Origin of the sequence: Mesorhizobium zhangyense (assembly GCF_011045115.1) — a bacterium.
Lineage (GTDB): Bacteria > Pseudomonadota > Alphaproteobacteria > Rhizobiales > Rhizobiaceae > Mesorhizobium_M > Mesorhizobium_M zhangyense.
On record NZ_JAAKZG010000023.1, the window covers coordinates 1 to 52,280 of the forward strand.

Annotated in this window: 51 protein-coding genes and 2 pseudogenes; 34 read left to right on the plus strand and 19 right to left on the minus strand. The window is 57.3% G+C overall.

Annotation, left to right across the window (positions count from 1 at the left end):
• Positions 1 to 1,434 precede the first annotated feature (1,434 nt).
• The 21 genes from G6N74_RS28365 to G6N74_RS28470 all read left to right on the plus strand — a co-directional run bounded on the left by G6N74_RS28365 (position 1,435) and on the right by G6N74_RS28470 (position 20,358).
• Entirely contained in the window at positions 1,435 to 1,818 is a 384-nt protein-coding gene (locus tag G6N74_RS28365; protein WP_165121351.1) for a hypothetical protein, read from the plus strand.
• Complete coding sequence (locus G6N74_RS28370; protein ID WP_165121352.1) at positions 1,815 to 3,512, plus strand: terminase large subunit; 1,698 nt, start codon at positions 1,815 to 1,817, stop codon at positions 3,510 to 3,512. The genes G6N74_RS28365 and G6N74_RS28370 overlap by 4 nt, the downstream gene beginning before the upstream one ends.
• Before the next feature lie 17 nt (positions 3,513 to 3,529).
• Positions 3,530 to 4,795 carry a phage portal protein gene (locus G6N74_RS28375; protein ID WP_165121353.1) on the plus strand — a complete coding sequence of 422 codons (1,266 nt, stop codon included), beginning with the start codon at positions 3,530 to 3,532 and terminating at the stop codon, positions 4,793 to 4,795.
• Positions 4,792 to 5,658, plus strand: a complete 867-nt coding sequence (locus G6N74_RS28380; protein WP_165121354.1) for a head maturation protease, ClpP-related — start codon at positions 4,792 to 4,794, stop codon at positions 5,656 to 5,658. The genes G6N74_RS28375 and G6N74_RS28380 overlap by 4 nt, the downstream gene beginning before the upstream one ends.
• Before the next feature lie 5 nt (positions 5,659 to 5,663).
• Entirely contained in the window at positions 5,664 to 6,869 is a 1,206-nt protein-coding gene (locus G6N74_RS28385; RefSeq protein WP_165121355.1) for a phage major capsid protein, read from the plus strand.
• A 48-nt stretch (positions 6,870 to 6,917) separates the two neighbouring features.
• Positions 6,918 to 7,193, plus strand: a complete 276-nt coding sequence (locus G6N74_RS28390) for a head-tail connector protein (RefSeq protein WP_165121356.1) — start codon at positions 6,918 to 6,920, stop codon at positions 7,191 to 7,193.
• A 26-nt stretch (positions 7,194 to 7,219) separates the two neighbouring features.
• Entirely contained in the window at positions 7,220 to 7,657 is a 438-nt protein-coding gene (locus tag G6N74_RS28395; protein WP_246246026.1) for a hypothetical protein, read from the plus strand.
• 4 nt (positions 7,658 to 7,661) lie between these two features.
• Positions 7,662 to 7,847: a hypothetical protein gene (locus tag G6N74_RS28400; protein ID WP_165121357.1), complete on the plus strand. Its 186-nt coding sequence runs from the start codon at positions 7,662 to 7,664 to the stop codon at positions 7,845 to 7,847.
• Positions 7,834 to 8,187, plus strand: a complete 354-nt coding sequence (locus G6N74_RS28405) for a head-tail adaptor protein (RefSeq protein WP_246246027.1) — start codon at positions 7,834 to 7,836, stop codon at positions 8,185 to 8,187. Before G6N74_RS28400 ends, G6N74_RS28405 begins: the two co-directional genes overlap by 14 nt.
• Positions 8,187 to 8,642, plus strand: coding sequence for an HK97 gp10 family phage protein (locus G6N74_RS28410; protein WP_165121358.1), 456 nt, complete (start codon positions 8,187 to 8,189; stop codon positions 8,640 to 8,642). The genes G6N74_RS28405 and G6N74_RS28410 overlap by 1 nt, the downstream gene beginning before the upstream one ends.
• Positions 8,643 to 9,071 (plus strand): DUF3168 domain-containing protein, encoded by a 429-nt coding sequence (locus tag G6N74_RS28415; protein WP_165121359.1) that lies wholly within the window; start codon positions 8,643 to 8,645, stop codon positions 9,069 to 9,071.
• Positions 9,072 to 9,144: 73 nt separating this feature from the next.
• Positions 9,145 to 9,576, plus strand: coding sequence for a phage tail tube protein (locus tag G6N74_RS28420; protein ID WP_165121398.1), 432 nt, complete (start codon positions 9,145 to 9,147; stop codon positions 9,574 to 9,576).
• A 2-nt stretch (positions 9,577 to 9,578) separates the two neighbouring features.
• Positions 9,579 to 9,893: a hypothetical protein gene (locus tag G6N74_RS28425; RefSeq protein WP_165121360.1), complete on the plus strand. Its 315-nt coding sequence runs from the start codon at positions 9,579 to 9,581 to the stop codon at positions 9,891 to 9,893.
• A 585-nt stretch (positions 9,894 to 10,478) separates the two neighbouring features.
• Complete coding sequence (locus G6N74_RS28435; protein ID WP_165121362.1) at positions 10,479 to 12,830, plus strand: phage tail length tape measure family protein; 2,352 nt, start codon at positions 10,479 to 10,481, stop codon at positions 12,828 to 12,830.
• A gap of 3 nt (positions 12,831 to 12,833) precedes the next feature.
• Positions 12,834 to 13,442, plus strand: a complete 609-nt coding sequence (locus tag G6N74_RS28440; protein WP_165121363.1) for a hypothetical protein — start codon at positions 12,834 to 12,836, stop codon at positions 13,440 to 13,442.
• 295 nt (positions 13,443 to 13,737) lie between these two features.
• Positions 13,738 to 14,454, plus strand: a complete 717-nt coding sequence (locus tag G6N74_RS28445) for a hypothetical protein (RefSeq protein WP_165121364.1) — start codon at positions 13,738 to 13,740, stop codon at positions 14,452 to 14,454.
• Entirely contained in the window at positions 14,451 to 14,912 is a 462-nt protein-coding gene (locus G6N74_RS28450; RefSeq protein WP_165121365.1) for a GNAT family N-acetyltransferase, read from the plus strand. The genes G6N74_RS28445 and G6N74_RS28450 overlap by 4 nt, the downstream gene beginning before the upstream one ends.
• A 4-nt stretch (positions 14,913 to 14,916) precedes the next feature.
• The gene (locus G6N74_RS28455) at positions 14,917 to 19,131 is read left to right on the plus strand and encodes a phage tail protein (protein WP_165121366.1); all 4,215 of its coding nucleotides are present in this window, start codon (positions 14,917 to 14,919) and stop codon (positions 19,129 to 19,131) included.
• Complete coding sequence (locus G6N74_RS28460; protein WP_165121367.1) at positions 19,131 to 19,769, plus strand: DUF4376 domain-containing protein; 639 nt, start codon at positions 19,131 to 19,133, stop codon at positions 19,767 to 19,769. Before G6N74_RS28455 ends, G6N74_RS28460 begins: the two co-directional genes overlap by 1 nt.
• Before the next feature lie 70 nt (positions 19,770 to 19,839).
• On the plus strand, positions 19,840 to 20,142 hold the full coding sequence (locus G6N74_RS28465) for a hypothetical protein (protein WP_165121368.1): 303 nt from the start codon (positions 19,840 to 19,842) through the stop codon (positions 20,140 to 20,142).
• A 33-nt stretch (positions 20,143 to 20,175) separates the two neighbouring features.
• Entirely contained in the window at positions 20,176 to 20,358 is a 183-nt protein-coding gene (locus G6N74_RS28470) for a hypothetical protein (RefSeq protein WP_165121369.1), read from the plus strand.
• A gap of 34 nt (positions 20,359 to 20,392) precedes the next feature.
• Here the strand turns inward: G6N74_RS28470 and G6N74_RS28475 are convergent, their stop codons facing one another.
• The 3 genes and pseudogenes from G6N74_RS28475 to G6N74_RS31660 form a co-directional block, all read right to left on the minus strand.
• Positions 20,393 to 20,719, minus strand: a complete 327-nt coding sequence (locus G6N74_RS28475; RefSeq protein ID WP_165121370.1) for a helix-turn-helix domain-containing protein — start codon at positions 20,717 to 20,719, stop codon at positions 20,393 to 20,395.
• A gap of 217 nt (positions 20,720 to 20,936) precedes the next feature.
• Positions 20,937 to 22,262, minus strand: coding sequence for a calcium-binding protein (locus tag G6N74_RS28480; RefSeq protein WP_165121371.1), 1,326 nt, complete (start codon positions 22,260 to 22,262; stop codon positions 20,937 to 20,939).
• A gap of 77 nt (positions 22,263 to 22,339) precedes the next feature.
• A pseudogene (locus G6N74_RS31660) lies at positions 22,340 to 22,450 on the minus strand (IS21-like element helper ATPase IstB); the annotation flags it as partial.
• A gap of 241 nt (positions 22,451 to 22,691) precedes the next feature.
• On the opposite strand from G6N74_RS31660, the gene G6N74_RS28490 reads away from it, so the two are divergent.
• From G6N74_RS28490 to G6N74_RS28515, 6 genes are all read left to right on the plus strand, one after another.
• Entirely contained in the window at positions 22,692 to 22,925 is a 234-nt protein-coding gene (locus tag G6N74_RS28490) for a DUF7940 domain-containing protein (RefSeq protein ID WP_165121372.1), read from the plus strand.
• Positions 22,903 to 23,370, plus strand: a complete 468-nt coding sequence (locus G6N74_RS28495) for a lysozyme (protein ID WP_246246028.1) — start codon at positions 22,903 to 22,905, stop codon at positions 23,368 to 23,370. Before G6N74_RS28490 ends, G6N74_RS28495 begins: the two co-directional genes overlap by 23 nt.
• Positions 23,370 to 23,747, plus strand: a complete 378-nt coding sequence (locus G6N74_RS28500; RefSeq protein ID WP_165121373.1) for a hypothetical protein — start codon at positions 23,370 to 23,372, stop codon at positions 23,745 to 23,747. Before G6N74_RS28495 ends, G6N74_RS28500 begins: the two co-directional genes overlap by 1 nt.
• Positions 23,731 to 23,961: a hypothetical protein gene (locus G6N74_RS28505; protein ID WP_165121374.1), complete on the plus strand. Its 231-nt coding sequence runs from the start codon at positions 23,731 to 23,733 to the stop codon at positions 23,959 to 23,961. Before G6N74_RS28500 ends, G6N74_RS28505 begins: the two co-directional genes overlap by 17 nt.
• A 14-nt stretch (positions 23,962 to 23,975) precedes the next feature.
• On the plus strand, positions 23,976 to 24,299 hold the full coding sequence (locus G6N74_RS28510; RefSeq protein WP_165121375.1) for a hypothetical protein: 324 nt from the start codon (positions 23,976 to 23,978) through the stop codon (positions 24,297 to 24,299).
• Between the two features lie 574 nt (positions 24,300 to 24,873).
• Positions 24,874 to 25,329, plus strand: coding sequence for a hypothetical protein (locus G6N74_RS28515; RefSeq protein ID WP_165121350.1), 456 nt, complete (start codon positions 24,874 to 24,876; stop codon positions 25,327 to 25,329).
• A gap of 47 nt (positions 25,330 to 25,376) precedes the next feature.
• Here G6N74_RS28515 and G6N74_RS31315 read toward each other — a convergent pair whose 3' ends face one another.
• Genes G6N74_RS31315 through G6N74_RS28530 form a run of 3 tightly spaced genes read right to left on the minus strand, consistent with a single transcriptional unit; the run spans position 25,377 to position 32,022 of the window.
• Complete coding sequence (locus tag G6N74_RS31315) at positions 25,377 to 31,133, minus strand: beta strand repeat-containing protein (RefSeq protein WP_165121376.1); 5,757 nt, start codon at positions 31,131 to 31,133, stop codon at positions 25,377 to 25,379.
• Entirely contained in the window at positions 31,130 to 31,558 is a 429-nt protein-coding gene (locus G6N74_RS28525; RefSeq protein ID WP_165121377.1) for a hypothetical protein, read from the minus strand. Before G6N74_RS28525 ends, G6N74_RS31315 begins: the two co-directional genes overlap by 4 nt.
• Positions 31,558 to 32,022, minus strand: coding sequence for a toxin-activating lysine-acyltransferase (locus G6N74_RS28530; protein ID WP_165121378.1), 465 nt, complete (start codon positions 32,020 to 32,022; stop codon positions 31,558 to 31,560). Before G6N74_RS28530 ends, G6N74_RS28525 begins: the two co-directional genes overlap by 1 nt.
• A 198-nt stretch (positions 32,023 to 32,220) precedes the next feature.
• Here G6N74_RS28530 and G6N74_RS31680 point away from each other — a divergent pair, with 198 nt between their 5' ends.
• Positions 32,221 to 32,571 carry a YdcA family protein gene (locus tag G6N74_RS31680; RefSeq protein ID WP_512698586.1) on the plus strand — a complete coding sequence of 117 codons (351 nt, stop codon included), beginning with the start codon at positions 32,221 to 32,223 and terminating at the stop codon, positions 32,569 to 32,571.
• Between the two features lie 431 nt (positions 32,572 to 33,002).
• Here G6N74_RS31680 and G6N74_RS28535 read toward each other — a convergent pair whose 3' ends face one another.
• The 3 genes from G6N74_RS28535 to G6N74_RS28545 form a co-directional block, all read right to left on the minus strand.
• Positions 33,003 to 34,628 carry a calcium-binding protein gene (locus G6N74_RS28535; protein ID WP_165121379.1) on the minus strand — a complete coding sequence of 542 codons (1,626 nt, stop codon included), beginning with the start codon at positions 34,626 to 34,628 and terminating at the stop codon, positions 33,003 to 33,005.
• A 324-nt stretch (positions 34,629 to 34,952) separates the two neighbouring features.
• A complete protein-coding gene (locus G6N74_RS28540; RefSeq protein ID WP_165121380.1) occupies positions 34,953 to 35,252 on the minus strand; it encodes a hypothetical protein in 300 nt (99 codons plus the stop codon).
• A 206-nt stretch (positions 35,253 to 35,458) separates the two neighbouring features.
• Positions 35,459 to 35,638 (minus strand): hypothetical protein, encoded by a 180-nt coding sequence (locus G6N74_RS28545; RefSeq protein ID WP_165121381.1) that lies wholly within the window; start codon positions 35,636 to 35,638, stop codon positions 35,459 to 35,461.
• 247 nt (positions 35,639 to 35,885) lie between these two features.
• Here G6N74_RS28545 and G6N74_RS28550 point away from each other — a divergent pair, with 247 nt between their 5' ends.
• A complete protein-coding gene (locus tag G6N74_RS28550) occupies positions 35,886 to 36,260 on the plus strand; it encodes a hypothetical protein (protein WP_165121382.1) in 375 nt (124 codons plus the stop codon).
• A gap of 59 nt (positions 36,261 to 36,319) precedes the next feature.
• Here the strand turns inward: G6N74_RS28550 and G6N74_RS28555 are convergent, their stop codons facing one another.
• Genes G6N74_RS28555 through G6N74_RS31055 form a run of 3 tightly spaced genes read right to left on the minus strand, consistent with a single transcriptional unit; the run spans position 36,320 to position 41,785 of the window.
• The gene (locus tag G6N74_RS28555) at positions 36,320 to 39,598 is read right to left on the minus strand and encodes an error-prone DNA polymerase (RefSeq protein WP_165121383.1); all 3,279 of its coding nucleotides are present in this window, start codon (positions 39,596 to 39,598) and stop codon (positions 36,320 to 36,322) included.
• Positions 39,595 to 41,118 (minus strand): Y-family DNA polymerase, encoded by a 1,524-nt coding sequence (locus G6N74_RS28560; protein ID WP_165121384.1) that lies wholly within the window; start codon positions 41,116 to 41,118, stop codon positions 39,595 to 39,597. Before G6N74_RS28560 ends, G6N74_RS28555 begins: the two co-directional genes overlap by 4 nt.
• The gene (locus tag G6N74_RS31055; protein ID WP_312857940.1) at positions 41,033 to 41,785 is read right to left on the minus strand and encodes an ImuA family protein; all 753 of its coding nucleotides are present in this window, start codon (positions 41,783 to 41,785) and stop codon (positions 41,033 to 41,035) included. Before G6N74_RS31055 ends, G6N74_RS28560 begins: the two co-directional genes overlap by 86 nt.
• A 312-nt stretch (positions 41,786 to 42,097) precedes the next feature.
• Between G6N74_RS31055 and G6N74_RS28570 the strand changes: the two genes are divergently transcribed.
• From G6N74_RS28570 to G6N74_RS28585, 4 genes are read left to right on the plus strand one after another with little or no spacing between them, the layout of a single operon-like run.
• On the plus strand, positions 42,098 to 43,396 hold the full coding sequence (locus G6N74_RS28570; RefSeq protein ID WP_165121386.1) for a DNA adenine methylase: 1,299 nt from the start codon (positions 42,098 to 42,100) through the stop codon (positions 43,394 to 43,396).
• Complete coding sequence (locus G6N74_RS28575; protein WP_165121387.1) at positions 43,393 to 44,598, plus strand: metallophosphoesterase family protein; 1,206 nt, start codon at positions 43,393 to 43,395, stop codon at positions 44,596 to 44,598. The genes G6N74_RS28570 and G6N74_RS28575 overlap by 4 nt, the downstream gene beginning before the upstream one ends.
• The gene (locus tag G6N74_RS28580; protein ID WP_165121388.1) at positions 44,595 to 46,481 is read left to right on the plus strand and encodes an ORC-CDC6 family AAA ATPase; all 1,887 of its coding nucleotides are present in this window, start codon (positions 44,595 to 44,597) and stop codon (positions 46,479 to 46,481) included. The genes G6N74_RS28575 and G6N74_RS28580 overlap by 4 nt, the downstream gene beginning before the upstream one ends.
• On the plus strand, positions 46,481 to 47,431 hold the full coding sequence (locus G6N74_RS28585; RefSeq protein ID WP_165121389.1) for a hypothetical protein: 951 nt from the start codon (positions 46,481 to 46,483) through the stop codon (positions 47,429 to 47,431). The genes G6N74_RS28580 and G6N74_RS28585 overlap by 1 nt, the downstream gene beginning before the upstream one ends.
• A 200-nt stretch (positions 47,432 to 47,631) precedes the next feature.
• Here G6N74_RS28585 and G6N74_RS28590 read toward each other — a convergent pair whose 3' ends face one another.
• Genes G6N74_RS28590 through G6N74_RS28600 form a run of 3 tightly spaced genes read right to left on the minus strand, consistent with a single transcriptional unit; the run spans position 47,632 to position 49,728 of the window.
• Positions 47,632 to 48,630 carry an oxidoreductase gene (locus G6N74_RS28590; RefSeq protein WP_165121390.1) on the minus strand — a complete coding sequence of 333 codons (999 nt, stop codon included), beginning with the start codon at positions 48,628 to 48,630 and terminating at the stop codon, positions 47,632 to 47,634.
• Positions 48,599 to 48,952 (minus strand): hypothetical protein, encoded by a 354-nt coding sequence (locus G6N74_RS28595; protein WP_165121391.1) that lies wholly within the window; start codon positions 48,950 to 48,952, stop codon positions 48,599 to 48,601. The genes G6N74_RS28590 and G6N74_RS28595 overlap by 32 nt, the downstream gene beginning before the upstream one ends.
• Positions 48,952 to 49,728 carry a dCTP deaminase domain-containing protein gene (locus G6N74_RS28600; protein WP_165121392.1) on the minus strand — a complete coding sequence of 259 codons (777 nt, stop codon included), beginning with the start codon at positions 49,726 to 49,728 and terminating at the stop codon, positions 48,952 to 48,954. Before G6N74_RS28600 ends, G6N74_RS28595 begins: the two co-directional genes overlap by 1 nt.
• 127 nt (positions 49,729 to 49,855) lie before the next feature.
• Here G6N74_RS28600 and G6N74_RS28605 point away from each other — a divergent pair.
• Positions 49,856 to 50,100, plus strand: a pseudogene (locus tag G6N74_RS28605) (NADP-dependent oxidoreductase); the annotation flags it as partial.
• A 300-nt stretch (positions 50,101 to 50,400) separates the two neighbouring features.
• On the opposite strand, the gene G6N74_RS28610 reads toward G6N74_RS28605, so the two are convergent.
• From G6N74_RS28610 to G6N74_RS28625, 4 genes are all read right to left on the minus strand, one after another.
• Entirely contained in the window at positions 50,401 to 51,114 is a 714-nt protein-coding gene (locus tag G6N74_RS28610; RefSeq protein ID WP_165121400.1) for an SOS response-associated peptidase, read from the minus strand.
• A gap of 77 nt (positions 51,115 to 51,191) precedes the next feature.
• Positions 51,192 to 51,440, minus strand: coding sequence for a helix-turn-helix transcriptional regulator (locus tag G6N74_RS28615; protein ID WP_165121393.1), 249 nt, complete (start codon positions 51,438 to 51,440; stop codon positions 51,192 to 51,194).
• Between the two features lie 61 nt (positions 51,441 to 51,501).
• On the minus strand, positions 51,502 to 51,795 hold the full coding sequence (locus G6N74_RS31060; RefSeq protein ID WP_165121394.1) for a hypothetical protein: 294 nt from the start codon (positions 51,793 to 51,795) through the stop codon (positions 51,502 to 51,504).
• A complete protein-coding gene (locus G6N74_RS28625; protein ID WP_312857941.1) occupies positions 51,792 to 52,277 on the minus strand; it encodes a tyrosine-type recombinase/integrase in 486 nt (161 codons plus the stop codon). Before G6N74_RS28625 ends, G6N74_RS31060 begins: the two co-directional genes overlap by 4 nt.
• Between the last annotated feature and the right edge of the window lie 3 nt (positions 52,278 to 52,280).

A 52,280-nucleotide genomic window follows, 5' to 3' on the forward strand; every position in this document is an offset into this window, starting at 1 on the left:
CTAAAGCCCATTTGCAGGTAATCAGATATGGCGCTGACCGACAAGCGCCCACACCCTCTTTCATCGCCCACTGCGCTGTCTCCTCCGGCTGCATTGGGCTTTCTGCGGCGGCCTCCCTGCGAAAGTGGGTTGAGGCTGCCGCTATAGGGTTGCCCATATGGGCATACGTTGTCATGGCCGGCGTCACTGCTTTGCACACGTTCGTAGCGTCACGATGCGGCTTATGTCGCCCGGTCTTCGTTATTCTGCGCCGGTAGAGAAGTCAGGTAGCAAGGAATTTATGGCCTACGCAAATCCACTTGACCAGAAGGCTGCCGCAAGACGACATTACGAGGCTAACAAGCACATCTACAAGGCTAGAGCCAAGAAGCACTCTGCAAGAGAGCGTGACCGGGTACGGTCATACGTCGCAGAGCATCTTGGCCGTCATCCGTGCGTTGATTGTGGCGAACCAGATCCTGTCGTCTTGGAGTTTGACCATAGGGACGTTAGCGAAAAGGATTTCTCTATTGGTGAAGCCAATACGCTTGGAATGTCCCTTCAACGAGTTATCGCGGAAATAGGTAAATGTGATGTTCGTTGCGCCAACTGCCATCGACGCAGAACGCATCGGCAATGGAGTGAGGGCACATTTGCCGCGCCAATCGTAAAGACGATTGAGCCGCTCCCTTTATTCATGTTTTGCAATTGATGTCCGGGGTTCGATTCCTCGCTAGGGCACCAATTCCCTGTCAGCGGCTCTGCTCTGCCAAGCGCAGACATCCGCGTCTCGCCCAGCCTCTGCCCTCTCAATAGTCGGCACGCTGGGCATTTTTATCCGAGGAGTACCGCGATGGAAGATCGACCGCGACCCTGCCTCTAGCAGGGTGAAACTCGTGAGAAGAGTCCCGGCCTTGGAAGCCGGATGCCGGAGGGCGGAACTCCGCACCCTGACCAATCCCCGCTTACGGTTTACCGTAAGCCCTCCGCCAGCGCCGCGATGATAAGGCGGTATGCTGGCGGGCTTTCTGTGAGGCCATGCCGAAACGTCCCCCTTCATTCAGCCCATCACATCAGCGCACCACGCTACAGCGCAAGGCCGATGCCGACAGGGTCAGGGCGAATGTGCCTTGGCGTGCCTGGTACAAGACTGCCAAGTGGAATGCGATACGGCATGCCCAGCTATCGGACGAGCCCCTGTGCGAGATATGCAGGCATGGCGAGGTGATCACGATAGCGAACGTATGTGACCACGTAACGCCGCACCGAGGCGACCCAGAGTTGTTCTGGTCTGGCCCATTCCAAAGCCTTTGTTACCACCACCACAACAGCACCAAGCAGCGCGAGGAAAGGCAGACCCCCACCCCCGGGCAATAAGTCTGGGGCGAACGGACACAGGACCGGCGGGGTAAGCAAATTTTCGCATCCGCAAAATTCGAAATCAGGAAGTGACCTATGGCCCGTCCGAGGAAGCCTACGGCGACCCTCGAACTTAAGGGCGCCTTTAAGAAAGATCCGGCGCGTGGCAAGGCCCGCGCAAACGAGCCGAAGGTGGATGCTCCGGTGGGTGCGCCGCCAAATTGCATGCCTCAAGAGGCGTCGACTCTTTGGAACGAATTGGCCACGCATGGCACATGGCTGACTGGAGCGGATCGTCTTTTGCTTGAGATTGCATGTCGGCTTTTTGCTGATTTTCGCAGTGGCATTCTCGATGGTGGAGGCATCTCCAAGCTCATCACGGCGCTTTCCAAGCTTGGGTTCAGCCCGACCGACCGAAGCAAGGTCGGTGCACCGGGCGGAAAAGAGCCTGAAGACGACCCGTTTGCGGAATTCAAATGATTTTCGACAAAGATCGATACCCGCATGTGGCGGATGGCCTTCAGTACGCTAAGGATATCGTCTGTGGGAAGTTGGCGGCATGCGAATTTGTTATCCAGGCTTGCCAGAGGCAGCTTAATGACCTCGATCGCGCGCAGGCTGGCTGGATTTATTACTTCGACCCGGATGCCGCCGAGCGCGTTTGCAAGTTCACATGCTTCTTGCCGCACATCAAAGGGCCAAGTGCTGGTGAGGCAATACGCCTCGAGTCTTGGCAGTCCTTCATTCTGACGGTCACATTTGGGTGGCTACGGAAGGATAATGGCAAACGTCGTTTCCGGCGCGCATATACCGAGGTTCCTCGCGGCAACGGCAAGACGACGCTTTCGGATGGCCCGGCGCTATACTGCGGATTTGCCGAACGCGAAGGCGGCGCGGAGGTGTACAGCGCGGCCCGAACGCGAGATCAGGCCAAGGTTGCCTTTGCGGCCGCGCAGGCCATGCTACGCCGCGCCAAGAAATTGCGAGAGTCTCTCGGCATTGAGGTCGAGGCTCACCGCATAATCCAGCAAAACACCAACAGCTATTTCGAGGCGCTTTCCGCCGACGCGGACTCGCTGGACGGCAAGAACGTGCACTTTGCGCTGATTGACGAGTTGCATGCGCACCGCGATCGCAGCGTCTACGACGCCATCGAGACGGGTGCGGGCAAGCGCAACCAGTCGATGGTCTGGGCCATTACCACGGCAGGATCCGATAAGACAGGAATCTGCTACGAACATCGTTCGTATGTCGTCAATATTCTAAAGGGAACTGCGGAAGACGAGACCTATTTCGGCATCATCTACACTATCGATCGTGATGATGATTGGACAATCGAAGCGACGTGGCGGAAGGCAAATCCCAATTACGGTGTATCAGTCGAGGCCGAACAGATTGAGGCTCTTTGCCGTAAGGCGATGGGTTCTCCGGCTTCACAGGCCAACTTCCTAACCAAGCACCTGAATGTTTGGGTGCAGAGTGATCAAGCTCTGTACGATATGCGGGCTTGGGATAGGTGCCTGGACGAAAGCCTTGATATTGACGATTTCGAGGGAATGCCCTGTCGGATCGCAATCGACCTTGCGTCTAAGACCGACATTGCAGCCTTGGTCGCTATTTTTGAGCGCGATGGCGAGCTTATTCCGTTCGCGAAGTTTTATGTTCCTGAGCAGGCAATCGCAGAGACTCGGAATGATTCGTACTCTGGATGGGAAAGCCAGAAGCTCTTAACTACCACGCCTGGCGACGTTATCGACATCGACCAAATTGAGGCGGACATCATGGAGATGTCTAGTCGGTTTCAGGTCATAGAGATCGCATACGACCCTTGGCAGGCGCAGCAGATGGCAAACCATCTTGTTGAGCAAGGCGCGAACGCCGTTGAATATCGCCAGACGGTGCAGAACTTCTCGGAGCCGACCAAAGAGCTAGATGCACTCATGCGATCTGGAAAGATTGCACATAGGTACGGTCCACGTGATCCGCTGTCTTGGATGATCGGCAACGTTGTCGGTCACTACGACGTGAAGGAAAACGTCTATCCGCGAAAAGAGCGTCCTGAGAACAAGATAGACGGTGCCATTGCCCTGATTATGTGCATCGGGCTTTGGCTGCGCGCACTGCCGGACGAAACCTCCGTCTACAAGACGCGTGGTATCCGCATGGCGGGCTAACCGGAACAAGGAAAAATATGGGTATTCTAGACCTGTTCCGGTCCAAGCCGGAGGGAGCGCCTGCGCGCTCGCCGCGTGCCGACTGGCAGACATTTACGGGGTTGGATGACCCAAACCTGGCGCCGTTCCTCTACGGCGGCGCGGAGACGGAAAGCGGAACGTTCATCACACCATCAAAGGCGCTGTTTAATACCGCCGTCTTTCGGTGTGTTGATCTGATTTCAGGCAGTATTGGCATGTTGCCAATGTACCTGATGCGCAAGGGCGCGAACGGTGCGCTCGAGGCAGACGAAGAGCATAGTCTTTTCGACGTCCTGCATTCGATACCTAATGGCTGGCAGACTGCTTACGAGTTTCGACGCCTGATGCAGGCTAATGCCCTCAATGAGGGCAATGCTTACGCTCAAATCGTTCGATCTGGTCGAAGGGTGGTTGCGCTCCACCCGCTCCATCCGTCGCGGGTGTGCGTCGAGCAGAAAGACGACCTTTCGGTCGTCTACCAAGTCACTCGAAAAGACGGGCGACAGATCGAATTGCCTCAGTCTGAGGTCTTCCATCTCCGTGATTTCTCAACCGATGGGATTGTTGGCCTTTCGCGCACCCGACTGGCGAAAGAGGCCATCGGACTCGCCATGCAGACAGAGAAATCTGCAGCACGCCTGTTCAAGAACGGCACGATGGTGGGAGGGGCGCTTACTCACCCCGGAAAGCTAGGCGATGAGGAGTTCGAAAACCTTGACACCAGCCTGAAAGACAAGTTCTCGGGCGCCGAGAATGCTCACAAATGGCTGATCCTCGAAGAGGGGATGAAAGCCGAGCCATTTTCCCCGTCTGCCCGCGATTCGCAGCAGATCGAGACGAGAAACCATCAGATCGAGGAGATTGCGCGAGCTTTTGGTGTGCCGCGTCCGCTTTTAATGATGGACGACACCTCTTGGGGTTCGGGCATCGAGACGCTCGGTTTGTTCTTCGTGCGATACGCCTTGGCACCATGGTTCGTGGCTTGGGAACAGGCAGTGGCACGGTCGCTTCTGACGCGTGAAGAGCGGAAAACCCATAAAGCCGACTTCGACGAACGCGAATTGCTGCGTGGGTCCATCAAGGACCAGGCGGAATATCTCGCAAAGGCACTTGGTGCGGGTGGCTCAAGGCCGTGGATTTCGCAAAACGAGGCTCGCGACTATGTCGGCCTTAGCCAGCGCAGCGATGACGACGCTAACAGCCTAAAAAACCCTATGACGCAGCCCGCAAACGGCGCGAAGGCACAGGAAAAGAACTTATGAGCCTAACCAGATCGCCTGTTGGCGATATTGAGCGGCCCAGCGCCTACAAATGGGACGTGCCTAGTGCCGTTCTCGCGGCATACGCACCGCTAGCGGCTGAGTCAGATGATGAGAACACGATTTCCGTCTACGGCTCAATCGGCCGCGATTGGGATGGCAACGGCTTTACCGCCCAGAGAATGGCCGCTGCGTTGAGGTCAATCGGCGCGAACCCCGTAACCGTCAACATCAACTCGTTTGGTGGCGACATGTTTGAGGGGGTGGCGATTTATAACCTCCTCGCTGAACACCCGGCCAAAGTTACGGTTCGCGTAATGGGTATTGCAGCTAGCGCGGCAAGCGCTATCGCGATGGCCGGTGACGAAGTGCTTATGGGCACCGGCACGATGATCATGATTCATCGCGCGTGGGGGTTGGCCATTGGCAACCATCACGAGTTCACTGAAGCAGCATCTCTGTTTCAGAAGTTCGACCAGTTGCAGGCTGATATCTATGCCACCCGTACCGGACTAGGCGAAGACGAGATTTTCGCGCTTCTGGACGGCACAAACAAAAACTCCGACGGCACGTTCATGACTGCCGCGGAGGCGATCGACAAAGGCTTCGCGGACGGCAAGTTCGATAAAGCCACAGACAGTAAAGCCAAGGCGGCTCTGCCTGCTGATATTCAGGCCATGCGGCGAATCGATGCCGCTCTGGCCAAGCAGGGCGTACCCCGCAAAGAGCGGAATGCCATGCTTAAGGAAGTAAAGGGCGAGCGCGATGCCGACCCTGCCACGCGCGACGCTGGCGAAGACGACCATAAGAACCTGGCCGCGATTAGCACGGCCCTCACCAGCAATCTTTCTATACTTAGGAGGTAGTCCATATGGACGCCACTGAAATCAAGTCCCTTATCGAAGAGCAGGGCCGCGCCTTTGAGGCATTCAAGGCCGAACACAACGCCGCGCTCGCCGACGTCAAGAAGGGCACCGAAGACGTAGTTCGCACCGACAAGGTCGAACGCATCAACACCGCGGTTTCCGACCTGCAGGCGGCTCTCGATGAGCAGGCTGCAAAGCTTGCCGCACTTCAGACTTCGGGCGCACAGACCGAGGCCGACAAGCCGGTCAATGCCGCTTACAACGCGGCGTTCGACAAGTTCTTTCGCGAAGGCGATGAGCGTGAGCTTCGCGCTGCGATCAAGAGCGCGCCGAAGGCCGACCTGAATATCGGCACGCCAGCCGAGGGCGGCTATTTTGCTCCGGTGGAGTGGGATCGCACTGTTGTCGACGCTCTCAAGATCGTCTCCGCTATGCGCGGTATCGCGACGGTTCAGCAGGTCAGCTCCAACGCGTTCACCAAGGTCTACAACGATCGCGATACGGCTTCCGGTTGGGTCGGCGAGACGGCGGCACGTCCCAAGACTGGCCATCCGGAGCTTGCCAGCGAGACTTTCACGCTCGGTGAGATTTACGCCAATCCTGCTGCAACCCAGCGCATTCTTGACGACTCGCTCATCAACATCGAGACATGGCTTTCGAACGAAGTGCAGACCGAGTTCGCTTATCAGGAAGGCGTTGCCTTCGTGTCCGGCGACGGAACCAACAAGCCTCGCGGCCTGCTTGACTACCAGTCTGCTGGCGACCACCCGTTTGGCGCCATCCCAACCGTCAAGTCTGGTGCAGCTGCTGCCCTGAAGCTCGAGGGCCTCGTGGATCTGGTCTATGACCTGCCTAGCGAGCGCACCCCGAATGCCCGGTTCACGATGAACCGTAAGACGCAGGGCGCTATCCGCAAGATCAAGGACGGCAACGGCAACTTCATCTGGCAGCCAGGCCTTCAAGCTGGTCAGCCGGCGAACGTTCTCGGCTTCCCGGTCACCGAACTCGCCGCGATGCAGGACGTCGCAGCCGGCAATATCCCGATCATCTTCGGTGACTTCAGCGGCTATCTGGTTCTCGATCGCCTCGGTGTTCGCGTTCTGCGCGATCCGTTCACTAACAAGCCGTTCGTGCAGTTCTACACCACGAAGCGCGTTGGTGGCGGTGTCGTTGACCCGACTGTGTTCCGCTACCACAAGATCGAAGCGTAAGGCTTCAAGGGGCGCTCGAGAGGGCGCCCCACCTATTTGGAGGCGTCAATGGCTGTTGATTTGGCGATAGCCAAAAAGCACCTCAACATCTTTCACGATGACGATGACGAACTGATCACGGCTTACCTGGGCGCCGCTACCGCGTGGACATTGAAACACTGCAATCGAGAGACGGTCCCCGCCGAGGCGACATTCCAGTTCGAAGCGGCTGCGCTTTTGATGGTTGGCGAACTCTACGAGCATCGCGAGATCAGCGTCGACAGCTTTTCCGAAAATCCGGCCGCCAAGCGGCTCATTGACCCATTCCGCTTGATGCGCGTCTGACGCTCGCGGACTTTATGGAGGGCCTGATGGCCGAGAATTACTCCCCTAAAAACTACAACACTGACGGTGGCGACACTTCAGTATTTGGCGGCACCGTTAATTTCACCGGACTACCCACCTCTGCGCCAGCCGGCTCCGGACAGGCTTGGAATGACGGCGGCACGCTGAAGATTTCTCCGATTTGGGCACTTCCGGTTAACACCGTTGCGCCTGCAATCACCGGTACGGCTCAGGTCGGCCAGACGCTGACTACGACCAACGGAACTTGGACGGGCGTCCCAACTGTTACTTATACTCGCCAGTGGTACGCCGACGGCGTAGCCATTGCGGGCGTCACAGGAACCACACGCGTTCTTGCCGCTGGTGAACTTGGCAAGGTCATTACCTGCGTTGTAACCGCGACCAACTCGGCCGGCGTTGTCACCGCTACTTCCAACGCCACTGCGGCTGTGATCGCGGCGTAAGCCGGTGTGGGTTAGGTTTCTTGCCGACTACGACTTCCGCCTGCCTGGAAGCACGATCGCCTACAAGTCCGGCATGACGCTGAATGTCACGCGCGCGGCGGCGGAAGCCGCCGTTGCTGCGGGCAAGGCCGTGCGGTTGAAGACACCACGTAAAGGCGAGAAGCCGGAGGCTGCCGATGAGAAAACGTAGCGGCACCGGCTCACTGTCGGAGCGCATTACATTTCAGGTTCGCGGCGTTGTGCCGGATGGGTATGGGAACGATGTTACCGGGCCGTTCGCGGATCAGTTCACCGAGCCGGCTCGCCTGGCTCCACGGCTTGGCACCGAGCCCGTAATTGCGGCCCGCCTAACGGGCGTACAGCCGTTTCTCCTGACCATTCGCAGTTCTACCCGCACGCGAGAAATCACTCCTGCCTGGCGGGCTGTGAACGCACGAACCGGCAAGACCTACAACATTAAGACGATCGTGAATCCGGATGAGCGGAATGCTTATCTTGAGATGCTGGTTGTTGAGGGTGAGAGCTCGTAATGGCTTTCAAAACAAAAGTCCTTGGCCGCGAAGCCCTTATGCGAAAGCTTGAGCGCATCACGCCAGGTGTCACCGAGGCGGCGGCAGAGGCCAAGCTTGAGGTTGCGCAGGAAGCGGCGAAACGAATTGCCGCGGTCGCCCCAGTTGGTGTTTCCGGTGATTACAAGGCCAGCATTAAGGGTGCCCGGCAGGCTGACAATCCAGGCATCACGCCGGTAGGCGGCCAGCAATCGAAAGATCCCGACGCGACGGCCGTTTACGCTGACTACATCTGGCGTTTTTTGGAGTTCGGAACTGCTCCGCATATAAATGGCGGCCTGTTTCCGGGAACTGCTCATCCGGGGACGATACGGCAACCGCATGTTTTCCCGACGTGGAAGTCCTACCGCAAGAACGCCAGAGCCAAAATCAGCCGGGCCATCAGCAAGGCCGTCAAAACCTCGTTGGGTAAATAGATGGCCGCACCGACACACGAGTTGATAGGCGTGGCCACGGCAAGGCTGCGAACTTACGCGCCTTTGACAGCGTTGATGGGCGCCAACAAAGTCTTTTACAGACCGTCGGCGACCATGGTTGCCCCATACGTTGTTCTAGATGATGCTTATTCCACACGTGATGACGCATCGTGCATTTCCGGCCTATCCGTAACAATGAACATCCACGTCTGGACTGACGACAGTCACCCACTTGCGAACGGAGGTGGTGCACTGCAGGACGCTAGGGCGATAGGATTCGAAGTAGTGAACGCGCTGCACAACTATCCTCTCGCCTTGCCAACTAAGCGGCTAGTCACGCTCGAGCACCGCGGCGAGCGGGTGTTTTACGATCCCGACGGAACCACCGGCCACGGCATCGTTGAGTTCTCTGCGATCATTGAATCGTAGATCAAAGCCAAAATCCCCCAACATATCGGCCGCCATCGTGCGGCCATTTCTTTGAAAGGAAGGTCGCATGGCGATCACTCCCGGCCAGCAGACAGGCCGTCTTTTGCTCATCCAGATCGGCGACGGCGCCGAGCCGGAAGTGTTCTCGAACCTTTGCGGCATTCAGACGCGAAGCTTCAACATGTCGGCCAACGACGTCGACACCACGATTCCGGACTGCGTGACTCCCGCTAATACGCCGCAGAAAACTGGTACTCCAGGCATCAAGAACCGCACCTTCTCAGGATCTGGCAAGTATGTGGCGGGCGCGAGCTCGACCGCATTCATTCAGCACGTCACCGATGCGACGGTCTTCAATGCGAAGGTCATCGTCCCCGGCTTGGGCACGTTTACCGGCGCTTGGTACGTGACCGACTTTACCTTCAACGGTGAACAGGAAGGCACGATGGGCTTTGACGCCACCTTCGTTGCGGCCGGCGTCCTTACTTTCGCAGCTGAGGTATAATCATGGCACATGAGGTTAATGGCGCACGAGGAGAAGTCGCACTTAAGATTGGCGACATTGACCTCGTGATTGCTGCGACTATGAGGGGGCTAGCGTCGCTCTCGACTGAACTCGGATGCAAGACGTTCGGCGAATTGTTCGAACGTTTGTCCGGCGTCGAGGCTGCGACTCTTCTTGCGGCCATTCCTCGACTGACAATTCGTGGTGACGCCGAAGCGGCGGTGGACAAACTTGAGCTCAGCGATGTTGCCGCTTGTGCGGCGGCAATCAACGAAGCGCTGGCGCATCACCTTCGAAAAACACCAAAAAAAGCCTAGGCCGCCAAGGAAACCAAAAAGAAGCGGACGAAGATCCGTTTCCTTGGCGGGCGTGGATGGAGGACGCCTTTGGCTTCCTCCATTGGCATCCAGTTGTATTTTGGGAATCAACGCTTACAGAATTTCTGTCCGCTAGAGACGGCTTAAATCGCGCCAATGGCGTTGAAGAGAAGCCGCAAGGGCCGAGTGACGATGACTTGGACGCGCTAGTCCGGCAGTACGGTTAGTTAGCGGACGCGGACTGCATTTTTGCGATCCGTGTCTTTCGCTGAACTGATTGAAGGGGCGAACCTAGTTCCGCCAATTCAGGGTATCGCATAGCGCATAGATCCGCCTCACGCGTTGCATCGCCTACAGTGTCGGGATCGGTTCCAGAATAGCGGGTGTCGTCAGCGACGGCCCGTCGGCATGACAAGTATGCGTCCGCGGCTGCGGATGCTCTAGCCGCGTTCCGCTGTTCCCCATGCATATTGTATTGACCGGATAAATAGACACCGCTTGCTGCAATCACAGCAACGCAGGCTGCACCAACCAAATATTTCATAACATCAAGCCCCTTTATGGTGCGGTTATAGCGGGATCCCGATGACCGGTAAAGATGACGACCTGCTGATTAGTGTCAGTACTGATCTAACGACTATCAAACGCCAACTTCGTCAACTGGGCCAGGACATTACGGCATCCACGAGTGGATATACGAAGTCTTTTGATGCGTTCGGCAAGAGCATCGATCAATCGATGTCGCCAGTACAGAAGCGCATCAACGACTTGGTTGGCATCCCTGTCGCTTCCAAGGTCAAGGAGTGGCAGGGCGCGCTAGCACATAGTTCTGTCGAGATGGGCAAGTTCGGCGCGACTTCAAAGCTTACAGCAAACCAGATGCTCAATCTGTCGCGGCAGGGAAACGACGTCATCACGATGTTCGCACTTGGCGCGCCGCCAATGCAGATTTTCGCTTCGCAGGCCGGCCAGATTTATGACGCGCTGGAGAACGGCCCTCGGGGGCTGCGTGGCTCCCTTAAGGCAGTCGGCGATGGTGTTCTTGGTCTAGTGACGCGCTTCCCGCTGGCGACAGCTGCAGCCGCCGCGGCTGCCGTGGCTATTGCCGCTTATGCCATCGCGGGCGGCAGCGACATCAAGAGTCTTGACGACATCGTTAAGTCTCATGACGGCAACATTAAGCTTCTCGGCGACGCATGGGACGAAGCTTCTGCCAAGAAACGCAATTACGCCGCCCTATCCGTCAACTCCGTAAACGCCCTGAACGAGAAGGATGTTCAGGATGCCAGGGATCTTTTGGCAACGCAGATCAAAGGAATCTTTGACGAGGTTTACCGGACGGTTGGCGGCGGCGGTGGAGGGCAGGGGCCGCTCCAAAGGGTAATCCAGTCTCAGTTCGAGCCGTTTGAACAAGCACTAAGTGACCTTGCTAAAAACAGCGACGTAAAGGCGTTCATCTCTCAGATTGACGCAATAGCTGAGATTAATCCGAAGCTGTCTTCTGCGAGAGACTCCCTTAGAGATTTGGCGCTTCAAGCGGCCATCACGGCGGCAACGCTGCCAGGACTTGCACAAAAAGCAGATGAGGTTGGCAATGAGATTGATAAATTCGATCGCGCTATGGCCAACGTTTCGTCCAAGCCACTACAGGACGCGCTGCAGGATATTTTCGATAAGGCAAAAGACGGCAAGTTGAGCATTGACGAAATCAACGCCGCGATTGCAGACCTTGAACGAGCCAATCCAAGCTTTGCCGGTATCATAAGCGCACTGCATGGCATTATTTCCGAAGCACGCGGCGCGTCTCAGGCTGTTGCTGACGCGTATGCGGCTAGTGCGGGCGGGTCGCCTAACGGACGGCACGTCAATCGAATCCAGATTGCCACGGAAAGGTCAATTCAGAGCGCGCTGTATCGCGGCACGGATATAACGCCCACACCAGCACCAAACCGCGAGGATTTGGGCGCCGAGTATGATAAGGCAGTTGCTCGCGCCAACAAGAAGAGCCGTACCAACGCTCCAGCTAAAACTGCGGATGATCGCTTCTTTGAGGACATCGAGGCTATCAGGCAACGCACGGCGGCACTCGCGCAGGAAACTGCGATGGTTGGCGCTTCCTTTGAGGCTCAGACCAAACGGAAGACTGCCTTTGACCTCGAGCAGCAAGCTCTAAAGCAAGTTCGCGAGGAAGCCCGCAAGAAGGGCGACCAAGATTGGCAAAATGCCAAACTTACCGACGAGCAGATTGCCAAGATCAACGAGGTCTCCGACGCCTATGCTCGCCAGGCGGAAGCTTTGCGGAAGGCGGAAGAAGCCCAGCAGGATCTACAGGAATGGATGAACGTCGGCCGCGATGCGACGCGCGGGTTCATTGATGACCTGATTAGTGGTGCGTCAGCGGGCGATGCGTTTGCCAATGTCCTGAAGAAGATCGGCGATCAACTCCTAGAACTAGCCATGAACGACTTGTTCGGTCGCGGCAATGGAAATGGATTCGGTCTGATAGGTCAGGTATTCGGTATTGGTGGAGGCGGCGGAGGCGGATTTGCTTCTGGCGGGTCCGATCCTTGGGCCGGCCTACGCTTCGACAAAGGCGGTTACACCGGCCCCGGAGGTAAGTACCAGCCAGCCGGCATTGTCCACAAAGGCGAGTACGTCTTCGATGCGGAGACGACGAAGCGAATAGGTGTCGACAATCTGCGGAAGATGCAGGGCTACGCCAACGGCGGCCTTGTAGGCGCTCCTAGCATGCCACGCATTCATTCGCCGGCCAATCAGAACAACGGTCCAAGCATGACATTCGCACCCGTCATCGACGCGCGCGGAGCAGATGCGGCTGCCGTTGATCGGCTTCAGAAGGTGGTCGCCAAGCAGCAGATGGAATTCGAGTCCCGGGTCAAGATGATCGTCAAGGGCAGACCGAACGGTAGGTGGTAACAGATGGCGATCACCTATCCCCTCGATTTTCTCGACATCTTCCCTGGCTGGTCGACAGAATTCGAATTGCTGTGGCGACAGGAGCAGTCGCGGCAGGCCAACGGCGTCACGCGGGCCAAGGATCTCGGTTCGCCACTCTGGAAGACCTCCTATGTCACGCGCTCGTTGTCGCCGAACCTACTCGACGAATGGCGGGCGCGCCTGGATGTCATGGAAAACGGCATTCAGCAATTCCGGGGATGGCCGCTGTCTCGGTGCCGGCCGATCAAGCATCCGGGTTCGTCAGCACTGCCGGTCGGTTCAATCGCAACGATCAATGCCAATCGCAAAGCTATTTCTGTGTCTGGACTTGCCGGTGTCAGTCTTAGCATCGGCGACATGATCCGGGTTGGCGGCCGTGATCTCCACCGCGTGCAGGAGCCGGCAACCGGAACGCCAACCAATCAGTTTGAAATCCGTCCGCATCTTTGGCCCGCTGCGGATGTTGGCCAAGCCGTCAACATCGTCAAACCGTACACCCTGATGACGATCGTTCCCGGGTCGATATCGTCAACGGCTGATCTTCAGACCGGACGCGGTAGCGTCAGCTTTCAGGCGATTGAGTCGAGGTGATCTGCTGGAGCAGCATCCGCCCCTCGTCGGTCAGGTGATAGTTGGGGCCTTCGGTGCAAAGGCCATCCTTGTGAAGGTTCTTCAGACATACATGGACCCAGGCTTCGGATGTCCTGGGCCGGAGGCCAGCCAACATCTCCAACGCCTCCTGCTCTTGGGGAAACATGCAATGCATTCTGTTGCCTTCTCCTGCCTGACGCGAAACTACAGAATAGGCGATTAAGCCTCTGTGAGAATAGCCTTTTAGGCTGCTTTCAAGCGTCAATTTGAACGCCCCCACATTTCAGGATCATCCATGCGCAATCTTTCGGCTGCGAACTTCGCGGCGCTACAGGCGCGTGCCTTGGTGGCTCGTGACTTCCTCTGGATCGTGGCGCGCGACCGCTCGACCGGCGCGCCGCAGTCGGTGGGCTTTTGGTCCGATGTCGGCAACGTCGCGGCGGCCGTGGTCAATCCCGACACCGGTCTTGATGTCACGCGCGACTGGTACGGCTCCGGCACGCTGATTGGCATCGACGACATTCCGCTTGTCGCCAATCTGACGGTGCAGTCGATTACTATCCGTATGTCGCAGATCGACGACCTGGTCGAGCAGGCCGTGCGGCTTTACGATTGTAAACAGGCGCGCATCGAGGTCTATCGCGGCCTGTTCAGCACAGTGTCGCGCCAGATGGTTGCCGCTGCTGCCTGCCGTTTCGTCGGCTTCTGCGACAACATCGAGATCAAGACCCCCTCGGAAAATGAGAACGGTGGCGTTGAACTGACCGGCGTGTCGCACACGCAGGAAATCACCCGTTCCAATCCCGACACGCGCAGCCACGAAAGCCAGAAGCTGCGCAGCGCGACCGACAATTTCTATCAGGACACGGCTGTTGTCGGGGAGTGGGAACAGTTCTGGGGCAAGAGCTCCGGAAAAATCGCGACGGTATCGAAGCCGAGCGGCGGCGCCGTGAAACCGAGCGGGCGTGATGCCGGCGAAGCTGCCCCCTCATCGTCCGGTGGCACCCGATGATCCGGCTAGCGAAGGAATACGACCGGCTGCGTGTCGTTCAGTTGCTGAAGGATTCGCGCTCCGGTGCTGGTTTTGATGATCGGGCCGGGCCTACGGGCTTCACATTCCCGTTTGTCGCTGCCTATGCCGAGGCCATGTTCAAGCAGCACTGCGCAGATCCTCGCGCGCTCTGCCTGGTCTACGCACCGGAAGGCCGAGCGCAGGGCGTGCTTATGGCGCGCGCTTTTGAGCACATGTTCGGCCCGGTCTGGATCAGCCAGGAAACGCTGTGGTGGATCGATCCCACGCATCGCGGTTCGGCTGCCGTGCGCATGCTCGATGCTTATGAGAAGTGGTCGCGCGATCAGGGATGTGCCTTTGCCGGCATGGCCGGCATGGGCGCCGATCCCGTCGTCTCAAAACTCTACCTTCGCCGCGGCTATGGCGTCGCCGAAACCAACTTCCTGAAAGCTCTATAGCGACATGATCTTTTCCACGATCACCGCCATTGCTACGAGCATCGGCGGCCTTCTCACGTCCACCTTCCTATCCGGCGGACTCGGCACGCTGCTGCTCAAGGCGGCGGTCGGCATCGGCATAAACCTCGCCGCGCAGGCAATCGCCGGTCAGCCGGAAGGACCGTCCTTTGCTGTTCAGGGCAAGCTGCAGTCGGGTGGCGACGTTCCGCGCTCCTTCCCGCTCGGCTACACGGCGACCGCAGGTTCGCTCGTCTATGCGAACACCTGGGGCAAAGCTGGCAAAACACCAAACGCTTACTTGACGCAGGTTATCGCGCTTTCCGATCTGCCGATCGGTGGATTGGTCGAGCTCTGGGTCAATGGCGAGAAAGTAACGCTTCCCGACTTCACCCAGCCTCCAATCTCCAATGCTGGTTGGAACATCGTCGAGTATGAAAAGGACGGCGGTGACAACAATCTTTGGATCAAGTTCTATGACGGCACGCAGACCGTCGCCGATCCGTATCTGGTCAATGAAGTTTCCAGCGCCGAGCGTCCATATGAGAGCACGCGCGTTGGACATGGCGTCGCCTATGCGATCATCACGTCGCAGGTCAAGGAAGATCTGTTCACCGGCTTTCCCTCGTTCAAGTTCGCCGTCAACGGCGCGAAGCTCTATGACCTCTCCAAGGACAGCACGGCGGGCGGCTCCGGCACGCACCGCTGGTCCGATCCCTCGACCTGGGGCGGTGACGGCGACCATCTGCCGGCCGTCCAAATGTACAATCTCGGGCGCGGCATCACCTATGCCGGGCAGTGGTTCTATGGCCTGCAGGGCGTAACAGCGGCACGACTGCCGGCTGCACACTGGATCGGACAGATCCAGAAGTGCCGCGCTCCGATCACATCCGGCGGGGCAACAGTTCCGACCTATCGCAGTGGCGGTGAGGTTGCAGTCAGCGCGCAGCTCGGCGACGCATTCCAAGGCCTGCTGACGACATGTCAGGCCAGGCTTTCGGAAGCCGGCGGCGTCTACAAGCTATTCGTTGGTGCGCCTGGTGCGCCGGTCGCCAACATCGACGACGGCGTGATCATCTCGACCGACGAGCAGAGCTTCACGCCGTTCTTCGGTCTTGCCGACACCATCAACGGTATCACGGCCAAGCATCCGAACCCGGCTGAAGGCTGGAACGTCAAGGTCGCGCCGCCGATCTACCGTGCCGACCTCGAAGTGCTGTCGGGCAATCGCCGACTGCTGGCGGATGTGTCCTTCGACTTCGTGCCGTACGCAGATCAGGTCCAGCGCCTGATGAAATCGGCGATCGAGGAAGCGCAGCGCGCGCGCCGCCATACCTTTGTGCTGCCACCCGAATATTGGGTGCTGGAGCCGGGCGATGTCATTTCCTGGACCTCAGAGCGCAATGGCTATGTGACCAAGCTATTCCGGGTCGACGGCGTCATAGACCGCGCCAACCTCGACGTGATGGTGGACCTCACCGAAGTCGATCCGGCTGACTTCGATTGGAATGATGGGACCGATTACCGAGTGCCGGTGGATGGGCCTGTCGGACCTAACCGGCCCGTTCCGCAACCGATCATTGACTGGTCGGCCACGGCTTCGTCGATCACTGACAGCACCGGCATGCAACGACGCCCGGCGATCCTCCTGGCTTGGGACGGTGATCAGCGCGACGTTGAAGCGGTCGCTTTCGAGGTTCGTAAGGCAAGCAATCTAGCCGTCGACTATCGGGGCCGGACGGACAACCCCGAAGCGGGCGCAATCCTCATCTCGCAGAACCTTTTGCCGTTGACGGAGTATCAGGTTCGCGGCCGGTATTTGCCGCGTTCGGATCGCGAGACCCTGTGGTCGGATTGGCTGGCGGTCACCACGCTCGAACTGCTAATCAACTCTGTCGACATCTTCGACAATGCCATCATCCGCAATAAGATCGCGGACGCGGCGATCGATGCGGCAAAGCTTGAGAATGAGGCGGTCACCGAACTGAAACTGGCGGCTGAGGCCGTTTCGACGGCAAAGCTTCAGGTCGGTGCGGTCACCGAAGCGATCCTGGCTTCCGGCGCGGTGTCCGCCGCCAAGATACAGGATGCCGCTCTTACCATCTCGAAGTTCGCATCGGGCATTCGCCCGGTCGAGATACTTGGCGCGCTTCCGGCGACGGGCAATTTTGCCGGGCGTATGGTGTTCCTGACAACGGACGGCAAGCTCTATCGCCATGCCGGTTCGCCTTCGGGCGCGGCAGGCTTCACAGCCGCCACGGCTGCCGGCGATCTTGTTGGTGAGATCACTTCAACCCAGATCAGCGATGGGGCGATCTCGACGCCCAAGCTGGCGGCGGGCGCGGTCGTTGCGAACTCGATCGCCACCAATGCGGTGACTTCCGACAAGATCGTTGCTGGCTCCATCGTTGCCGGCAAGATCGCGGCTGGAGCGGTCAGCGCAACAGAAATCGCCTCTCAGTCGATCATCGCCAGCAAGCTGTTCCTTCAGGACTACAGCAACATTTATCCCGACTACGATATGGTTGACCCGGCGTTCTACAGCGGAACGGCTACGGGCTACTCATTCGTTGCATCGGCCAGCGGACAGACCGGGCTTAATTTCCTTGCGGTCCCGAATACGCCGGCAACGCAAACCTATGTCACGACGGGGTATATCCCGATCGAGGATACGGTTGAGCACTTCGCCAAGGGCACTATCTGGAACCTTTCGGGCGGCAATGTCACGCTGGTGTTCCAGACGTTCTCTGTCGATGCGGCCGGCGCGCTGACGCTACTCAATTCCTATACGGTCGGCAATACGACAAACACGGCGATGACCGACGTTGCGGTGAATATTCCCGCTGTCGCCGGGGCGCGTCGTGGCCGCTTCGTTGTGTATAACAACGTGCCGAGCACGAATGCCGTTCGCGCCGCAGCGCTGGTGCTTCGTCGCAAGTCGACTGCGGAACTGATCGTCGATGGATCGATCATCGCTGACAAGCTCGCTACGAACTCCGTCACCACGGCCAAGATCGCGGCGGGCTCCGTCACTGCAACAGAAATCGCAACCAATGCGATCACCGCGGTCAAAATCCAGGCAGGCTCCATTACCGGCGCAAAGATCGCAGCGGGCACCATTACCGGCGACAAGCTGGTCGCCAGCACGATCACCGCCCGTGAGATGATCCTGACGGACTACACCAACCTCGCTATCGAGCCTGCATTTGAAGCCGCTGGCGCCGCCTGGAACCTTGGCGCCAACGGGACGATCGTCGATAACAACGTATCGGCAGGAACCTCCTATACGGGCAGGTATTCCCTGGCCGTCACCGGAACGAATGCTATCGCGGCCGGCAACTCCAACTTCGTTAAAGTGGCTCCTGGCGATCAATTCCTGCTGGCGGCCTATACCAAGAATGTCGGCGCAAGCGGCAATATCCAAGTCCGAGTGCGCTTCACAAACGCTGCAGGGTCCCTGGTCTCAACCTCGACGATGACGTTTCCATCGTCTCAACCGGGATCGGACTATGTAAGGCAGTCAATGAATATTGACGTGCCCGATCCTACGAGCGCCGTCTTTGCTCAAGTCGACGTGAACCTTCCGGCGACAATAACGGGAACCTGGCGCGTCGGCTATGTCGGGCTTTTCCGGCGCGCAAACGCGGAACTGATCGTCGACGGCGCCATCACGGCCGGGAAGATCGCGGCAAACTCGATCACGGCTGGCATGATCGCGGCGGGTGCAATCACCGCGAACAAGATCGCCGTCGGCACCATCACGGCCGATCGCATTGTTCTCAATGGCGTTTCGACCGATCGACTGGCGATTAGCTCCGTCACTGACACACAAACGATCACAGGATCTTCCACCAGCACGGCAACCTATGACTCATGGGTAACAGTCACCAGTCAGGTAATTTCTAACCCGAACCCGAACCCGGTTTTCTGTCAGGTTATCGCTCGAGCGCGCGCGATTTCAGCATCAGGCGGAGGCAGCGCGGCAGGAACCACGACGCAATGGATAAACAACAACACGGGTGCAATAATTGGCTCTGTCAATGCTGCTTCGGTTTCCGGCAGCGTATCTGACAATTCAATTGATCAATTCTTTCTGGATGATACCCCGACGACGGCCGGAAACTATACCTACATACTGCGGCGTCAACACGCCTCGAGTGGTGGTGCACTGAATAGCTGCATCAATTCCGGAACCCTGAAAATGATCTGGTGGAAGCGCTGATGTTTGCCAGCTTTGTCCTCTACGACAAAACTGATCTTCGCTCGATGGCGACGGGTCGGTGCCTGATCGAAGACCTCTCAGACCAGGACAATGGAGAGGCCAATATAGGCGTCATCCATGTGCATGAGACACCTTACGAGGTCGACGACTGGACTATCGACCCCGACGCGCTCGCGGCGATCAAGGAATTTCCTTGCGACTTCTATGCCGTCGCCTCTCGCCGGGCAAAGAGCCCGGAAGAACTCGAAGGTATCCGCCAGGCCGAGATTGCGGACAGCTTTCCTCTGGTCGACGCCGAGCGCGATCGGCGCACTGCTGGCGGGTTTGACTTCGGCGGCAAGCACTTTCAGGCTCGGCCGGTCGACGTCCAGAATATCACCGGCGCATCGGTGGCGGCGGCTGTTGCGGTGATGAACGGCGCGATCCCGGGTGACCTGCGCTGGTCAGATGCGAATGAGGATTTCCGCTGGATTGCGGCGGACAACTCCACGCTCGCCATGGATGCCCAGACCACCATTCTCTTTGGTCAGGCAGGCATGGCGCATGTCTCCGCCCATGTCTTTGCCGGTCGGTCCATCAAGGATCGTCTCGCAGCCGGCGAAACGCTCGATATCACCGACGCTGCCCTCTGGCCGTAGGCCGACCACCACCTCAATCTGAAACGATGAACCGTCCATTCCGGGCGGTTTCCAGCCCTGGAGAAAGCACATGAGCAAGTCGAAACAATCCGCGCTTCCATCACTCGAAGACGTCGCGGCCTCTGCCACGCCCGAGGCCGAAGATCCGGCCGAGCTCGCCGCCCGCATGCAGATCATGGCGAACTACTACAAGGGACAGGCCAATGCGCTCGAACTGCGCATGATCACGGCGCTGTCACAGGCCGAGGTCAACGAGCAGAAGGTCGCAATCCTCCAGCAGAAGCTCGCCACCCTCATGGCATTCGTCGAAAGCCATCCCGACGCCATGGTCAAGGAACAGGCGCTCACCGCAACCGCTGCACCAATGCAGTGATCTGAAACCCCTAGCCAGCAAGGAAAACCGAATATGACAACCACACCCCGCAAGTTCGTCGTCACGATGTCTGACGGCACCACGAAGAAGATCAACGCTCACCGCATGGAGCGCGACGGCTCCGGCACTCGGCTCTACGACGCCGAAGGCGAGATGGTCGCCAGCTACTATGACGGCGAGGTCAAGAATTGCGAGCGCGAAGATTTGGTGTCGTAGATTGCGGGGAATGGAGTGGTGGCGGCCTAGCAGCTTAGATGTCGAACGCGGCGCCATCCGACGCCAGTTCAATGATGGCCGTCCGGATTTCATTCTCCTGCCACCCTGCACGCATCGCGCGAATGACAAGGCGCGTAAACAGAAGAGCAATGGCATCCTTGCAGGTTGCGCCAGAGGTCGGAGAAGATATCTCAGTCTTGCGCCTCAGAGCGTCCAAAACCTCTTTCGGTACTGAAGTCTTGCCGTGATACCAGCGGTGAACTGACCGAAAGGTCCATCCAAATTCTCGGGCGACTTTCGATTGCGCCCCGTAACCATAGATTGCCGAACAAAGAAGGCGGAATTCTTCGTGATCGTCCATGAGACGCGCTGCGATTCTGTATAAATAACGCCCCCCGGCATGCCTATTAATCACGGCTCGAAAACGGCAGCAATACTATCGGATGGGCATTTCTTTGATAGTGAGGACGTGGGTCACAGATCCAGTGGGGGGCCGAGTATTGCGGTGAGTCCATAGAAGGGAAGGAGAAAGTCGAGGCCCATAGACTGCGTTCTATGGGCCTCGACTGTGAGATCAATCAGACCAGGAAGAAGTCGTTGGCCGTCAGGGCTAGCCCAGGCGAGAGCGAGGCAAACTTCATTGCAGCCGCGCCGCCAGCGCCGTCCTTGTCGAACAGCAGATCACCGGTCGTCGAGTTGTAGATGATGCGATCGCTCGCATCGTGAGCGCCGGTGCCGATGTGGAAGGCAGCAGCCGACAGATAGCCCGCACCAGTATTGGTGAAGTACGCGTTGTCCAACTGCATCGTATCCTGGGCGACATTGTAGTCCGTGATCTTGTCGATGTTGGTCGAGCCGAGAGGCTTGTTGAACACGAACGTGTCGTTGCCGGCACCTCCGACCAACGTATCCGATCCCTTGCCGCCGTTCAGCGTGTCGTTGCCAGCCCCGCCACGCAGGATATTCTTGCCGTCATTGCCGACCAATGTGTTGTTGAGCGTGTTGCCGTTGCCGGTGAGATCGGCAGTGCCAAGAAGCTCCAGCCGCTCGACATTGGCTGCAAGAATCCAGTCAACGTCGGAGCGCACAGTATCAGTGCCTTCGCCGGAAAGTTCGATTGTTCGATCACCGGTCGACGACACGATATACACGTCGTTGCCGGCACCACCCTCCAGCGTGTCAATGCCAGTGCCACCGTCGAGATAATCGTTCCCTCGTTGCGCTAACAGCCTATCATTGCCAGCATTTCCGTAAATTTTGTCGTCACCTAATGGCCCGTTGGTCGACGTGTCATCTCCAAGGAGTAAGTCATCGCCTGCGCCGCCGATCACGGTGTCGTTGCCAGCATTGCCATGGATCTCGTCATTACCTGCACCACCATCGAGAACATTGTTGCCCGGATTACCGAAGATACGGTTATTCACAGCATTGCCGGTGCCGTTAAGGTTATTGTCTCCGTAAAGCTTAAGAACCTCGATCGTTCCCTTCACCGACGGTGAGGCAAGGTCGAACGAAATGTAGGTATTTACTGTATCGTAGCCGTTAGAACCGGCTACACTTTCATCTATGATGTCATTTGAACTAATGACGAGATAACGGTCATCGCCTGCACCGCCATACAGATAATTTGTGTCTTGATAGATAATGCTGCTGCCGGGCGCAAAAAAGTCACCCGCTAAATAGTCATCTCCGCTCCCCCCATACAAAACATCGTTGCCATCACCAGCTTCAAGTTCGTCGTGGCCATCATCACCGTAGAGCGTATCATTCCCTTCATAGCCATAAATATGGTCATCGCCTCCGGCACCGTGAACAATATCGTTCCCCGCATATGCATAAACGTGGTCTACCTCAGCGGTCCCTGTGTAAACATCGTCACCATTGGTCAGTTCTTTAAAGGGCATTCACCACTCCTTTGTAGTATCCAATGCAGTGCTTTTAACCTCCCCCGATAACATCATATTGCGTCATTTCGAAACCCCGACTGCAAGAGATCGCCAACGATACGCGGCGGTTCGTGCTGCCGTTTGATGCCGTTGCCCATGACCTCGTCGTAAGCGCTGCGCATTCCATAGAGCTTCAGCGTGCTCATGAGTTCGAGAACCTGGCAGGCAGCATCGACAGCCCCGAGACCGTCGGTGGGAACACAGCCGAGGATGGTGACCATTTGCCGATCACCATCATGGATGCCTTTCAACCGCCGGCGCACTTTCTCCATCGCTGCGGGTAAGACCCATTCCCGGAACGGCGCACCCGTGCCCCCCATCCCGAGGCGGACCGTACTCCAAACCAAGAAACCTGCAATCACGCCTTACGGCGGGAAAGGACACGTCATGCGCCTCGCCACAAATTGGCGGGCGGTGCTTCGCCATGCCTGGAGCATCCGTCTGATCTTCCTTGCCGCACTTCTTTCGGGTGCTGAGGTCTCGCTGCCGCTGCTCGAGGAGTGGATGCCGGTCCCGGCCGGCGTCTTCGCCGCTCTTTCTTTCATCACCACTGCCGGCGCCTTCATCGCCCGGCTCATCGTTCAGAAGGATCTATCCGATGAAAAGTCGCCTGAAGATTAGTGCTGCCGTCATGGCGGCTGCCGTCGCACTTGTCGGCGGCTTTGAAGGTCTGCGCACTCGCGCGTACATTCCGATTCCCGGCGATGTGCCTACCGTCTGCTTTGGCGAAACGCGCGGCGTGAAGCTCGGCGATCGCTATACGGTCGACCAGTGCAAGGCCATGCTTGGCGATGCGCTGGTGGAGTTCGAAACCGGCATGCGCCGCTGTTTGGTGGCGCCTGAGAGCATTCCAGATAAGCCATACGTAGCCATGCTCAGCCTGAGCTACAACATCGGCACGCGTGCGTTCTGCGGCTCGACTGTGGCGCGCAAGGCCAACGCTGGCGACATTCGTGGGGCCTGCAATGCCTTCACGGCATGGAACAAGGCTGGCGGCCGAGTAATCAAGGGCCTCGTTACGCGCCGCGCCGAAGAGCGCAAGCTCTGCCTCGAGGGCGTGCGCTGATGTACGCGGTGTGGACCCTAATCGGAGGCTTCCGCGGCATTCTTGTCGCGGTGGCCGTTCTGGCATCTGCTTGGGCCTACAACAAGGCGGTGGATAATCCGATTGTCGTTGCGCAGGCGAGGGCGGGCTTTGTGCTCACCGCGGAGCGCGATGCTTTGGCGGCCCGGCTGAATGAGGAGCAACGCCAGCGGAAAGCGTCAGACGCGGCTTTGTCAATGCTGCGCAATGAACTGGACAAACAGCAAGAAAGCGAACTGGCTGCCTCCGAGCGCCTGGAATTGGAAATTGCAGACTATGAAAAGAAACTCGCTGACGCTGGCCGCTCTTGCCGCCTTGATGATTCCGATACTGACTGGCTGCGTGACGACAAAAGCTAGCCTGCTCGACGGCCAGACGAGGGCAGGGGTGACCTTGCCGGAATGGCCTGCCGAATGCCGCAAGAAGGAAATCCACGCCGCATTGAAGAAGGGCGAGGATATCCGGGTCATTCTGAAGCGCGAGCGCTTGGCGCTCGAAAAGCAAAACAAACGCACGGATACCTGCGCCGCATATTATGACGAGCTGCGCCGACTGATGGGTGCGGGGAAATGAGCGCGGAGCAGCTAATGGCTGCGATCGGCTTCTTTCTTCTGGTCTCCGGGGCGCTTTGGGGGATTTGGTGGCGGATTGAGGGCAAGGTCGACGCCGCAAAGAAGGCCGCGACCGACACCGCGTCGTCAGCATCGGCCCTTGCATCTCTTGCTCGAGAAGAGCTGGCCGATCATCGCCTGATGTGCGCACAGACATACATTACGAAAGAAGGACTTCGCGACGTTAAGGATGAGATCATGGACGCCCTCCATGGCGTCAAAGGATCTATCGACCACCTTGGCGGCCGAATTGACAGCATGTACAGTGGGACGCCTGCGCGCCCCAAGCGGCCGGCTTAGCAGAAAAGCATAAACCTACCTAAACTCCATATTACCATCCATTACCACCCAAAGCCCCGCTTGCCCTAACCGATGAGCGGGGCTTTTTCGTTTCTGCAGCGGTTGTTTCCTTTTCGAACATTTTCCGTCAAGCTATGCCTGCGAGGGGCTGTTGCAGTCATTGTGGGGGAGCAATTGCAACGGCGATATGTGAGAGTGAATGACCCAAAAAGCTCGTTCTTGCGTGGTGTCTGTAAGACATTGCGACGCGAATTTAGTTATCCGGCCGGTAGCGACCAGGCGATGGAAATAGCCAACGATATCCTTGCGCTATTTGAATCTGGCCTAACGGATGAAGGTTCTTTGTTAGACGCCTATCGCAAAAGCAAAGCGAAACATCGCCCCTCATTGGGAAGTACACCATAGTTCGAAATGGCTATTTTCGCTTTTTAGGCTCTATCGCCCGCGTGTTCCTTATGGAGGCGCGGGCTTTTTTGCGTTCTAGCCGCGTCGACAATCTTTGACTGCTGTGTTTTGTAATACAATTCGACCGGCGGTTGGACTGCTCGACAAGTCGAGACGCGTGGGGGCAACAGTGAGCAATAACAAGCAGATCACGGGGAATATTGGCCTCTACCACGTGGCGCGGGAACTGTCGCGCGAGGGCTGGAATGTCATGCCCACCATGCGGAATGCAAAGGGTGCTGATATGTTAGCGGTGTCGGAAGATGAGCGTACGGTGCATCCGATTCAGGTCAAAGCCCATTCTGCGAAACCTCAGGATGTTTTGCTCGGCCTACACCCCGATCGGTATGTTACTCCATGGTGGGTCTTTGTCGCATTTGCGAGAAGCGCCGAACCTGTGTGCTACGTCATACACCTTAGCGAAATTCTATCCCTCAAGACCCGTGATCCGGGTACACGATCGGCCAAAGCCGAGCACGAGCGGCTTTTCTGGTTTCATCGTCGTTATTACACTCCCGGATCAAGCGAGGAACTGGTTGAGACGCGTAATGCCTGGCACAGGCTTGGGTTAGCCCGAATTACGTGACCCTGCCGCTGCAAAAAGCGGCGGCGGGGCCTTTTTGAGCTTCAGACTCAGACAACAAAGAACTCTCCTGCCGTCATTGCGAGTCCGGTCGACAGTATTGCGAATTGGACGGCAGCCATTGCGCCATTACCATCTTCGTCAAACAACAACGAGCCGGTTGTGCTGTCATAGATAATCCTGTCAGAGGCATCCGCTGCGGTTGAACCCATGCGAAATGCCGCGGACGACAAAGCGCCTGCGGTGAGACCGGTAAATATCTCGCTCCCCAAACGAATTGAGTCATCGGCAACCGAATAGTCGGATATCCGATCGACGTTGCCGGTCCCAAGGGTGGTGTTGAATGCAAACGTATCGCTGCCGGCGCCGCCCCTAATATTGTCGTTGCCGCCGCTGCCGCTCAGGTAGTTGTTTCCGGCGTTGCCAACGAGGGTGTTGTGAAGGCTGTTGCCTGCACCGGCCAGGTCGTCTGTTCCTTGCAATTCGAGTGTTTCGATATTCGCATTCAAGGACCAGCTTATGTAGCTGCGAACGCTATCCGCTCCCTCAGTTTCCAGCTCGATGGTCTGGTCGCCTGTTGACGAAACGATATAGATATCGTTGCCGGTTCCGCCGCTCATCGCGTCGTCACCCAGTCCACCATTGAGTAGATTGTCTTCAGAATTGCCGACCAACGTATTGTTCAGGGTGTTACCGGTTCCATTGAGCGCGGTGCCAATCAATTCCAGCCGCTCGATGTTATCAGCCAAGGTCCATGTGATGTAAGAGCGTACGGTATCGGTGCCGTTATCGACGGACTCGAAAGTTTCATCGCTAGAAGAACTGACAATAAAGATGTCGTTGCCCGCGCCGCCGAATGCCTGATCTATACCGGCCTCTCCGTTGAGTGTGTCGTTTCCATCGCCACCCGACAGCGTGTCAGCCCCTGAGCCGCCATTGATCTCATCATTGCCGCCGCCACCGCTTAGCGAATTGTCACCGGCATTGCCGGAGAGGATATTGCTGAGCTCGTTGCCGCCTCCTGAAAGATTGCTCGCTCCCAAAAGTTCGAGTTGCTCGATATTATCGCCAATCGTCCAGCTCAAATAGGAACGAACGGTGTCAGTGCCTTCGCCAGGATCCTCAATTGTTCGGTCTCCGACAGCATCGACAACATAGGTGTCGTTGCCGACACGGCCATCCATGTAATCCTTGCCCGTGCCACCATTGAGAGTGTTGTTGCCAGAATTTCCGACCAGGGTGTTATCGAGGCCGTTGCCAATTCCTGAGAAATTACCCGTACCTTGAAGCTCCAGCCTCTCGACATTGTCGCTAAGCGTCCAGTTCACGCTTGCGCGGGCAATGTCGGCTCCACCATTGGCAGATTCGATTGCACGGTCACCGGCAGAGGCAACGTAGTAGATATCATCTCCCGCACCACCGACCATGGAGTCGTCGCCGGCACCACCGTCCAATGTCTCATTGCCGGAAAGGCCGAACACAACGTCTGCCTTCGATGAGCCATTGACGGAACGGCCTAAAGCGGCCGCGACAAAAAACGGCAGCGGTCCGATCCCCTGCACCGAGATGTTTTCAACTCGAGCAGCCGCCACCGTTTGTTGCGCAATGCGGATTACGTCCCCGGAGGTACCGTTGGTAATTTGTAAGGTTTCTCCCGACCAGGACGCCGTGAGGCTGCTGAGGGAGATGCCGCCTTCGAGAACCAGGGTGTCTGAACCGCCGTTTGTTAGCTTGAAGAGAGCATTGGCCGCAGTGCTCCACATAAAGCCGCTGACCCAGGTGTTTACTATCCCGCCGGCTTTAACGCCCAATGCATTTGCTGTACTGATATCTCCCGAGGCTGTCGTCGAAGCAGAGACAAAATCCTGTACGCTGTCGGGACCATGCCCGGTTCCGAATACGTATTGGTCATTACCTTCTCCGCCGATCAGGGTGTCATTGCCATCTTCGCCGCGAAGGCTGTCGTTTCCGGCACTGCCACGCAGGGCGTCGTCACCTTTGCCGCCATAGAGATAGTCATGCCCTGCACCGCCGTTGATGTTGTCGTCGCCGCCAAGACCGAACAGGACGTCATTTTCCGACTGGCCGTCGTCGGTCTTGGTATCTCGTCCTATCATGACGTCGGCGAATTCAGTCGCCTCGAACGCCTCGATGCCAATTCCGCCATCATCGTCGACAACGGCAGTGCTGTCGCTCCAGTTCTGCAGATTGATGGTGATGCCAGAGGTGTGAGTGCGATAGCTCATCACATCGAAGCCAAACGAACCGTAGGCGGTATCCGAGCCGGCGCCTACGACGAGAATATCGTTACCGCCATGCCCCCAAAGTTCGTTGTTGCCGGAATTGCCATACAAGGTATCACCGAACGCAGATCCTTCGAGCCCTCTGATGTTTATGTATGTGTCTCCGGCAGCGTCACCAGTGTTGATCGACGGATTGGCCAGGGAAGCGATGACTGCTTCGCTGGCCCTGAAATACGATGCGAAATCGTAGATATTTGTCGATGAGTTTGTACCGCCGTTGAGCACGTCGGCGCCTGCGCCACCCTCAAGTGTGTTTCGGTACTCGTTGCCCGTCAGTTGATCATTGAAGGCCGATCCGACAAGATTGAGGATGCCGTTGAGTTGGTCGCCGGCTGCGTGCCCGCCTGATGCAGCGCCGGTTGCCAGATTTATTGTCACGGCAGCGTTGGACTTGGCATATCCGGCCGTATCCCAATCCAGCGGATCTGGCCCGCCGTTGAGAACATCGGCACCCGCACCACCATCGAGATAATCCAGGTCAAAGCCACCGTTCAGCGTGTCGTTACCTGCGCCGCCCATCAAAACGTCGGCTTCAGTGCCACCGGTGAGTATGTCGTCTCCACCGCCGCCGCTGATCCAATCCCAGCCTTCACCACCGTCCAGGCGATCGTTGCCGTTCGCACCGATAACGATGTCGTCGCTGCTGATCACCTCCGCGTCATTGACGCCGATGACGCGGACACCGGAATCAGAAAAAACATAGTTCCTGTCGTCCGTGGCAAACCAAACATCCCGCCCAGTCGTTTCCCCGATAACGTTGACGAAGCCGTCGGTTCTGACCTGCACGCCAGTGACGTTATGATAGCCCACTCCAGACATGGAGTTGGAGAACGTTAGTCGCAGTGTCTGGTAGCCATTTTGGCTGATTACCTCGACATCATTGGCAAATACATCGACGATGCCGGGGACGTCAAAATCAGCTGCGACCTTGATGTCTACAGTAACCTGACCTGCCGCATTTCGGGTAAGTGTGACGTCGTCAGGTGTGACGCTGACACCGGCATGGGCGAGTGATGCCATGAACCCGCCCAGACCACCGTGAAAATCTGCCACGTTCGTCTGCGCGAGCTTTAGATCGTTGGCCTGTGCAAGTGAAACCGCCCATGCCGCGGCAAAAATGGAATCGGGGTTCGAAGCGATCAGTGCATTAACGACCGCCCGATCATTCAGATACTTACCGTATTGCTCGGCAACGGACATGTCACCCGACAGCGTTGGCGTATCGACCGCGGTTGAATTGGCTGCCGCGCGCTTGAGAAGCAGGTCACCACCAATGACCTGCGAATCCTGAATGAACCCCGCAATCGCGCCGTCGACCATCTGTTCGGCGCTGCCGACCTCGCGGCCATTGACGAAGTAGTCCATATCAGAACCGTCGAGCGTGATCTTCATTCGCTGAAGAACTCGAACGAGCTCACCTTGCATCATCCCATAATTGTCGATCAGCTCCTGGGATATCTGCAAGCCATCGACATAGGCGTTGGCTACATCAAAGCCGCCCACGGTGCGCACGTATTCTAGGCTGATCTTGTGAACAGCCTCGGCCCATGCAGTCGTCGCGTCGTGCGGGAAACCGTCAACTGATTCCCATTGCGCGGCCAGATTAAGCAGACCGCCTCGATCCGCAGACAAGCCGGTGAGCATGAAAAGATCAATGGTGGCCTGGGGATCCGGTTCATCACCAAAAAGATCGCCCAAAAACGTTCCGATCAAGGTGCCGAAAAAGCCGCCGATTCCTGGTAGAAGGAAGTTCCCTAGGAAACCCAATGAGCTTCCAACCGTCCCCAGGAAAGACGAGCCGAGCGCTGAACCCGCGATCGATCCCAGTGAGCCGCCAATCTGACCTTCGATGGTTTCGGCCGGAAGGATTTCACGAGCAAGGGCCGACCCAAAGAAAGTACCAACTGCCCCGGGAAGGACACCAAATGCCTCGGTGAAATCAGCGCCTTCCAACAGTGCATGACCAGCCTGCCAGTTGGTCATGGCGGTGTTCAACAGGCTACCGGCATAGGCTCCCGTACTGACGTTGAACAATTGAGCGCCAAATCCCTCCAGCCCCATGGATTCGCCCAGCTCAGCGAGGAGGAAGGATGAAACAGTTCCGCTGGCGGCAGTTGCCAGATCGACTGTCACATCCTCGAGCTGTCGGATCGCAACCCCTAGCGAAGAACCAAAATTGAGTTGATCTCCTGAAAACACATGGAACCCAGTATCCATGATTACTTCGGCAAGGTTGCGAGCAACGAGACCCAGCGCTGTTCCGGCCGCCAGTTGCGTGAACTGGCTCTCGCCTTCCGTCAGCATCATCCCAAGCTGTGTGCCGAACGCCTGACCGATAGCGCCGGCAGCGTCGATATAGGCTTGACTGTCGTTGTGCACACGCCAGCCATTCGCGATGTAGGTGTGATATTTCTCGACTTCAAAATTGTAAGTCGCCCAACCACGCTCCACATAGGGTGCACAAGCCAAACCACCCACCGTGGCATAACGCACAACCTCGGCTTGCTCGAACATAGACGCAGTTGCTTCCGAATAGACGATGCGCTCGGCGGTTACGCGGCAAAGAGTACCGTTTTCCAGAACGATCATGCCGCCACGGTTGACCAGTTGCTCTATTGGTTCAAATGCGCCGAACTCATTTAGAAAGGCATGACCAGGCGTAGCATAAGTAACGGAAGCAGTGTCCGCGGTCTGTCGTGTGGAACTTTGTTGCTCGGCAGTTTCCTCTGACAGGGTGCTTAACTTCAGCCATTCCGTTGTGACATTCTTGAATACCCTTACAACAGGTCCGTGAACGAGCGCATTCCGATTGCCAGCTGCGGATTCAAAAGCCAAGACTGTGTCGCCAATATCTATCATTTCAATAGATTTGGACTTTCCGCCCACAAGGGAAATCTCAGTGCCGGCAGGAAAGCAACGCGGGTCTGTCAATTCCTCTAAAGTAGGGCGATCTCCCGGAATCGGTCCGTCATCCGGGAGGACGTCCCAATGTATAGGGGTCCCTTCACCTGTCGCGGTGCCAAGATTTTCAATTCGAATCCCGGTTTTTACAAATATTTCGTCGGCCGCTTGCGTCGATGGGCCGTCATAAACTGGCTCCGCTTGAAATAAGTTAAGATATATCCGACTATCATTATGCTCATCGACAATAAGAAGGCCTCGCTTAAGGGCATCAGCAGCAAGTATAGCCAGGGCATTTTCTGGAAGATCGTAAGACTGAGCAAATTGTGATATCTTGACTCCAACTCTATTGTTAAAGGAGTCACGGACAGAATCGACAAATGTACTAGGCCCTCCAAATATGTCGCTGAACTCCCGTCCTTCACCATAAATCGTAGCGGTCAATACATCATGATTGAAAACTAATCCCGCTGACGTTAATGCGTGGGCCAGCGCGTTAAAGTCACTTTGACCATCGCCATTGAAAATAAGAAACTCCTGCTGAGCATTTTCAATAACAACGTCCCTATAGCGTATATAAGTCTCATGGACTGTTTCGCTCACTTGACGCTCTCCACGTGAACTTTATTACCCTTGCGCGTGATAATTACGCTGCTAGCTTCTTGCTTGGAGAAGCATCGTGTCTCATCCTCGCCAAAAACTGGGCCCGATTCGTCGACGGAAAACTTCCAACACTGTTCTTTCTTAGAAGCAAATGTAATGTAAAGAGTATCAATTGGTACTTGCTCTTGTTGCCAGCAATCTGGCAAATCATGAGAAATAAGAGCTCTATTGATCAACTCTTGACTAGTCGAAAGGCACACATTGCTCCATTCAGAATCTAAATTAATCTTATCGAGATAGAGAAATTCGCCATTTTTGAGTCTCTTTGTTTCTAGATTTGGCTCGTACCGACCCAAAAAAGCAAGCAAGCCAGCCAAACCCACGCCAAACGCGAAAAGTAAAATGAGGGAGCGAGCTTTCGTCATTATGTTTTTGTCGAAAGATTCTGCGCAAGTTGAGTACGGTAGATAATCATTTTCTTGTTCCCACTTCGCCAATCGCTTGGAATTAGTTTCGACTTTGACTGCGGTCTCGCATTCAATCCCGCTGCGACCATATCTGAACACATGGCGTACAATTCAACGGCTACTGGCTGAAGAGCGAGGTTTCGGTTATCGGCGACAGAGCGAACCAGTTCGCCTTTGACCGTACGGCCGCCTGGAACGGGTGCATATTTGATATAAAACTGCTTGAGAAGGATTGGCGGCATAACGAGCCATTCCAAATCCTTTATTGACAGCTCGCGAGCTTCTTTGTCCTGGCTCATCAACCAGACAATCTCACCAAAAATCTCGGCAACTGACTTGCCTGCGACAGGATCGACTGGTTCCGAAACTTTTTCGGAACCAACTGTCGCGCGCGACTTCTTTTCGCTTTTTTTGGTTGTCATCTATTCACCCAAACCCTGCCTGCAGCCATAAGCGCGGCTTTAAGGTATTGCAATATTGGGGTCTGGGTCCTGCCTCTATTATGTTGATCTGTTGCTTCGAATCCATAAGTTTGATTTCACTAATATAGTCACACGCTACTTTGCTCCCCCGAGCGATCTGTGCAATCAATTCGAGGGATCGCACTTGGGGGATTGGCGATGGGGAAGCTTGTTGCGGCGCTGCTCGGCGTTTTTGTTGCCGTCGCAGCGGTACAATCAGCGTTTGCGGCTAACACTCCCTGCAGCGGCCGGAAGGGTGGCATTTCGCACTGCCAGGGCGCCACATTCATCTGCAACGACGGGTCGGTAAGCGCGAGCCAGAAGAACTGTTCCGCGGTCTTCGGTGGCGGCAACAGCGCGCTTGGTTTGATGAGCAGGGGAGCTTCTGAAATGGCTCCGGCCAACGCTCAGACGGAATGTTCCTGCCGGTCGGGGCTGTACTGCACAGGGCCACGGGGCGGCCAATACTGCCTCACGGATACCGGACGGAAAAGCTATTTGCGAAAGTAGTTGAAGGAAGATTTGCCGGCGCAGGCCGTTCCGAAAGGGCTCAGTCTTGGAACAAACTCGCTCGTCAAATGTTTTGCTAGTGCCGGCCATTGAGTTTCCGACGGGCAGTTTTAACTGGCTCCACGGAACTAGTGGATGGGCAACCGGCCCGCTTCGGTCAGCTGAGGCGGGCCTTAATTGTACCTCCAATTTTAAAGCCCCTTGCACGGGTCGGCAGCTCGGAACGAGTTCCCCTCCGGAATCGGCTCCAAAGGGGCGCAATCCCACATCTGGCACCTCGAAGACCTGGAGTATCGCGTCGTCCAATGCCACAGCCAGCCTCCTCGCCTGGGAAATGGCAAGCCTGAGGATATGCCGGCGAGATTGGTATCCCTGAATTCAGGTATGGACAGCGGCGGCGAAAAAGGCGGTAGGCCTTTGCGTTTCAGCCTTCAGACGACGAAGAAGTCGTTGGCGGTCATTGCAAGTCCCGGCGCAACGGTCGCGAATTTGATCGGGTCATCGTAGCCCGACCCATCCGGGTCGAAGAGGAGGTCTCCGGTCGCCCTGTTGTAGATGATGCGGTCGGTCGCATCATGCGCCTCTGTTCCGGTGTGGAAAGCGCCCGCCGACAGCCAGCCGGTCGGCAGCCAGTCCGACCAGCGGTGTCTAAAGACCTCGTTCTCCAACTGGATCGTATCCTTGGCCGGATTGTAATCGTTGATCCTGTCGACGCCGGCATAGTCGAGTGATGAATTGAAAAAGAACGTATTGTTGCCGTCGCCGCCGATGAGCGTGTCCTTGCCCCAGCCACCAACCAGCGTGTCATCGCCGGCGCCACCACGAAGGATATTGTCGCCGCTGTTGCCGATGAGCGTGTTGTTGAGCGTATTGCCATTGCCGGTCAGGTTGGCGGAGCCTAGGAACTCCAGCCGCTCGATATTGGCGCCGAGCGTCCAGTCGATATAGGGCCTGACCGTATCAGCGCCTTCGCCTGCAAGTTCGATCGTCCGGTCGCCTGTCGAGGAGACGATGAAAACATCGTTGCCGATGCCGCCATACGTCGTGTCCTTTCCGGCTGCCCCGTTGAGGATGTCGTTGCCGGCACCCCCTCTTAGCGTGTTGTCTGCGACGTTGCCCGTGAGGCTGTTGTCCAGGCTGTTGCCCGTTCCGACCAGATTGGCTGTGCCTTGCAATTCCAGATTCTCGACGTTCGCTCCGAGTGTCCAGTGAATAAGGGAACGAACGGTGTCTCTGCCTTCGTTCGCAAGTTCGATTGTCTGATCACCAGACGAAGAAACGACATAAGTGTCGTTGCCGGCGCCACCATACATCGCATCCTTGCCGGCCTTGCCATCGAGGATGTTATTGTCGTTACTTCCTCTCAACAGATTGTCGAGCGTATTGCCGGTCCCATTAATAGGCCCATAAAGCAACACAAGCCTCTCGACATTGTCCGGCAGGGTGAAGTCGACAGATGCGCGTACCCTATCAAGTCCCTCGCCGGGCAGCTCGATGATCGTGTCGAAGCCAGGACCTATAATGTAGGTGTCATCGCCTGTTCCGCCATACAGCATATCGTTGCCGTAACCATCGAAAAAGACGTCGTTGCCACCCATCCCGTAGAGCGTGTCGTCACCGTCATGGCCGTATAACCTGTCGTTGCCGGACCCCAGTTGGACGACATCAGCCCCGAACCCGCCAAAGAACTCTATGTCGCCGAACAGTTCGAGAAACGCGTCGACCGAAACGGACAGAGCGTTATAGCTCTCAACCAACGAAACCGAGAAATCTTGAAACTGCAGTCTTGCGGACGTTGCGATCGTTTGGCTGAGCTCAAATCCTGTAGCTATCCCAGAGAGCGGGGTCGGATCGTTTTCATCAGCACTGGCGTATTGGAAGCTGGTGCCGGTCCATTTTGCGCTGCCACCTTCCGATCCTTCGCCGTCTTTGTATATCAAAAGACTCGTCGTCGATTTTTCGGTGATGAGCGGACCAGCCCAATCGACATATTCCTGCAATTGGGCGCGAAGATTGCTACCCAGGCTTTGAAACACTGACAGTCTGATTTTGGTCATTGTCTGGTTCCTCCTCAGGGATAGTGTGGCATCCCACATCCTCTAATGAGAGGCCGGCGCGACTTGGGCGACTTGGGGGTCTTCGCGCCGGCCTTTGCAGCGACGGGGTCAGCTGCGAAATCAGTTAATCATGGAATTCTTTGCCGTCCAGCGATTTTGATTGGAACGTCAATGGGCGTCGCGACGTTGGCTCGGTGCCGCCCCATCTGTCCGTGCCCTAATCACCGTGGGCGGCAGTCGCCGGCGTTTCCCTTACTCCCCGGCGGCATAGAGCCCGCCTTCGCTTCCCTCCGCGATGGCGGGCTTCTCTTTGCCGTTTCCGCATCACCTAAGGGACTGGCGAGCCAGCTCTAGTTCGGCGGTATCCGGAACTTTATCCTTCGGCCATCCGATGCAGCAGGCTTCCACCGCGGCCGCATTGGCCTCGCGCCAGACGTCGCAGATGTCGGAATTGTCCGGGCCGTCTCCTTCAAAACCCTGAATATCCCAGCCTTCCATGTCGTACTGGGCTTCCGCAGCCTGAAGAGGTGTCACGCCGGCCTTGTCGAACACTGCTTGGGCGGCAAGCAGGCCCCGAACGATTTCTTCCGGTTTTGCACCTGGGATGTGGATTGTGATCGACATTGTCTCACCCCTCCCTAAAATCCCGGCACCCTGTCTTTCTCAGATTCTTCGCGATGTTCGGTGGAGCAATACCAGAGCGTGCCGTACCGGGTGTTCACGCCAAACGGCGCAACTTTCTTGCAACCGCTGCTGTGGTCGCAAATGTGGTTCTCGATCTGTCTCGGGGCAACTGGTTGCCCGACCGTGCGGTTTTCGTCCGACATGGTTCAGACCAGCGATTTTGGCTTGCGGTCCTGGCGGTCGAGCTTTTCCTGAAGGTGTGCGTTCAAGACCATCTGTTCCTTCAGGGCTTTCATCGTGTCGCCGCCGTGCAGGCGAGCGAATTTCTCGGCGGTGGTCTGCAAAATTGCCTCTTGCCGAGCATCAAGCGTGACAATGTGGTCCATGGCGGGACCTCCTGTTAGGCATGGACTCCATAAGAACAAAATGAGAACATAGAGTCAAGTCAAGCTTTTACCGAAGCCTGGAGAGAAATGCCCGAGCGCATCACTGCTGCCGATGGGAGAACAATTGACGCGACCACTGCGCGCTGCCAGCAACGAACCATCCTGACAGGCTCCGGCCGCTTGCGATGTTATGGTCGGCAGGCGGATGGACGCGGTACCACAGCCAGTACGTTTTCAGGAGTTCGCAATGTCCAAGGTAAACCGACGAAACTTGCTCCTCAGTTCAGCAGGTGCCATCATCGCATCGACCGTTGTCGGTGAGGAGAAGCGGCCGCGGCAACAGGTTCCGTCCCGAGAATTGCAGGCTTTGATCGAAACACATACGGCAACGTATGCGGCGTTCGGTCGGGCCATCCACGCAACGGGCGGTAAGGGCAGCGATCATGCGGAGGCCAGCCGAACTGAAGAAAGGGCGCTGGTGGCTCTCTGCTGTTATCCTGCAGTTTCCGATGCTGATCGCTGGGCCAAGGCCAAGTATCTTCTTAAAATCGAGCGGCGCGGAGAACTCGACCTTAAAGAGCATATGCAAGCCGTTCTACGTTCGACGATGTGGAGAGCATAAAGGTACGCCAGGGAGTACAAAATGCAGTCTTCAAAAGGGCTGCTCTGAAAGCAGTCACCTCAATGAAAATCCCTGGTTTTGACCTTGATGGTGTCGATATGGCGGTCCGGAACGTAGATATCCCGGGTACGGATACCCTTCGACGGCAGATCTCGCGGATCGCGCGTTGGACTTCCGTGATGGAATTCATCGCCTCTGCCATGGGGGAGAGGAAAAGCTGTTTCCCGCTCGCCGACGGTGGCGAGTTCCTTGGTCAGATCTTTCAGCTGATGGGCGACAAGGTGCACGACTTCCCCCTCGCGCTGGATTCGGCCTTTGACGGCGATCATGGCTCCTGAAAGCACAATACGACGGAACTTTTCGAAGACCTTCGGCCAGACGACCAGATTGGCGATTCCGGTCTCGTCTTCGAGAGTGATGAACATGACACCTTTAGCGCTTCCGGGCCGTTGGCGGACCAGGACAATTCCGGCGGCTTCAAGCCAGCGACCGTCGCGGGCGTCCATGGCATCCCGACAAGAGCCGATGCGCTGCCGATGAAGATACTGGCGCAGGAACGTGACGGGGTGGCTCCGTAATGTCAGGCCGACATGGCCATAGTCCTCTACCACTTCGCCGCCGGCCGTCATGGGGCGTAGTTGGACCACGGGTTCGGTGATTTCCGGGACGATCTCGGCTTTGAGGCTGCTTGCTGCCGCAAAAAGGGGAAGCGGTTCATCCCGGAGCGCCTTAATCGCCCACAGTGCTTCGCGACGGGCAAGGCCCAAGGCAGGGCGAAACGCGTCTGCTTCGGCGAGCTGGACGAGAGATGCTTGAGGAACTGCACCGCGCCGCCAGAGATCGTCAACGGAAGCAAATGGTTCGTCAGCGCGCGCAGATACAATTGCCGCGCCATGGAGGTTGGCAAGCCCTTTGACCATCCGCAGGCCGAGACGTACCGCGAAGCGACCGTCTTTGTCATCGGTGGGTTCAAGGCTGCAGTCCCAGCGCGAAGCGTTGACACAGACGGGACGTATGTCGACGCCGTGGTCGCGTGCATCGCGCACGATCTGCGCTGGAGCATAAAAACCCATCGGCTGGGAGTTCAAAAGTGCTGCGCAGAATACATCAGGATGCCAGCATTTGAGCCAGGCGCTCGCATAGGCGATCAGTGCGAAGGAAGCCGCGTGGCTTTCGGGAAAGCCGTAGGAGCCGAAGCCTTCGAGTTGCTTGAAGGTTTTCTCTGCGAATTCCTGTTCGTATCCGTTGGCCACCATACCGGCGATCAATTTTTGACCGAACTTGGAGACGCCTCCAGTGTGTTTGAAGGTCGCCATCGATTTGCGCAGAAGGTCGGCCTCGCCGGGTGTGAAGCCGGCGCATTCGATGGCAACGCGCATTGCCTGTTCCTGGAACAAGGGAACGCCGAGTGTCTTGCCGAGAACCTTTTCCAGTTCCGGCTTGGGATAGTGCACAGGTTCCTGACCGTTGCGACGGCGAAGGTAGGGATGAACCATGTCGCCCTGGATCGGACCTGGCCGGACGATCGCAACCTGCACGACGAGATCATAATAGGTGCGTGGCTTCAGCCGCGGCAGCATCGACATCTGTGCCCGTGACTCGATCTGGAAGGTGCCCAGTGTGTCGGCCTTGCGGATCATCGCATAGGTTCGTGGATCCTCCGCCGGTATCGTCGCCAGATCGAGATTGATGCCTTTATGGTCGCAAAGCATGTCCAGCCCGCGCTTCATGCAGGTCAGCATGCCAAGCGCCAGCACGTCGACCTTCATGAATTTCAGCGCCTCGATATCGTCCTTGTCCCACTCGATGACCTGACGATCGACCATGGCGGCGGGCTCGATCGGAACCAGATCGTCAAGGCGATCATGGGTGAGCACGAAGCCGCCCGGATGCTGGCTGAGATGGCGTGGTGCACCCATCAGCTGTCGAGCAAGATCCAAGGTCAGGCGCAGGCGTCGGTCGGCAAGATTGAGGTTCAGGTCTTCGACGTGCTTCGGTTCGACGCCTTCCTCCGACCATCCCCATATCTGTGATGAAAGCACCTTGATCAGGTCCTCTGGCAATCCCAGGGCCTTGCCAACATCGCGAAGTGCTCCCTTCGAGCGGTACCGGATGACAGTCGAGCAAAGTGCGGCCCGATCGCGGCCGTAGGTGTCGAACACCCACTGCATGACGATCTCACGCCGCTCATGCTCGAAATCGACGTCGATATCGGGCGGCTCATGGCGCTCTTCGGAAACGAAGCGCTCGAACAAAAGATCGTTGCGCCCAGGGTCGATCGACGTGATGCCCAGAACGTAACAGACCGCCGAATTGGCGGCTGATCCACGGCCCTGGCAAAGAATATCCTTGGAACGGGCAAACCGGACGATCGCGTTCACCGTCAGGAAGTATGGTGCGTATTGCAGCTTTGCGATCAGCCGCAGTTCGTGCTCCAGGGTCTTACGCACGCTGTCGGGCAGGCCTTCCGGATAGCGGCTTGCAGCGCATTCCCATGTCAGTTTCTCCAGGGTTTGCTGGGGCGTGAGGGTCGGGTCGTCGCGCTCCTCGGGGTATTGATAGGCAAGCTCGTCGAGCGAGAAGCGGCACCGATCCGCAATCTCGATGCTGTTCGCCAAAGCCTCCGGATACCGTGCAAACAGCCGATGCATTTCCAGTGGCGGCTTGAGATAGCGGTCGGCGTGCCGTTCGCGCCTGTCGCCGAGCTCGTCGATCGTCACATTATGCCGGATGCAGGTGACAACGTCTTGCAGGATACGGCGGTCCGGGACGTGAAACAGGACATCGTTGGTGACAACGCAAGGCATGCCAATGCGACCGGCCATATCTGCCAGGTTATAGAGGCGGAGCTGGTCGTTTGGTCTGCGCCGCAGGGTGAGGGCAAGGTAAGCTCTGTCACCGAAAGCACCGCGCAGACGCCGGAGCCACATGCCGCAGAGATCGTCGGCGTCATTCGGTACAAGTACAGTGATGAGCCCCTCGCCATAGGAGACAAGGTCATCCCACGCCAGAAGACATTTGCCCTTGCCGCCGCGTTTCTTACCGAGGGAGAGCAGGCGGCAGAGACGAGAATAGGCAGGTCGATCCATCGGGTAGACAAGCACCGACATACCGTCCGTGAGGTCCAGCCTGCAGCCGACGATGAGGCGGATACCTGTAGCCTTGGCCGCCTCATGCGCTCGAACAATGCCCGCAAGCGAATTGCGGTCGACGATACCCAGCGCCTCGATGCCATTTGCTGCTGCCTCAGCGAAAAGCTCATCGCAGGACGAGGCTCCGCGCAAGAACGAGAAGTGCGACGTGACCTGCAACTCGTTATATCTGAGGGCGGCGTTCATCCGAAGATGCCGTGCAGGAACCAGCGATGGCTGCCCGTATCGGCATTTTCGCCATCACCGGAGCGGAAAATCCAGTAACGTTCGCCTGCGTCGTCCTCGACCTGAAAGTAATCCCTGACAGCGATCAGCTCGGCGTCGCGTTTCCACCATTCGCCAAAGACACGCTCGGGTCCGTCGGCGCGGCGCACGCGGCGGCGGATACCGCGCCATGTAAAAGAAACAGGAGGATGGTCGGGCAAAAGAGCTACCGTATCGATCGCTTCGGGCTTCGCCAGCAGCCGTGAAGGACGCGGCCAGCACCCGGGCCAGTTTGCATCGGTCTCCGGGGCCATCGCGGGAATGCGGGCGACAGAGCGTTCCGGGACATCACTGGCAACCGACGTGACACGGAACAGCCTTTGCTCGCCGACGCGGTTGGTGAGGATATCCACCAGTCCGGAAACATCGGCCACGGGATCGTCGATCAGGCTGGTGGCCTGTTGCTTCTGCTCGAAGGGTTCAACTGCCGTCGCGGCAAGCGTTATGATCTCGATGCCAAAGCCTGGCTCAATGGTTTCAATCTTGTCGCAAAGCAGCCGCGTAAGCCGCTTGATGTCACGCACCGGCAATGCCGTACCGACGCGAATTGCCTGCACACGATTGTCGACACGATGGCAGACCAGATCGAGGCGGCGTACTCCAACGCCGTGTTCTTCAAGGCGTTTGCCAAGCTCGACGACAAGCTTGCCGATGTAGCGGGCAATCGTCTCGGCAGCACCGATCGGTTCGGCAAAGGCGCGTCGAACATCGATCATGTCAGGTGGACGGATCGCATTAATGGGTTCGCGCACGTCCCCGACCGCCTGATCGATGCGACGGCCAAGCTCGGGGCCAAAGCGCAACGTCAGAGGTGCCCGGGGCTGTGCAAACAGATCTGAGATCGTTCGAAACCCAAGAACCTGCAGGCCTGCGACAGTATCGGATGACAGACGGAGTGCCGCAATCGGCAGCGGGCGGATTGCGGCCAGGCTCTTGCCGGGTTCGACCACCGAAATGGGTTCGGCCGCGTATCGAGCCGCCGCATGGGCTGCACCCCAGGTGTTCGCGACAGCCGCCCTTGCAGCAATGCCCGAGCCCGACAGGCGATGAACCATCTCAGTGAGCATTGCCCCTTCGCCGCCATGGAGATGGTCGCTTCCTGTCGTGTCGATGACTATCCCGTCAGGGGGGTCGGAGGCTACGACGGGTGCATACCGCTGCAACGCCCAGACGGCGAGACGTTCAAGGGCGGCCGCGTCCGCATCCGGGTCGCCATCGAGGACGAGCAGCCCAGGTACAAGCACCTGAGCCTTGGCAACAGGCATTCCGACGCGCAAGCCCGCGCCATGGGCGACGGCATCGAGTGCCTGCACGATCCGCCTGCTTCTGTCCCGGCCGACCAAAACCAATGGCTGGTCAGGCGGAGGCGAAGCGTCGCCCGAGTTCCTTCTGATGCGGTCCGTGGGCCAGGTCGGCAGGAACAGCGAGACGACCCTTGTCATCGCACCCCTCCAGCTCGAAATCCGCACTTTCGCCCGCGCGAGCCCGGATCAACTCCACCAGCCAGCGCGCGCGACCCACGCCAGGAACGGGCAGGGGAGTGGATGGCAGAACAGAGATACGCCACCTCGTGACGGCTGCGGTCGGTTGCCCGAAATCCGCTGCCTCTGTCTGCCGTCGCCAGCGCCGCAAGGCGATCGCGAGAGTTCCGGATGCTTCCGCCGCAAGCTGAAGTCGCCGCGACGCTGTCATGGAGAGATGCGCGACCTCGGCAATCGCAGCTCCAAGACCGCCATGACGCAGTCCTTCCTCGAAACAAGCAAGCACTGCTTTTTCGTCTCCGGCTTCGACATAAATCACGCGGTCCGGCGGCAGGCCTGCCTGGGCCAGGGCAGGCGCAAACAAATCTGGTCTCGTGATGCACCAAAGAATCTTGCCTTTCGTGCGAGCAGCGATACCGGCAACAAACAGCGCGGCCGCCGCGCCATCGATCGCGCCGTTCCCGCCACCTGCAACCTCGTGAAGGGCTCCAAGAGCCAGCCCGTTTCCGGGCAGACGCGTATCCATTGCTGCGACCCCGAAAGGAAGCACCGCCTTTGCGCGCTGATTGTTGCCTTCGATATGCCCAATGCTGGCGCGCAAGGATTCCACAGCGGGATTCAGCCGCACCAAAGTTACTCGCTCAATGTGAATGTTCGCTATTTGTTCTGCTCTTTTCAGAAAAGAGTCAAGAGGGGAACCTGTTCAATGCCCAAAGCGGTCGATGTGCGAGCGGATTGGCAGGTTCGCGCCTTCAAAGTCGCCGTTCAGCGGTTCAACCGGTCGCGTGAAAGCGGACGTTTGTACACGGCCGTGTTTATGACACCTCTAGCATGTCAGCCGTAAAATCTCTAAAGTCCGCCCCGGGGAATGGGCTTGGGATCGCTATGCCGAAGGGCGGCGTCGACCGAAGGCCACGGGGGAAGGCCGAGTAACGCGATCGTGGCAGACTTCACCTACATGGGCTCGAAAAAGCTCTTGGCGTCCCAAATCGCTGAACTCGTCGCGGACATGGCCGACGGCCCATTTCTCGACCTGTTTTCGGGCATCGCTGCCGTTGGCTCACAAATTGGCACCCAGCGCTCGATCTGGTCCAATGACGTGCAGAGCTTCTCGACGCTTCTTACCGGCCAGAAGTTTCGTGCTGCCCGACCGTTCCGAACGGCGCATAGAATCATCGAACGCGCAGAAATACCGTTTGCCGTCAATCGTACAGGGCTTGAAGGAACATTCGGTGAGGCGCTTGCTAAGGAGGAGCGAGCACTCTCCACCAACGACGCGGAAGGCGCACGTGAGCTCATCGCGACCATGTCGCAAATTGACGAGAAAATCAGCACGCTGCGCCGCCAGAACGTCCATTGCCTCCTTACCGGCTTACACGGGGCGACCTATCTCGGGATACGCCAGGCAATCGACCTCGATTCGATCCGCTACGCTGCCGACCATCTGAGAGACGCAGGCGAGGTGACCACCGAGCAGCATCGCTGGATGGTGTTGGCGTTGTGCCAGACGCTTTCAACGGTCAGCAACTCCACAGGCCATTTTGCCCAATACTTATTTCCGAGTGAGGCCAATATTCGACGGGTGGTCCGCAAGCGGAGACTGAACTGCTGGTCCATATGGTCTACCGCGCTTCGCGAAAGCCGTCCGCTTGGCCACGTTGCTTGGCGGCGTGGCAACCGCGTTTTTAAGTCGGATGCCACCACGCTGCTCAAGAAATTATCGAGGAATGTGCGGCAGCCCGCGGTTATTTACGCAGATCCACCTTATACCAGCGATCAATATTCTCGGTACTACCATGTGCTCGAGAATGCCGTCCTCTACGATTACCCAAAGGTTTCAAGCAAAGGTCAGTATAGACCCGACCGGTTCACCTCCGGCTTCTCGCTCAAGGCCGGCGTTGACGCCTCCTTCAAAGAGCTAATTTCCGCTGCCGCCAAGCTCCCATCTGTCTTTGTACTCAGCTACCCCACCAATGGCCTGCTGAAGGACTCGACCGAACGCGTGCTCGAATTGTTAATGGAAGAGTTTGCGCACGTCGATCAGCCACTTGTCATCCCGCATCTCCATTCAACGATGGGCGGATCAAAAGGTGCGCAGAAGCAAGCAGTCGATGAGAATATTTTTGTCGCCTATCAGGATCCTCTCGCGCGCTGGCACGGCAAAGATGCCGGCGGAGCACTTGCCTCGCGGCGAACTGGTCTAGCCCCAATCGCCGAGGCGGAGGAGATTGCTACGTGACAACACGTACGCTTAAGATTGCAGTGGTGAGCGATCTCCACGTGTTCAACGGCTCGTCCGAAGATTCCAAAAGCCCGTCGACGATCGGCACAGCCGATACTCAGGATGCGCCCGAGCGCCATCCGCTACGCGGCCTTGCCTACATCATCGAACGTGACAAGCTGAGAGCAGACCTGCTGATCTGCCCGGGGGACTTGTCAGACAAAGCTGATCCAGCGGCGCTGATATTCGCTTGGAACAAACTCAACGAGCTAAAGTATCAGCTAGGAGCCAAGCATCTCCTAGCCACGGCAGGAAATCATGACATCGATTCTCGCAACCAGTACGACGATCATGACCCTAAGGGCAATCTTCAATCGTTGGATCCGATGTTTCCGGGCGTTGACGAAGCCCTCTGCGACCGCTTCTGGTCACGCAATTTCGTAATCGTCGAGCTCGAGGATGTGCGAATCTTACTGCTCAACTCATCCGCGTTCCATGGCTATGGATCGGATGCCAAACCCGAATTTCGTCAGGGCCGGATCAGCTCGAAGACGATTTCTGCGCTTCGCATGGCGCTCACCAGCGGCGAGAAGCGGATCAACATCCTAGTCTGTCATCATCACCCTGTTACGCATAATCCGGTCAATGAAGCGGATTATAGCGAGATGATTGGAGGCGATCGACTGATCGATCTACTCGATTCAGGTGAGTATGGGTCATGGCTATTGATCCATGGCCACAAGCATTATCCTCGCCTCGCTTATGCCTCTGGCGGCGCATCATCGCCGATCATTTTCTCGGCCGGATCGCTGAGCGCATTCCTGTACCAAAAGATTGCCAGCCGCGCACGAAATCAGTTCTACCTCATTGAGATCCCAATAGATGATCTCGATGCGTTGGATCTGGATTTGGCCGGAACAGTCACCGCTTGGGACTGGATTAATATGTCCGGCTGGCAACCTGCGGGCGTCGGCTCAGGCCTGCCGCATCAAGTCGGTTTTGGCTGGCGGGAATCCGCTCGTACGATCGCGACGACGATTGCGAAACATCTGGAAGACAAAACAGACGTTATCACCGGCGAGGAGTTGCTTATCGCTATGCCCAGATTGCGCTTCCTGCGCCCGGAGGAACTTGAAGCCGTTGTGAGGCGATTACGCTCATCACATGGGATTGTAGCTCAACTCAAGGACGGCATGATCCGCGAGGTGGGGCGATCATGAATACACTCATGTCAGCGCCGAGCGTCTTTGAATCCTTCAATGCTCGCAACCTTGATCCTACCCAGGTCGCGCAACGCTTCATCCCGCCCCGCCAATTCGACGAACTGATACTCAGAAATCATAGTATCGTGGTCGGACCGCGCGGCAGTGGGAAAACCACGCTGCTAAAGATGCTGCAGCTGCCGGCGCTAGCGTCTTGGAAGCATCAGGACGCCGATCGCTTTAGAATGAAGATTGACTTCACCGGGGTGTTTGTTGCGGCGGACATCAGCTGGGGTGCGCAACTGACGGCGCTCGGTGAAGCACGCCTGTCCGATAATCTACGCACGTTGCTCGGCTTCTCGGCCTTCACGACTCATATGTTATCGGCGCTGGTACGCGCGATGAAAGAAGCGATGAGTTCCGCGATCGCCGAGGTCCCCTCGCTTGCCCGCCTTTATGTTAATCTGGATCGCGAGACTATCGCTGCGCTAGTTCGGTCGCTCGCTAAGGAATGGGAGCTTACACCCGAACTGCCAACATTGTTTGCGTTGCAGACCGCTCTCCAGGGTCGACTGTCGAGAATCGCACAGATTGCCAACCAGCTGGCGTTGGTCGGCGCGCACGAGCTTGACCCCAATGCGGCCGAAACACGGTTTCTCTATCTTGACGCGCTGTCGTCGGTGTCCTTCGGAATTGAACAGTTCAATACCTATGCCGACCAGCCATATCGCAAATGGGCTTTGCTATTCGATGAGCTCGAAATCGCACCCCAGGCAATCCGTCAGGCGCTGCTCAAGGCCTTGCGCAGCACGAACTCGAACCTGCTTTTCAAGCTGTCGCTCAGCCCCTACCATCAGGATGCCGGGCTGCTTAACACCGCGATTGCAGCGATGCCAGCGCAGGATTATCAGCCCATCGAACTTTGGTATGCACGCAAGGAGCAAGGGTTCCAGTTCTCACGCGCCCTCGTCGAAGCTATGATTGCGGACGCCGGCTGTACCGGTGTCGCTCCGGAAGACATCTTTGGCGCCGCCTCGATCGCGATGCGCGAAGAAGCATCAAGCGCGCAGTCATCGGACTACCGCCCAGGAACCGACCTGCACAAACGATACAAGCGACTGGCCATCAAGGATCCGAGCTTTGCTGCATATATCAGCGAGAACAGGGTCGATCTCGACCGGATGCACGAGCTGCCCTCGGCTGAACGAGCAAGCATCATTCGCAAGGTCACCTCAATCGTTATGGTGCGCGAAGCCTATCGCTCAGAGCCGCAGGTGATCGGCGGAGGTCAACGGCTCGGCCGCAGCCGCAAGAATGCCAACATCTATTACGGCGTCGATGCACTGCTCGCGGTCGTCGAGGGCAATCCGCGCTGGTTGATTGGCCTTATGGGCCCTATGATCAGGCGGTTCAAGGATGACGGACAACGCGTGCCGCGTGCCGTCCAAGCAACCGCCATATCGACAGCTGCTAACCGGTTCCGTGCGCTCCTACGCACCATCCCCTATGTACCCGACGGTACGAGCCCGTTCCGCCACAAGCAGATGGCATCCCGTGGGTTATTAACGCTGCTGGATGCTCTCGGCACGCGCTTTCGCCGTCACATCATTATCGACGACTTTTCACCTGATCCGGTGCTGTCCTTCACGGTCGACGCAAATATCTCTGATGGTCTTCTTCTCGCGCTGGGCCGGGCGTTGAACGCCGGTGCGATCATCTTGGTGCCCGATTCCGGCGCAGAAGCCATTGCTAGCTCCATTCGCGGAAAACGCTTTCGTCTCTCCTACATGCTCGCAACGAGCTACGACCTGCCCTTGCTGCTTGGGCGCGAGGGCTCAATTCAACGTCTGCTTGCCGACGATCGCGAGAGCTCCGTTCCGCTGTTCGGAGGAGAGCTGTAATGCTCGGCATAGAAGTTATCGGAGACGGATCGTTGAATGACCGGTTCGATTTGTTCATCGGAACACTCGGCTATGAGACTAGGTCCAGCTATCTCGCTCGACACGACCTGATAAATGCGAACCGGAAGATCGCGCTAGCATTTCCTGAGGAGGATTACGCCGCATATTTGAGCAACCGTGACTTTCTTATCAGCAAACAATTCGAGATTTTGCCAAAGGACTCCGGTACGCTCCCACAACTTTTAGCTACGGCAATAGAGAACCGCCCTGCCGACGCAGAACGAGATTTCTCTATTCTCGTCGATATATCATCTATGTCACGCCCCATGCTTGCTGATATCGTATTTGAGTTGAGCATGCTCGAACGCGCGGTCAGTGTAACTGTCACATTCGTCTACCTCCCCGCAGAATTCGTCAAGGAGAACGCCGAGCACGCACCAGTTGCGGTGACGGAGCCTGTCACGTCCGATTATGCAGGTTGGACCGCAACTCCTGAGCGCCCGATCACAGCCCTGGTTGGCTTGGGCTACGAACATGACCTCGCACTTGGCACCATCGAGTACCTTGAGCCTACCAACGTCTGGGTTTTCGTTCCGAGAGGAGAGGATCGACGGTATGACGACGCCGTCAATCAGGCAAATCGTAATCTCAAGGAAATGCTCAGGGACGAGCGTGTGATGAACTACCACGTGGACGCGCCAGCACGAGTCCACGCCATACTTGAAAACCTTGTGTTCGGCCTACTCCAATCCTCCCGGCCGGTTCTCGTTCCATTTGGCCCGAAGATATTCTGCTTATGTTGTTTACTTATTGCCCGGACCTACGAGCCAGAGATTACGGTGTGGCGCGTGAGTGGTGAAACATTCGCCAAACCCGGTGATCGGAAAGCTAGCGGCAAGATCGTCACATTGCAGACCCGTTTCGCACTTCACCCGCCAATTACGCAATGAGAGTTGCCGTATCCATATATTACCAACCTAACGTCTGCTTTTGCGCGCGTGCTGAAACAAGCCAGATCGCATCCGGCCCGACGCTGCCGATCAGTAACGTGCCTCCTCTCCGCCATGCGGGGCACCGGGGGCTCCCCCGGAAGCCGCCACGCGATTAAAGACGCCGCGCTGCGTCCAGGCTCCCCGATCATTGCTGCCTTTCAGCCGCCGGTCTCGCTCCATCGTGGACATGTCACGTGTTCTCCCCCACGCGAGTAGTAATGACACTTCCCGTGGTTGCGGCACCCATTCTCCGGCTCAACAAGGAAGCGGGGATTAGCAATGAGGTCGCGACAGAACCCAATATGCGCATTCTGCGGCAACTCTGAAGTCCTTTGAGCGATACGGCCTGAGACTATGAAGCGCCGCGTCGGATGGCGCTGAGCGACATCAATGCTATCTCGAAAGCGCGCGATCGTGATCTCAGGTCGGGCCGGATAAATGAGCCTCTTGTCGACATTGTAGAATCCAGAGGAGAGGTCAATGAAATCGAACGGCAGTGCGGCGATGCGGTCTTGGAACGCTGAGGCACCGGACGCGTCGAATTGGATATCGCCGGTCCGCATCGAGACCCGGATTGAGCTCTCGACGCCCTGCGCGCGTAGCCACTCAGCCAGTCTTCCTAGCCTGTCTTCGACTTGGCTCGCGGCGGGATTGATCCGCTCGTCTACGAGAAGGTTAAGCAAGTAACCGTGGGCCGCATGGACCTGAACGTGACTGAAGCCATGCTCAATGGCGATGGCCGCTGCGGCCCCGAAGTAGTCGAGGACGCGGTCAGCCCCTTGACGTCCAAGCGAGCGGACGAATTCTCTCGCGCGCCCTATCACTTGGGCGGTGTCAGCCGATCGAAACTTCCGGGCGCCTTCGTAGCCCTCCCATGTTGTTGCCAGCTGAATACCCGGGAGCGATCCACGCTCGCGTATCGCGCCAGCTAAGTGCGCCCAAATCGGGTTTGATCCAATAGATGGCGTCGAACGGTTGCTCGCGTGACCTCCGGGAACGACCACGTTGCCAACGATGGCGCAGTGAAGATCAGCTGAGCTTCGCTGGCTGTAGAAATCGACGTACCGCGCGTCCGGTTCCCCGTCAGTCACGAAGCCTGTGTTCACCCCGAGCAAGAAGACGAGCTTATCGCTCCAGCTTGCGGTAGCGGTCGTCATTTATGTCCATCTTGGAAAGAATGTCTCGCTCCAGGTCGCCGCCGAGGATGGTCGAGAGACGGAAAAGATAGATTGCGGCATCGGCTAGCTCCTCGCGTAGGTGCGGTGCAGCCTCCCCGAGGCTTGGACCTGTGTACTTCGGATTGTTCAGACGGAGACCTACTTTCTTGAGTTCGTTCGCGAACTCCCCTATCTCGCCTATAAGGCCGACGAGGTCGCGAACGAGTTGATCGTGCCGTTCAGCGTCGGAGCCGAAGTGAACCGGGAATCCTCGCCGCTCGTCAGCGCCGATCTGCCGGGCAACGATCGCAGAAAAATCCATCACCTATTCCTTCCCAGCAGATTGATCGTCAGCGATCCTAAGCTGATTATCGACGCGGCCACGAGGCTTACAACGACGCCTATCATGCCGTCGACAAGCCATTTTTCCATCACGAAGATCGCGAATGAGTTGATGATGATGGCGATAACCAGTCCGATGTTCGTCCATAGCTGTGTCATTTCCATGCGGCGTATTACAGTTCGTGTCGCTGCTGGAAGCAGGGCGAGGCTCTCCTGCTTTTCGGACAACACGCGTCGATCATCGGCGACCTCACTGTGAGTCTTCTGAAGGTGCGTCTTGATAGGCCAGATGCCAAGCTGAAAACCGTGCTGCCCCTCGTAGAGCCTCGTGGCCGGACTCGAAAGCCTGGTGAAATCTGCCTTGGCGATGGGCTCGCCCTGGGGCAGCTCGACATACTTGTCGCTAATGTTCTGGGTCACGATTCCCAGGTTCCCTTTGAAGCCTGGATCGGCGTAGGTCGCGACCGGACTGAGGCCGACGCTGAAGAGGGATCCCTTGCTGACCACGCGGACTAGAATATGTGCGGGGGTGTCAAGTTCCTCCGCAGTGATCAGGACGACCCGATGCCCCGGCTTTATCAACACGTTTTCGCCCGGTTTCAGCTGAAAGCGCGTGCCATTCTCAGTAAGGTCGTAGTACACGCTTCCAAGCCGGAGCTCGTAGCAGGCGCCATCTAGCATGTCCGGGTCCGCATTCCGGATCAACCTTCCGGCATCAACTTCGGTCTTTATCTCGTTATCGCTGAGCGTGGTCATGTTGCCCCCATTCATGTTAGAGACATTGCATCTTCTAGACTGCAATTGAAACCCTGCGAGACGATGCTGGCGGAGTCTTCGCTATGTCGGCTGCGGTCGACGAGGTCATCAGCAATCATGATACGGCGACCGTCAGAAGGCGCTCGACTTCGACGCAAATGAATTTGTCGACCTCAACAACGATCCCCTGGAAGGTGTCGGCCCAGTCGATCTGGTCTTCGATGTCATCGGCGGCGACATCCAGAAGCGGTGCGCAGCTCTGGTCCGAGCCGGAGGAACGTTTGTGACAATCGTCGGACCGGCCGAAGCGCGGCCCGCAGATGGCTGACTGTCGACTTCGTCGTCGAGTCCGATCGTGCCCAACTGAGTGAGGACTCGGGGGATTGAGTGTACTCGAGCACTCACGCCTGTAACGCGTCTGCTTGCCAGTTTGGTCCCCGCGCGCTTCATGCTTTCAGATCACGCCAATGTGGTCACTCCGGTATGCTATGAGGGTTTTATCCTCGGCGCGAACGGCAGTTTTTCCCGATCTGACACCAGCACCGGACAGTCTGGTTTCGGCCCGGGATCTGTCGCTCGTGGTGAAGCACCCCGAACGGCAACAGTGGGGTCAACTCTAGTCGAACGCTCATCCCAAGTGGGTCGGTCACCTGAGCCGCATCCGCCGCTGCCCTAAAACAGGGAAGGTTGCTCGGGCGACTCGGAAACGCCCTGCGGAAACTTTATCTGTGTCGCGGGCTTGTCCACGATTATCAGCGCATCGTCAGGGGCAGGTCGCTGGAGCTTCTTTGCATCCGACCACGACGCCGTCAGCCAAAGCTCGATTTCCTCTTCGGTCGTGAGAATGACCGGCATGGCCTTTTCGTGGATCGGTCCGACGACGCCGTTCGGTTGCGTGGTCAGGAAGCCGTACAGCTCAAAATCGCCAGGGCCGTCCTTGACCTTCCGTACGCCCTGCCACCGCGTCCAGAGCCCAGCAAAGAAGAACAGCGGCCGGCTCTCGTCGCGGGCGAACCAATAATTCCGCTGGATACCTGTCTCCGGGTCTTTGTCGCCAGGGGTAGGCGAGGGTTCGGCAAAGCTCGTCACCGGCACGACGCAGCGATTGCTGATGTCCACATACTGCTGCCAGTGGGAATATTGGGTGTTGCGAATATTCGTGGTGCCGTAGTCGGCTTTGCCCTTCACTCGCTCCACAGGAGTAGGCATGCCCCAGAGCAAGTTAGCGACCTCACGCTGGCCGTCTGGCGCATTGCGGACCACAGGGGCAGGGGTGTTTGGATAGATATCGATCGACGGCGGCAGGTTACCCGACAGATCGCGCATCGCGCGCGTTAGATCACGGATCGCCTGTTGCGACGTGGTGATGTTGTACAGATTGCACATCGCGCGAGACTGCCCGCAAATTGGCTGACGGGCAAGCGGGGTGGGCGGAGGAGCGCTACTATCCTCCAAGTTCGGCGTCATGCAGAGAATTCCCACTCGTTTTCTTCGTCCGGATCTCCACCAGGTAATTCATCAAACGCTTTGTCTATTTTGCGGATATCCCAAACGGTACGACTGTTGATGTGTTTTGGTTTTGGCATCCTGCCATCTTTCACCATCATGTCGAGGAGTGTTGGTGAAACGCCAACGTATGCCGCAGCTTCGGTTCGAGATAGGCCTCGAGGCGGCAGATTCAGGGGCAGCGAATTTCCACGCTCAGCTTTCATCGTTTACCTTTTCATTTGATTAGGCATGTTCCTGCGTCCGGATGGCACGTAACCTGACGAATTATTGGCCTTTCTTGTTGCGATTTTTCCAGTCATCTAGTCCCAATCTTTCGACGCCGTCAGGTTCCGACAGCGCAAAGCCTGCGGTGACACCAAAATAGCGTTCATAAAACTCCAGCACCAGCGGTACAGCTCTTCGCCCATGAAGTGTACCAACTCTAGGAAAGCCTCTCCTCTCAAGTATTGGCAGAACTTCCTTCGCCCACCTGTCCGCTCCGGATTTACCGACGATCGCAACCGCTTTTTCGCGATCGGTAGCGAATAGAGGAAGTTTGGCGAGATGGTCAGAGATCACGTCCTCATCCTTAAGTCATTCCGCTTGCCAGTTCCCTCCGCCAACCGGGACGACCAACCTAACGGATCCTCCCACCACGGCAGCCTCCGCCAAGCGTCAGGCACAGGCAGCTTATTGATTGCCTCGATCAACGGCTCCTGCGGCACGTGCGTGTAGCGCCGCGACATGCCGTCTGCGGCGTGGCCGAGTATCTGGTCCTTGAGGTGCGGGTGAACGCCGGCAATAACCAAACCGGTCGATACAGTGTGACGCGCCGTGTAGGGGCTTATGTCTAGTATGCCGCTTCGACGCCTGGCGCCGTTAATCGCCGACTTTAGGCCGCCGCCACCGTCCTGCACTGCCTTATATGGCTCGCCTCTCGGGCTGCGAAACGTCGGCTTTTCATCTAATCTGGCACGGTCGACTAGCGGCTGCAGCCAATCGCATAGGAATCTGTGTAGAGGAACGCCGCGGGGTTCTCCGGTCTTGGATGACCTCACCACCAG

Coding starts and splice junctions, on each gene's coding strand:
- G6N74_RS28445 (WP_165121364.1), top strand. CDS start 13,738: ATGCGCAATCTTTCGGCTGCGAACTTCGCGGCGCTACAGGCGCGTGCC.
- G6N74_RS28555 (WP_165121383.1), bottom strand. CDS start 39,598: ATGAACGCCGCCCTCAGATATAACGAGTTGCAGGTCACGTCGCACTTC.
- G6N74_RS28475 (WP_165121370.1), bottom strand. CDS start 20,719: ATGGACGATCACGAAGAATTCCGCCTTCTTTGTTCGGCAATCTATGGT.
- G6N74_RS28550 (WP_165121382.1), top strand. CDS start 35,886: ATGTCCAAGGTAAACCGACGAAACTTGCTCCTCAGTTCAGCAGGTGCC.
- G6N74_RS28540 (WP_165121380.1), bottom strand. CDS start 35,252: ATGTCGATCACAATCCACATCCCAGGTGCAAAACCGGAAGAAATCGTT.
- G6N74_RS28585 (WP_165121389.1), top strand. CDS start 46,481: ATGCTCGGCATAGAAGTTATCGGAGACGGATCGTTGAATGACCGGTTC.
- G6N74_RS28375 (WP_165121353.1), top strand. CDS start 3,530: ATGGGTATTCTAGACCTGTTCCGGTCCAAGCCGGAGGGAGCGCCTGCG.
- G6N74_RS28590 (WP_165121390.1), bottom strand. CDS start 48,630: ATGACGACCGCTACCGCAAGCTGGAGCGATAAGCTCGTCTTCTTGCTC.
- G6N74_RS28380 (WP_165121354.1), top strand. CDS start 4,792: ATGAGCCTAACCAGATCGCCTGTTGGCGATATTGAGCGGCCCAGCGCC.
- G6N74_RS28615 (WP_165121393.1), bottom strand. CDS start 51,440: ATGAAAGCTGAGCGTGGAAATTCGCTGCCCCTGAATCTGCCGCCTCGA.
- G6N74_RS28395 (WP_246246026.1), top strand. CDS start 7,220: ATGGCCGAGAATTACTCCCCTAAAAACTACAACACTGACGGTGGCGAC.
- G6N74_RS28560 (WP_165121384.1), bottom strand. CDS start 41,118: ATGACAAGGGTCGTCTCGCTGTTCCTGCCGACCTGGCCCACGGACCGC.
- G6N74_RS31680 (WP_512698586.1), top strand. CDS start 32,221: ATGGGGAAGCTTGTTGCGGCGCTGCTCGGCGTTTTTGTTGCCGTCGCA.
- G6N74_RS28460 (WP_165121367.1), top strand. CDS start 19,131: ATGTTTGCCAGCTTTGTCCTCTACGACAAAACTGATCTTCGCTCGATG.
- G6N74_RS28385 (WP_165121355.1), top strand. CDS start 5,664: ATGGACGCCACTGAAATCAAGTCCCTTATCGAAGAGCAGGGCCGCGCC.
- G6N74_RS28495 (WP_246246028.1), top strand. CDS start 22,903: ATGAAAAGTCGCCTGAAGATTAGTGCTGCCGTCATGGCGGCTGCCGTC.
- G6N74_RS28390 (WP_165121356.1), top strand. CDS start 6,918: ATGGCTGTTGATTTGGCGATAGCCAAAAAGCACCTCAACATCTTTCAC.
- G6N74_RS28525 (WP_165121377.1), bottom strand. CDS start 31,558: ATGACGAAAGCTCGCTCCCTCATTTTACTTTTCGCGTTTGGCGTGGGT.
- G6N74_RS28490 (WP_165121372.1), top strand. CDS start 22,692: ATGCGCCTCGCCACAAATTGGCGGGCGGTGCTTCGCCATGCCTGGAGC.
- G6N74_RS28415 (WP_165121359.1), top strand. CDS start 8,643: ATGGCCGCACCGACACACGAGTTGATAGGCGTGGCCACGGCAAGGCTG.
- G6N74_RS28435 (WP_165121362.1), top strand. CDS start 10,479: ATGACCGGTAAAGATGACGACCTGCTGATTAGTGTCAGTACTGATCTA.
- G6N74_RS28365 (WP_165121351.1), top strand. CDS start 1,435: ATGGCCCGTCCGAGGAAGCCTACGGCGACCCTCGAACTTAAGGGCGCC.
- G6N74_RS28470 (WP_165121369.1), top strand. CDS start 20,176: ATGACAACCACACCCCGCAAGTTCGTCGTCACGATGTCTGACGGCACC.
- G6N74_RS28480 (WP_165121371.1), bottom strand. CDS start 22,262: ATGCCCTTTAAAGAACTGACCAATGGTGACGATGTTTACACAGGGACC.
- G6N74_RS28580 (WP_165121388.1), top strand. CDS start 44,595: ATGAATACACTCATGTCAGCGCCGAGCGTCTTTGAATCCTTCAATGCT.
- G6N74_RS28410 (WP_165121358.1), top strand. CDS start 8,187: ATGGCTTTCAAAACAAAAGTCCTTGGCCGCGAAGCCCTTATGCGAAAG.
- G6N74_RS28610 (WP_165121400.1), bottom strand. CDS start 51,114: ATGTGCAATCTGTACAACATCACCACGTCGCAACAGGCGATCCGTGAT.
- G6N74_RS28510 (WP_165121375.1), top strand. CDS start 23,976: ATGGCTGCGATCGGCTTCTTTCTTCTGGTCTCCGGGGCGCTTTGGGGG.
- G6N74_RS28370 (WP_165121352.1), top strand. CDS start 1,815: ATGATTTTCGACAAAGATCGATACCCGCATGTGGCGGATGGCCTTCAG.
- G6N74_RS28545 (WP_165121381.1), bottom strand. CDS start 35,638: ATGGACCACATTGTCACGCTTGATGCTCGGCAAGAGGCAATTTTGCAG.
- G6N74_RS28530 (WP_165121378.1), bottom strand. CDS start 32,022: ATGACAACCAAAAAAAGCGAAAAGAAGTCGCGCGCGACAGTTGGTTCC.
- G6N74_RS28425 (WP_165121360.1), top strand. CDS start 9,579: ATGGCACATGAGGTTAATGGCGCACGAGGAGAAGTCGCACTTAAGATT.
- G6N74_RS28450 (WP_165121365.1), top strand. CDS start 14,451: ATGATCCGGCTAGCGAAGGAATACGACCGGCTGCGTGTCGTTCAGTTG.
- G6N74_RS28600 (WP_165121392.1), bottom strand. CDS start 49,728: ATGACCACGCTCAGCGATAACGAGATAAAGACCGAAGTTGATGCCGGA.
- G6N74_RS28455 (WP_165121366.1), top strand. CDS start 14,917: ATGATCTTTTCCACGATCACCGCCATTGCTACGAGCATCGGCGGCCTT.
- G6N74_RS28535 (WP_165121379.1), bottom strand. CDS start 34,628: ATGACCAAAATCAGACTGTCAGTGTTTCAAAGCCTGGGTAGCAATCTT.
- G6N74_RS28405 (WP_246246027.1), top strand. CDS start 7,834: ATGAGAAAACGTAGCGGCACCGGCTCACTGTCGGAGCGCATTACATTT.
- G6N74_RS28440 (WP_165121363.1), top strand. CDS start 12,834: ATGGCGATCACCTATCCCCTCGATTTTCTCGACATCTTCCCTGGCTGG.
- G6N74_RS28500 (WP_165121373.1), top strand. CDS start 23,370: ATGTACGCGGTGTGGACCCTAATCGGAGGCTTCCGCGGCATTCTTGTC.
- G6N74_RS28465 (WP_165121368.1), top strand. CDS start 19,840: ATGAGCAAGTCGAAACAATCCGCGCTTCCATCACTCGAAGACGTCGCG.
- G6N74_RS28595 (WP_165121391.1), bottom strand. CDS start 48,952: ATGGATTTTTCTGCGATCGTTGCCCGGCAGATCGGCGCTGACGAGCGG.